The organism is Exiguobacterium algae (genome assembly GCF_018617875.1).
GTDB lineage: Bacteria > Bacillota > Bacilli > Exiguobacteriales > Exiguobacteriaceae > Exiguobacterium > Exiguobacterium algae.
In genome coordinates, this window is the sequence record NZ_JACSKZ010000004.1 from 1 (window position 1) to 57,671 (window position 57,671).

59 protein-coding genes and 1 rRNA gene (1 of these 60 running past the window's edge) are annotated in these 57,671 nt (G+C 47.8%); 26 read left to right on the top strand and 34 right to left on the bottom strand.

Going from position 1 to position 57,671, the window contains the following annotated elements; genetic code table 11:
- The 3 genes from KNP03_RS10115 to KNP03_RS10125 form a co-directional block, all read right to left on the bottom strand.
- Positions 1 to 75 (bottom strand): 16S ribosomal RNA (locus tag KNP03_RS10115); the annotation flags it as partial.
- A gap of 304 nt (positions 76 to 379) precedes the next feature.
- Positions 380 to 1,450 carry a PstS family phosphate ABC transporter substrate-binding protein gene (locus tag KNP03_RS10120; protein ID WP_240544569.1) on the bottom strand — a complete coding sequence of 357 codons (1,071 nt, stop codon included), beginning with the start codon at positions 1,448 to 1,450 and terminating at the stop codon, positions 380 to 382.
- Positions 1,451 to 1,590: 140 nt separating this feature from the next.
- Positions 1,591 to 2,463, bottom strand: coding sequence for a nucleotidyltransferase-like protein (locus KNP03_RS10125; RefSeq protein WP_214828971.1), 873 nt, complete (start codon positions 2,461 to 2,463; stop codon positions 1,591 to 1,593).
- A 153-nt stretch (positions 2,464 to 2,616) separates the two neighbouring features.
- Here KNP03_RS10125 and KNP03_RS10130 point away from each other — a divergent pair, with 153 nt between their 5' ends.
- Positions 2,617 to 2,976, top strand: a complete 360-nt coding sequence (locus tag KNP03_RS10130; RefSeq protein ID WP_214828972.1) for a YgzB family protein — start codon at positions 2,617 to 2,619, stop codon at positions 2,974 to 2,976.
- Positions 2,977 to 3,006: 30 nt separating this feature from the next.
- Here the strand turns inward: KNP03_RS10130 and perR are convergent, their stop codons facing one another.
- Entirely contained in the window at positions 3,007 to 3,438 is a 432-nt protein-coding gene (gene perR / locus KNP03_RS10135) for a peroxide-responsive transcriptional repressor PerR (RefSeq protein ID WP_214829293.1), read from the bottom strand.
- 191 nt (positions 3,439 to 3,629) lie between these two features.
- On the opposite strand from perR, the gene KNP03_RS10140 reads away from it, so the two are divergent.
- A complete protein-coding gene (locus tag KNP03_RS10140; protein WP_214828973.1) occupies positions 3,630 to 4,928 on the top strand; it encodes a glutamate-1-semialdehyde 2,1-aminomutase in 1,299 nt (432 codons plus the stop codon).
- A 32-nt stretch (positions 4,929 to 4,960) separates the two neighbouring features.
- On the opposite strand, the gene KNP03_RS10145 is transcribed toward KNP03_RS10140, so the two are convergent.
- On the bottom strand, positions 4,961 to 6,598 hold the full coding sequence (locus KNP03_RS10145; protein WP_214828974.1) for an ABC transporter substrate-binding protein: 1,638 nt from the start codon (positions 6,596 to 6,598) through the stop codon (positions 4,961 to 4,963).
- A gap of 91 nt (positions 6,599 to 6,689) precedes the next feature.
- On the opposite strand from KNP03_RS10145, the gene KNP03_RS10150 reads away from it, so the two are divergent.
- Together KNP03_RS10150 and KNP03_RS10155 are read left to right on the top strand one after the other, a co-directional pair.
- Positions 6,690 to 7,922 carry an MFS transporter gene (locus KNP03_RS10150; RefSeq protein ID WP_214828975.1) on the top strand — a complete coding sequence of 411 codons (1,233 nt, stop codon included), beginning with the start codon at positions 6,690 to 6,692 and terminating at the stop codon, positions 7,920 to 7,922.
- A gap of 53 nt (positions 7,923 to 7,975) precedes the next feature.
- Positions 7,976 to 8,371: a thiol-disulfide oxidoreductase DCC family protein gene (locus tag KNP03_RS10155; protein ID WP_240544570.1), complete on the top strand. Its 396-nt coding sequence runs from the start codon at positions 7,976 to 7,978 to the stop codon at positions 8,369 to 8,371.
- A 40-nt stretch (positions 8,372 to 8,411) separates the two neighbouring features.
- Here KNP03_RS10155 and KNP03_RS10160 read toward each other — a convergent pair whose 3' ends face one another.
- The 4 genes from KNP03_RS10160 to mutY all read right to left on the bottom strand — a co-directional run bounded on the left by KNP03_RS10160 (position 8,412) and on the right by mutY (position 12,275).
- Positions 8,412 to 10,160 carry an ABC transporter ATP-binding protein gene (locus KNP03_RS10160; RefSeq protein ID WP_214828979.1) on the bottom strand — a complete coding sequence of 583 codons (1,749 nt, stop codon included), beginning with the start codon at positions 10,158 to 10,160 and terminating at the stop codon, positions 8,412 to 8,414.
- A 36-nt stretch (positions 10,161 to 10,196) separates the two neighbouring features.
- Positions 10,197 to 10,739 carry a nucleoside tri-diphosphate phosphatase gene (ntdP, locus tag KNP03_RS10165; protein WP_015880896.1) on the bottom strand — a complete coding sequence of 181 codons (543 nt, stop codon included), beginning with the start codon at positions 10,737 to 10,739 and terminating at the stop codon, positions 10,197 to 10,199.
- Between the two features lie 89 nt (positions 10,740 to 10,828).
- Positions 10,829 to 11,254: a hypothetical protein gene (locus tag KNP03_RS10170; protein WP_214828981.1), complete on the bottom strand. Its 426-nt coding sequence runs from the start codon at positions 11,252 to 11,254 to the stop codon at positions 10,829 to 10,831.
- Entirely contained in the window at positions 11,241 to 12,275 is a 1,035-nt protein-coding gene (mutY, locus tag KNP03_RS10175; RefSeq protein WP_214828982.1) for an A/G-specific adenine glycosylase, read from the bottom strand. Before mutY ends, KNP03_RS10170 begins: the two co-directional genes overlap by 14 nt.
- Before the next feature lie 89 nt (positions 12,276 to 12,364).
- On the opposite strand from mutY, the gene KNP03_RS10180 reads away from it, so the two are divergent.
- Positions 12,365 to 13,348: a metal-dependent hydrolase gene (locus KNP03_RS10180; RefSeq protein WP_214828984.1), complete on the top strand. Its 984-nt coding sequence runs from the start codon at positions 12,365 to 12,367 to the stop codon at positions 13,346 to 13,348.
- A 27-nt stretch (positions 13,349 to 13,375) separates the two neighbouring features.
- Here the strand turns inward: KNP03_RS10180 and KNP03_RS10185 are convergent, their stop codons facing one another.
- Positions 13,376 to 13,909: a YceI family protein gene (locus KNP03_RS10185; protein WP_214828986.1), complete on the bottom strand. Its 534-nt coding sequence runs from the start codon at positions 13,907 to 13,909 to the stop codon at positions 13,376 to 13,378.
- A 214-nt stretch (positions 13,910 to 14,123) separates the two neighbouring features.
- On the opposite strand from KNP03_RS10185, the gene adh reads away from it, so the two are divergent.
- Complete coding sequence (adh, locus tag KNP03_RS10190) at positions 14,124 to 15,644, top strand: aldehyde dehydrogenase (RefSeq protein ID WP_214828988.1); 1,521 nt, start codon at positions 14,124 to 14,126, stop codon at positions 15,642 to 15,644.
- A 1-nt stretch (position 15,645) separates the two neighbouring features.
- Complete coding sequence (locus KNP03_RS10195) at positions 15,646 to 16,005, top strand: DUF779 domain-containing protein (RefSeq protein WP_214828990.1); 360 nt, start codon at positions 15,646 to 15,648, stop codon at positions 16,003 to 16,005.
- A 36-nt stretch (positions 16,006 to 16,041) separates the two neighbouring features.
- Here the strand turns inward: KNP03_RS10195 and KNP03_RS10200 are convergent, their stop codons facing one another.
- The 11 genes from KNP03_RS10200 to recX all read right to left on the bottom strand — a co-directional run bounded on the left by KNP03_RS10200 (position 16,042) and on the right by recX (position 27,788).
- A complete protein-coding gene (locus KNP03_RS10200; protein ID WP_214828992.1) occupies positions 16,042 to 17,112 on the bottom strand; it encodes an ABC transporter substrate-binding protein in 1,071 nt (356 codons plus the stop codon).
- The gene (locus KNP03_RS10205; RefSeq protein ID WP_214828994.1) at positions 17,109 to 17,903 is read right to left on the bottom strand and encodes an ABC transporter permease; all 795 of its coding nucleotides are present in this window, start codon (positions 17,901 to 17,903) and stop codon (positions 17,109 to 17,111) included. The genes KNP03_RS10200 and KNP03_RS10205 overlap by 4 nt, the downstream gene beginning before the upstream one ends.
- The gene (locus tag KNP03_RS10210; RefSeq protein ID WP_214747133.1) at positions 17,900 to 18,721 is read right to left on the bottom strand and encodes an ABC transporter permease; all 822 of its coding nucleotides are present in this window, start codon (positions 18,719 to 18,721) and stop codon (positions 17,900 to 17,902) included. Before KNP03_RS10210 ends, KNP03_RS10205 begins: the two co-directional genes overlap by 4 nt.
- Entirely contained in the window at positions 18,708 to 19,814 is a 1,107-nt protein-coding gene (locus KNP03_RS10215) for an ABC transporter ATP-binding protein (RefSeq protein ID WP_214828996.1), read from the bottom strand. The genes KNP03_RS10210 and KNP03_RS10215 overlap by 14 nt, the downstream gene beginning before the upstream one ends.
- A gap of 21 nt (positions 19,815 to 19,835) precedes the next feature.
- Complete coding sequence (locus tag KNP03_RS10220) at positions 19,836 to 20,375, bottom strand: helix-turn-helix domain-containing protein (protein WP_214828998.1); 540 nt, start codon at positions 20,373 to 20,375, stop codon at positions 19,836 to 19,838.
- A 151-nt stretch (positions 20,376 to 20,526) separates the two neighbouring features.
- The gene (locus KNP03_RS10225; RefSeq protein ID WP_214829001.1) at positions 20,527 to 20,796 is read right to left on the bottom strand and encodes a YfhJ family protein; all 270 of its coding nucleotides are present in this window, start codon (positions 20,794 to 20,796) and stop codon (positions 20,527 to 20,529) included.
- On the bottom strand, positions 20,793 to 21,107 hold the full coding sequence (locus tag KNP03_RS10230; RefSeq protein ID WP_214829003.1) for a YfhH family protein: 315 nt from the start codon (positions 21,105 to 21,107) through the stop codon (positions 20,793 to 20,795). Before KNP03_RS10230 ends, KNP03_RS10225 begins: the two co-directional genes overlap by 4 nt.
- A 73-nt stretch (positions 21,108 to 21,180) precedes the next feature.
- The gene (locus KNP03_RS10235) at positions 21,181 to 23,226 is read right to left on the bottom strand and encodes an ABC transporter ATP-binding protein (RefSeq protein WP_214829005.1); all 2,046 of its coding nucleotides are present in this window, start codon (positions 23,224 to 23,226) and stop codon (positions 21,181 to 21,183) included.
- Positions 23,227 to 23,248: 22 nt separating this feature from the next.
- Positions 23,249 to 24,973, bottom strand: a complete 1,725-nt coding sequence (locus KNP03_RS10240) for an ABC transporter ATP-binding protein (RefSeq protein ID WP_214829007.1) — start codon at positions 24,971 to 24,973, stop codon at positions 23,249 to 23,251.
- 313 nt (positions 24,974 to 25,286) lie between these two features.
- Complete coding sequence (locus KNP03_RS10245) at positions 25,287 to 26,927, bottom strand: L-lactate permease (RefSeq protein WP_214829009.1); 1,641 nt, start codon at positions 26,925 to 26,927, stop codon at positions 25,287 to 25,289.
- A 48-nt stretch (positions 26,928 to 26,975) separates the two neighbouring features.
- Positions 26,976 to 27,788, bottom strand: a complete 813-nt coding sequence (gene recX, locus KNP03_RS10250) for a recombination regulator RecX (RefSeq protein ID WP_214829011.1) — start codon at positions 27,786 to 27,788, stop codon at positions 26,976 to 26,978.
- Between the two features lie 143 nt (positions 27,789 to 27,931).
- Between recX and KNP03_RS10255 the strand changes: the two genes are divergently transcribed.
- The 5 genes from KNP03_RS10255 to KNP03_RS10275 all read left to right on the top strand — a co-directional run bounded on the left by KNP03_RS10255 (position 27,932) and on the right by KNP03_RS10275 (position 32,987).
- Complete coding sequence (locus tag KNP03_RS10255; protein ID WP_214829014.1) at positions 27,932 to 28,840, top strand: TIGR01777 family oxidoreductase; 909 nt, start codon at positions 27,932 to 27,934, stop codon at positions 28,838 to 28,840.
- A 12-nt stretch (positions 28,841 to 28,852) separates the two neighbouring features.
- Positions 28,853 to 30,007 (top strand): amidohydrolase, encoded by a 1,155-nt coding sequence (locus KNP03_RS10260; protein WP_214829016.1) that lies wholly within the window; start codon positions 28,853 to 28,855, stop codon positions 30,005 to 30,007.
- 176 nt (positions 30,008 to 30,183) lie between these two features.
- Positions 30,184 to 30,750, top strand: coding sequence for a GNAT family N-acetyltransferase (locus tag KNP03_RS10265; RefSeq protein WP_214829018.1), 567 nt, complete (start codon positions 30,184 to 30,186; stop codon positions 30,748 to 30,750).
- A gap of 168 nt (positions 30,751 to 30,918) precedes the next feature.
- Complete coding sequence (locus KNP03_RS10270; protein WP_214829020.1) at positions 30,919 to 31,608, top strand: response regulator transcription factor; 690 nt, start codon at positions 30,919 to 30,921, stop codon at positions 31,606 to 31,608.
- Complete coding sequence (locus KNP03_RS10275; protein WP_214829022.1) at positions 31,605 to 32,987, top strand: sensor histidine kinase; 1,383 nt, start codon at positions 31,605 to 31,607, stop codon at positions 32,985 to 32,987. The genes KNP03_RS10270 and KNP03_RS10275 overlap by 4 nt, the downstream gene beginning before the upstream one ends.
- Before the next feature lie 29 nt (positions 32,988 to 33,016).
- Here the strand turns inward: KNP03_RS10275 and KNP03_RS10280 are convergent, their stop codons facing one another.
- Complete coding sequence (locus tag KNP03_RS10280; RefSeq protein ID WP_214829024.1) at positions 33,017 to 33,304, bottom strand: hypothetical protein; 288 nt, start codon at positions 33,302 to 33,304, stop codon at positions 33,017 to 33,019.
- 121 nt (positions 33,305 to 33,425) lie between these two features.
- Between KNP03_RS10280 and KNP03_RS10285 the strand changes: the two genes are divergently transcribed.
- Positions 33,426 to 33,632: a hypothetical protein gene (locus tag KNP03_RS10285; RefSeq protein WP_214829026.1), complete on the top strand. Its 207-nt coding sequence runs from the start codon at positions 33,426 to 33,428 to the stop codon at positions 33,630 to 33,632.
- A gap of 30 nt (positions 33,633 to 33,662) precedes the next feature.
- Here the strand turns inward: KNP03_RS10285 and KNP03_RS10290 are convergent, their stop codons facing one another.
- The 3 genes from KNP03_RS10290 to KNP03_RS10300 all read right to left on the bottom strand — a co-directional run bounded on the left by KNP03_RS10290 (position 33,663) and on the right by KNP03_RS10300 (position 35,745).
- Entirely contained in the window at positions 33,663 to 34,070 is a 408-nt protein-coding gene (locus KNP03_RS10290; protein WP_214829028.1) for a cytidine deaminase, read from the bottom strand.
- A 92-nt stretch (positions 34,071 to 34,162) separates the two neighbouring features.
- Positions 34,163 to 35,539: a 23S rRNA (uracil(1939)-C(5))-methyltransferase RlmD gene (rlmD, locus tag KNP03_RS10295; protein ID WP_214829029.1), complete on the bottom strand. Its 1,377-nt coding sequence runs from the start codon at positions 35,537 to 35,539 to the stop codon at positions 34,163 to 34,165.
- Entirely contained in the window at positions 35,536 to 35,745 is a 210-nt protein-coding gene (locus tag KNP03_RS10300) for a hypothetical protein (protein ID WP_214829030.1), read from the bottom strand. The genes rlmD and KNP03_RS10300 overlap by 4 nt, the downstream gene beginning before the upstream one ends.
- 85 nt (positions 35,746 to 35,830) lie before the next feature.
- Here KNP03_RS10300 and yfkAB point away from each other — a divergent pair, with 85 nt between their 5' ends.
- From yfkAB to KNP03_RS10315, 3 genes are read left to right on the top strand one after another with little or no spacing between them, the layout of a single operon-like run.
- Complete coding sequence (gene yfkAB, locus KNP03_RS10305) at positions 35,831 to 36,937, top strand: radical SAM/CxCxxxxC motif protein YfkAB (protein ID WP_214829031.1); 1,107 nt, start codon at positions 35,831 to 35,833, stop codon at positions 36,935 to 36,937.
- 52 nt (positions 36,938 to 36,989) lie between these two features.
- On the top strand, positions 36,990 to 37,184 hold the full coding sequence (locus tag KNP03_RS10310) for a hypothetical protein (RefSeq protein WP_214829032.1): 195 nt from the start codon (positions 36,990 to 36,992) through the stop codon (positions 37,182 to 37,184).
- Between the two features lie 48 nt (positions 37,185 to 37,232).
- Entirely contained in the window at positions 37,233 to 38,375 is a 1,143-nt protein-coding gene (locus KNP03_RS10315; RefSeq protein WP_214829033.1) for an MFS transporter, read from the top strand.
- 35 nt (positions 38,376 to 38,410) lie between these two features.
- On the opposite strand, the gene KNP03_RS10320 is transcribed toward KNP03_RS10315, so the two are convergent.
- Both KNP03_RS10320 and KNP03_RS10325 read right to left on the bottom strand, forming a co-directional pair.
- On the bottom strand, positions 38,411 to 38,713 hold the full coding sequence (locus KNP03_RS10320; RefSeq protein WP_214829034.1) for a hypothetical protein: 303 nt from the start codon (positions 38,711 to 38,713) through the stop codon (positions 38,411 to 38,413).
- Positions 38,714 to 38,863: 150 nt separating this feature from the next.
- A complete protein-coding gene (locus tag KNP03_RS10325; protein WP_214829036.1) occupies positions 38,864 to 39,793 on the bottom strand; it encodes a DMT family transporter in 930 nt (309 codons plus the stop codon).
- A 199-nt stretch (positions 39,794 to 39,992) separates the two neighbouring features.
- Here KNP03_RS10325 and KNP03_RS10330 point away from each other — a divergent pair, with 199 nt between their 5' ends.
- The 4 genes from KNP03_RS10330 to KNP03_RS10345 all read left to right on the top strand — a co-directional run bounded on the left by KNP03_RS10330 (position 39,993) and on the right by KNP03_RS10345 (position 44,470).
- Positions 39,993 to 41,900 (top strand): heavy metal translocating P-type ATPase, encoded by a 1,908-nt coding sequence (locus KNP03_RS10330; protein WP_214829038.1) that lies wholly within the window; start codon positions 39,993 to 39,995, stop codon positions 41,898 to 41,900.
- Positions 41,901 to 42,020: 120 nt separating this feature from the next.
- Positions 42,021 to 42,947: a carbohydrate kinase family protein gene (locus tag KNP03_RS10335; RefSeq protein ID WP_214829040.1), complete on the top strand. Its 927-nt coding sequence runs from the start codon at positions 42,021 to 42,023 to the stop codon at positions 42,945 to 42,947.
- Positions 42,948 to 42,971: 24 nt separating this feature from the next.
- Positions 42,972 to 43,454 (top strand): NUDIX domain-containing protein, encoded by a 483-nt coding sequence (locus KNP03_RS10340; protein ID WP_214829042.1) that lies wholly within the window; start codon positions 42,972 to 42,974, stop codon positions 43,452 to 43,454.
- A gap of 68 nt (positions 43,455 to 43,522) precedes the next feature.
- Complete coding sequence (locus KNP03_RS10345; protein WP_214829044.1) at positions 43,523 to 44,470, top strand: YihY/virulence factor BrkB family protein; 948 nt, start codon at positions 43,523 to 43,525, stop codon at positions 44,468 to 44,470.
- A 46-nt stretch (positions 44,471 to 44,516) separates the two neighbouring features.
- Here KNP03_RS10345 and KNP03_RS10350 read toward each other — a convergent pair whose 3' ends face one another.
- A complete protein-coding gene (locus tag KNP03_RS10350; protein ID WP_214829046.1) occupies positions 44,517 to 45,068 on the bottom strand; it encodes a beta-class carbonic anhydrase in 552 nt (183 codons plus the stop codon).
- Between the two features lie 19 nt (positions 45,069 to 45,087).
- Positions 45,088 to 45,987 carry a 1,4-dihydroxy-2-naphthoate polyprenyltransferase gene (locus KNP03_RS10355; protein ID WP_214829048.1) on the bottom strand — a complete coding sequence of 300 codons (900 nt, stop codon included), beginning with the start codon at positions 45,985 to 45,987 and terminating at the stop codon, positions 45,088 to 45,090.
- Positions 45,988 to 46,155: 168 nt separating this feature from the next.
- On the opposite strand from KNP03_RS10355, the gene KNP03_RS10360 reads away from it, so the two are divergent.
- From KNP03_RS10360 to menC, 6 genes are read left to right on the top strand one after another with little or no spacing between them, the layout of a single operon-like run.
- Entirely contained in the window at positions 46,156 to 47,544 is a 1,389-nt protein-coding gene (locus KNP03_RS10360) for an isochorismate synthase (protein WP_214829050.1), read from the top strand.
- The gene (gene menD, locus KNP03_RS10365) at positions 47,537 to 49,186 is read left to right on the top strand and encodes a 2-succinyl-5-enolpyruvyl-6-hydroxy-3-cyclohexene-1-carboxylic-acid synthase (RefSeq protein ID WP_214829052.1); all 1,650 of its coding nucleotides are present in this window, start codon (positions 47,537 to 47,539) and stop codon (positions 49,184 to 49,186) included. The genes KNP03_RS10360 and menD overlap by 8 nt, the downstream gene beginning before the upstream one ends.
- Positions 49,183 to 49,962 (top strand): alpha/beta fold hydrolase, encoded by a 780-nt coding sequence (locus tag KNP03_RS10370; RefSeq protein WP_214829054.1) that lies wholly within the window; start codon positions 49,183 to 49,185, stop codon positions 49,960 to 49,962. Before menD ends, KNP03_RS10370 begins: the two co-directional genes overlap by 4 nt.
- Positions 49,963 to 50,787, top strand: coding sequence for a 1,4-dihydroxy-2-naphthoyl-CoA synthase (menB, locus tag KNP03_RS10375; RefSeq protein WP_214829056.1), 825 nt, complete (start codon positions 49,963 to 49,965; stop codon positions 50,785 to 50,787).
- Positions 50,788 to 50,836: 49 nt separating this feature from the next.
- Positions 50,837 to 52,195: an o-succinylbenzoate--CoA ligase gene (menE, locus tag KNP03_RS10380; protein ID WP_214829058.1), complete on the top strand. Its 1,359-nt coding sequence runs from the start codon at positions 50,837 to 50,839 to the stop codon at positions 52,193 to 52,195.
- The gene (gene menC / locus KNP03_RS10385; protein ID WP_214829060.1) at positions 52,192 to 53,262 is read left to right on the top strand and encodes an o-succinylbenzoate synthase; all 1,071 of its coding nucleotides are present in this window, start codon (positions 52,192 to 52,194) and stop codon (positions 53,260 to 53,262) included. Before menE ends, menC begins: the two co-directional genes overlap by 4 nt.
- Positions 53,263 to 53,300: 38 nt before the next feature.
- Here menC and map read toward each other — a convergent pair whose 3' ends face one another.
- The 5 genes from map to KNP03_RS10410 form a co-directional block, all read right to left on the bottom strand.
- Positions 53,301 to 54,053, bottom strand: a complete 753-nt coding sequence (gene map, locus KNP03_RS10390; protein WP_420827884.1) for a type I methionyl aminopeptidase — start codon at positions 54,051 to 54,053, stop codon at positions 53,301 to 53,303.
- A 13-nt stretch (positions 54,054 to 54,066) separates the two neighbouring features.
- Positions 54,067 to 55,251 (bottom strand): EAL-associated domain-containing protein, encoded by a 1,185-nt coding sequence (locus KNP03_RS10395; protein WP_214829064.1) that lies wholly within the window; start codon positions 55,249 to 55,251, stop codon positions 54,067 to 54,069.
- A gap of 39 nt (positions 55,252 to 55,290) precedes the next feature.
- On the bottom strand, positions 55,291 to 55,542 hold the full coding sequence (locus KNP03_RS10400; protein ID WP_214829066.1) for a hypothetical protein: 252 nt from the start codon (positions 55,540 to 55,542) through the stop codon (positions 55,291 to 55,293).
- Positions 55,543 to 55,642: 100 nt separating this feature from the next.
- Positions 55,643 to 57,169, bottom strand: coding sequence for a degradosome RNA helicase CshA (gene cshA / locus KNP03_RS10405; RefSeq protein WP_214829068.1), 1,527 nt, complete (start codon positions 57,167 to 57,169; stop codon positions 55,643 to 55,645).
- Positions 57,170 to 57,339: 170 nt separating this feature from the next.
- Positions 57,340 to 57,671, bottom strand: partial view of a CvfB family protein gene (locus KNP03_RS10410; RefSeq protein ID WP_214829070.1) — the final stretch only. Its footprint extends 520 nt past the window's final position; the window shows 332 of its 852 coding nt (coding positions 521-852); its start codon lies beyond the right edge, outside the window; its stop codon occupies positions 57,340 to 57,342.

Consider the following 57,671-nt stretch of genomic DNA (forward strand, 5'->3'; position numbering starts at 1 on the left):
CTTCCTGCGCTCGACTTGCATGTATTAGGCACGCCGCCAGCGTTCGTCCTGAGCCAGGATCAAACTCTCCAAAGAATTTGATATAGCTCGAAATTGACGAAGCTTGCGCTTCATTCAAAAATTGTAAAACTTTTTTTGCCTCATCGTTCAGTTTTCAAAGTTCGTCTGTCGCTCTTGGCGACTTCATTAATCTATCACGTTTCGGCTCATCTCGTCAACAACTTTTTTCACAAATTGTTTTTCTGAAATAATCTTTTGTCGTGACAACGTTTATAACTATAATCTCTATTTACCACTTCGTCAATATAAAAAACGACAAAAATTAAAAAAAGATTTACTTTTTATTCACGTAATAAAAAGTAAATCTTGATTCCGTATTCTATCGAAGACGAACATATCCCGTCTTTGCCACGAGGGTTTGTCCATCCTCTTCTGTCATCCACTCCAGGAATGTCGCATATTGTTTTGCATTTTCTTCTGTTGTCACCGCATAAAATTCTGAAGACAATGGATAGGACCCGTCTTGGATCGATTCAACAGTGGGTTCAATTCCCTCTATACGAAGTAATTTAATCTTGTGATCGCTTACCATCTCCGTTGCATAGTACCGGAATGAGAACCCGATCGCGTTCTTATGATTTTGATAGGCAGAAGTCTGTTGAATAATCCCACCCATGCCCTCAGGTACATCTTCAACAGGAGCTTCCATTAGTTTTCGTTCTCCCATCATTTTCTGAAGGGCGGTTTGACTTCCACTGTCTTCAGGTCGCTGAAACGCGCGAATCTCTTCCGATTTCCCACCGACCTCATCCCAGCTGCGAATGTCTCCTGCATAGATCCCTCGAACCTGTTCCATCGTTAACGAATCTATAGGATTATCTTCATGGACAAAAAAGACGAACGCCTCTCTGCCAATCGGAGTCATATGTAGTGACACTTCTTTTTGCTCAGCCAGCTGTAACTGACGCTTTGAAGGACCCGCGACAAAAATGATGTCCGTTTGCCCATTTAAAAGCCGGTTGTACGCTTCAGGTGTTGTCGTCGAGACGACAGTACTCGTTTGTACATTATAAGGATTATATTCTACCAAGTCCGGATACAGTGCTTCGACGAATGAAGCATATACAGGATAGAGCGCTGTTGCACCATCTAACTTTGGAAACTTTCCTTCGAGCTCAATCGATGTTTCCGAATCAAGTTTAGCCAGTTCAGGTGAGTTCGTGAACGGTTGATAATCCGTCAACTCCACCCCACGTTCTTCAATTTTCAAATGGTCGAGGTATACATAGTAGCCTTTAACAGAGGCAAAGATGACGACCCCCATTAACGCTCCCCAACCGAGTATTCGCCGAACTCTTCCGTTAGAAAGTGATGAAAAATCATAGAGTCCCATGCACACAATCAGTAAAGCGCCCATATACCAGATCGTCCAAAGGATTGGGCGACCCATGGATATTGGTTCCATCATGGTAAAAAGAGCGGCAATAAAAGAAAGGACGACCGTGACGAAAAGAATGAAGATTGTTCCTATGCTAAATTTCAGTAGTTTCATTTCGAACGTTTCCCTCTCACGAATGACTTCAATTACACTTAGGTAATTTCGTATAAAACCGCCTCAACCCCAACGCCTTTTGTCGGACGTGTGACTGAACGGATATATCCTTTCTTGACTAAAAAACCGATGATACTGCCCAGATCGACTCTTAACTCTTGTAAATTAGGATGCTCCATGAGTTCCGGGAATCCCCAAGGTTCATCTTTTTCTTGCATTGTCTGAAGCAGCAGTAGCGTACCCGGCAAGACTTTGGATTGGATTAAATGCTCCATCCCGATGACGACAAGATGAATTCTTTGTTCCAACGATTCATGTCCGCCAACCAATTCTTCATGAAGTTTATAAATCTCTAAATCGATGGCACGTACTTGTTCCCACAGGACAATTTCCGGGTGAATCCCCGCCTCTAAAATCGAGAGCCTCGCTAAATGTGTGAGAGCATGGTGAATTTGCGTGAAGGCATCTTGAAACTCTCCTTGCAAAAATAGACTGCGTCCATCTTCGAAACGTCTCAATAATTTCGCGAACGAGAGCGACAGCTGAAGGCGCTGTTCACGATTGGACAAATTACGATTCCGTTGGCGTAGTTCCAAGATATATTCGTTTCGTTCAAATAGAACAATCCCATCTTCAAGCCAATGAATCGCGCGTCTGTTCTCATTCAACACAATCCACCGATCCATCATTGAATCACTCACGACATGTAGGACAATCTTTTCTTTACCTACTTGATAATGTTTAACCGTCCAAAATGGATCTTCTTTTGCTTCAATGACGATCAGCAATCGATCCGATTGATCTGTCAGTGGATCACGTGGACGTTTTTTCTTCACTTCAATGATTCCAAGGGTTGATTTTAGTGCAGCATATTCTGAATAAATTGTTCGAGTCGCATATTCCATCGTCATGAGGACCCCTTCTTTCTAAATCGTAAAACCTACAAAATCTGTGTACAAAAAAGATTCGCTTTCTTTTTTACAATCTCCTGCCCCAAAAGCATAGTAACTTCTCAGGCATCACGAGATGAGCTATAGTAGAGGCAGACATGGAGGGATTCATAAATGAAAAAACGGGGGAATAAAATCAACCGCGCTCGAAATATTGCATTACTTCTGATTTTTGGCGGCATCGGAGTCATGTACCTTGGACTTCTCGCTAAAACCATCACTTGGCTCATGATCACATTCATGCTCCTCGGCTTCGTCATGGTGCTCGCAAGCTCTGCCCTTTACTTCATCATCGGGATGGCTTCTACAAAAGCGATTGTCGTTACGTGTCCGAACTGTGAGAAAGAAACGAAAATGCTCGGTCGTGTCGACCTATGTATGCACTGCGACGAACCACTTACCATCGATCAATCACTCGAGGGAAAAGAATTCGATGAGAAGTATAATAAACGACAATCCCATCAACAAGACTAAAAAGACACATCCGCACGACGGATGTGTCTTTTAATGTGTATGCGATTGATCAGCCTGACATGTCGGGCATGTCCCGTACACCTCGAGACGGTGACGGTCCACTTTAAAACCAGTCAACTGCGCCGCGACGGCTTCAATCTCGTCCAACACCGGATAATTGAAATCCACGACTTTCCCACATGTATCACAAATGATGTGGTAGTGCTTGGATGTCACAAAATCAAAACGGCTGGATGCATCCCCGTAGTTCATCTCCTGAACGAGGCCAACGTCTTTGAATACGCGCAAATTGTTATAAACAGTCGCCACACTCATATTTGGGAACCTTGCAGCAAGTGCCTTGTAAATGTCATCCGCTGTCGGATGGCTATGCTCCGTGACGAGGTACTCCAAAATGGCCTGGCGCTGAGGCGTCATTCTGACTCCATGTTCTCGGAGCGACTGAACAGCATGGTCAAGCATTTCGCTTCCCACGTCAATCCCTCATTTCTTCTATAAAATTCATGTGAAGTGTCAGTTAAAATTAACTTATTTCTTACATAGTAATCTTTATAAATAGTGTACTGATTTCTCAACTACTCGTCAAACGTTGAGCTTATGCGGTTGACGGCTATGTTACAATAAATGCGAATTTGGATAAGGAGGCAATACATATGACTACTTCATCAAATCGAGAGTCATCTCATGAACTATATCAAGACGCACTCACACACATCGTCGGGGGTGTAAACAGTCCATCCCGCTCTTTCAAAGCTGTCGGCGGTGGGGCGCCTGTTTATATGGAACGCGGTGAAGGGGCTTATTTCTATGATGTTGACGGAAATCGTTACATCGATTACTTGGCAGCGTACGGTCCAATCATCACCGGGCATGCTCACCCACACATCCATGAGGCTCTAGTGAATGCCTCGCTAAAAGGTTTACTTTACGGAACACCTCATAAACTTGAGGTCGAATTTGCCAAGAAGTTGAAACAGGCGATCCCTTCAATGGATAAGGTTCGTTTTACAAACTCAGGTACTGAAGCTGTGATGACAACAGTCCGTGTCGCACGTGCTTATACGGGTCGTGAACTTGTCGTCAAATTCAGCGGCTGCTACCACGGACACTCTGACCTCATGTTAATCGCTGCCGGAAGCGGTCCCGCTACGCTCGGATCACCTGACTCAGCCGGCGTGACCAAAGCGACCGCCAAAGAAGTCATCACCGTCCCGTTCAATGACGTGGAAGCTTACCGTAAGATGATGAAAGAATGGGGAGACCAGGTAGCTTGTGTACTTGTCGAGCCGATCGTCGGGAACTTTGGAATCGTCGAACCAAAACCAGGATTCCTCGAAGCGGTCAATGAAATCACACACGAGCATGGCGCACTCGTCATTTATGATGAGGTCATCACAGCGTTCCGCTTCACATATGGTAGTGCCCAACAAGTGTACGGAATCGAACCGGACATGACCGCGCTCGGAAAAATCATCGGGGGCGGACTCCCAATCGGCGCGTATGGTGGAAAGGCAGAAATCATGGAGACGGTCGCTCCGCTCGGACCAGCCTACCAGGCAGGAACGATGGCCGGAAACCCAGCCTCCATGGCGACCGGGATTGCTTGCTTAGAAGTGCTAGAACAACCCGGTGTTTATGAAAAGCTAGATGCTCTTGGGGCACGACTTGAAGCCGGTATTCGCGAAGCTGCTCAAACACACGGTGTCACAATCACCATCAACCGATTGAAAGGCGCCCTCACCGTCTACTTCACAGACGAAGTCGTTACCGATTACGAAGGAGCAGAAAAATCGGACGGGGAACTGTTCGGACGCTTTTTCAAGCTCATGCTCGAGAACGGTGTCAACCTGGCTCCTTCTAAATATGAAGCCTGGTTCTTGACGACAGAACATACAGAACAAGATATCGATGAAACGATTGAAGCCGTGAACCGTGCTTTCGCTCAACTCTAACAATCAAAAGGGATGCCGCGGCATCCCTTTTCTTATACGCTCGGACGAATCCAAAGTTGGTCATATCGCGGATGTCCAAAGACATCTACCGGCACATTCCCTAAATAACTTGGAAAACGGCGTTCACGCGCCACGTGATATAGCGGAATCACAAGCGCTTCCTCAACGAGGTATTGTTCAACCTCCCGGTGAAGTCTTATCCACTCTTTCCTATCCGTCTGTTGATATTTTTCCATCATCGTTCTCAATTCAAAGTCCCTATCTAACAACTTTCCGACGAGCGATAGTTCACTCGTCAAAAAAGACAGAAACGCTAAATCAACATCTTCACTCATCATTTCGCCACATAAAATAAGATCCGCCCGTTTTAACGTCTCTTCCCACAGGAGTGATTCAAGCGAATAGACATCGACTTCTACACAGAAACTGGCCGCCCGAAGTTGCGTCGCAAGCAAGTGCGCATCTTCCCGAGCTGTCTCAAACGGAAGATGTAAAAGTTTCAGCGGACGATTCGAATGTGCTTTTCCTGGAGTCAGCTCGATCGATTTGCTTGAGTCCGGAAAGAATCCGTGTGCCACTTGATGCCGCTCTCCTTCTAACGCGATAAAATCCTCTTTCGTGATCGCCTGTTGAATGGCATTCCGCACTGCTTTTTCATGTTTCAACCAGGAATGCTTCATATTGAACACCACATATCGCGCTCCCGCTTCTGCTACCCACTGCTTGATACGATGATCATCACATGTGCTCCACTTGACGTAATCCTGTTCGGAAAAAGTGACAAACTCGATGACATCGATAGAAGGGCGTGGTCTCAGTCCACGATCGAACGCCCGGAGCCGGAACAACTCTTTCGAAACAAGCTCCAGTTTAAACGGTCCCGTCCCAATCGTCCCCTCCGCCCCTTCATATGTAATCGAAGTCGGAGTCTGCGCAAGCAGGCGCTGTATGTAAGCCCGGTGTGATTTCGTATAAATGTCGACGACAAAGGGTGCCGGTGTCTCAACTTGCTCGATCGGTCCGAACAACCACGGCTGTTTCCCCCTCTTCAACAATCGATTCAACGAATAGACGACGTCTTTTGCCGTCAACGGCATCCCATTGTGAAAATACACCCCTTTTCGAATGTAACAACGCATACCAAACGATGTTTCTTCTATATGATGGGCGAGGGAGGGCTGTACCTTTGTACCATCCCACTCGAACAGTCGATCGAATACGTTCCGGGATAAAGAAGCCTCCATCGCGATATGAATATCGAGCGGGTCAAGCGACCCAAGTTGCCTCGTGCGCGGGAAGATAAACCGGTCTTCCCCGGTTTGGTCAAATCCGAATCTCCCCCACACCTGGAGTTGAATCATCTCTCGAAGATCTTGCGGCCAGTCCCATTCGAGCCACTTCGTCACCTGAACCATCGATGCTTCCGAAAATGAATCTACGCTCCACTCTGTCAGCTCCTGTTGAAATTGCGGATTGAATTCGATGATGGATTCATTCCCCCGGCCTTTTCCCGCCCGGTAAGTGACCCATCCCTTCTCTTCCCATGTTTTTACGTCCCGCTTTATTTGTTTCTCACTATACCCCGTTACTCCGACCGCCTCTTTTAATGAAAGAGAGTTACGCCCCTCTTTCCTACTCAAATGGAATAACGATACGATTTTCGCGTTCATCCAACTCCCCCTAAAAGTGGACACATCCTAATGAATTGTCTCTTTTTACAAGTGTAGTCCACGTTTAAAGTAGTGACAAGGAGGTGCTCACATGAAATTCAAAGATTTCCCATTAAATGTTCGTTTACGACTTCTTTGTGGATTCTTCATCCGCATCGTCGGATCTGCCATTTTTCCATTTATGGCACTTTATTTCTCAGAAGAACTCGGCAAAATCGCCGCAGGAATCATCATGACTTCATTCGTCATCGTCGGTTACCTAACCGGACTGTTTGGTGGGTACTTCTCAGACCGCTTCAATCGAAAGCTTATTTTACAGATTGGACAACTGATTCAAATTCTTTGTTTCATCGGGATGACGATTGCCATCCACCCATCGAATAACTGGGCACTTGTTGTGGCCATTCTCTACTTCGGTCATGCCATATCAAACGGATTGAATTATCCGGCTCTCGAAGCCATCGTCATCGATTCAATGGAAGAGTCGAATCGAAAAGCGATTTATGTGTACGATTACTGGCTCGTCAACTTAGCGATTGCTGGAGGCGTCATGCTTGGAGGAGCCTTCTATCGCGATCACCGCTTCGGATTGTTCGTCGGGATGACATTCGTCCTGATTGTCACAACAATCGTCCTACAAAAATATTTGATTGATCAGTATAAAGGCAACCGGACGACCCCTTCCAACCCGATTCGTGGAGTGATTGAAAACTATGGGATTGCATTACGCGACCGCCGCTGGATCACGTTCGTCTTCGGAGGGATGCTCGTCTTTTCTACTGAATTCCACATGGCAAACTATATTGGTGTCCATTTAGCAGAATCTTTCCACACCCAGAAGATTTTCAGTATTCCCTTTGATGGTGTGCGCATGATGGCATTTATGCAACTCGAAAACACGTTACTTGTCGTCGCCATCACGTTCGCCGTCACGGCATTTGTGAAGCAGTTTAAAGAAAAGAATGTCTTCTTCATCGGCCTCGCGCTCTATATCACGGCCTATGCCGCCATCACTTCGATGAATTCGTTCTTCATCCTGGCGGTACTCGCTGTGGTCTTCACAATCGGTGAGCTGCTCTACTCCCCGATCCGCCAAGTCAAACAAGTTGATTTACTCGACCCGGAGCGTCGCGCCTCTTATCTCGCCTTCGGTGGATTAACTTGGCACGGGGCAAAACTTGTAGCAGCTGCAGGGATCGTTGTTGGTGCCTTCATCGGACCGATTTTCATGAGCGGATACATCTTCTTCTTCGGGGCGCTAGGGACCTACTTCTATTATGTATCGCTTTATAAAATGCAGGATGTGCGCCAACTTGCCGCTTGAGGTTTAAAAGACCTCAAGAAAGGTAAAACAGTACGATGAAGGAGGCGGATGTCTTGCCTGCGATTGTTTTATTTGATGGGGATTGTCTGTTTTGTGATGCGAGTGTGCGCTTCATCATTCGCCATGACACGAGTGCCAAACTTCATTTTGCGTCTTTACAAAGTGAGATTGGACAGTCGTTACGTCGACGTCATCGTATCCCGACGTCGATCGACACCATCCTTTTCATTCAAGACGGCGTTCCTTATATGAAATCAGACGCGGCAGTTCGGATTGCGGAACATTTTGACGGCCGTTGGCGCCTGCTACGCTTTTTCCGATATGTGCCGAAACGATTTCGAGATGTAGGATATGACATCATCGCCAAACACCGTACCCGTTTATTTGGAAAGAAGGTAGTGTGCACGCTCCCTTCCCCAGATGAACGTAGACGATTTTTAGATCGATAAAAAAGCCAGTCCGGTTCAGATTGAACCGGACTGGCTTTTGTTATTCGACGACAGCTAAGTCTTGAATCATGTAGAGATCGTAGTAAGCTCCACGACGGCGCATCAATTCTTCATGCGTCCCCGTTTCCATGATTCGTCCATCTTCAACGACAACGATCTTATCCGCATCCGTAATGGTCGAGAGACGGTGTGCGACAATCAATGTCGTTCTTCCTCTCGTCAAGCGCGCCAGCGAATCCTGAATCATCGCTTCACTCTCTAAGTCAAGCGCACTTGTCGCTTCGTCAAGAATGAGAATCGGCGGGTTCTTCAAGAACACGCGGGCGATGGCGAGACGTTGTTTCTGTCCTCCGGATAGCTTCACACCTTTTTCCCCTACCGGTGTCGCATATCCGTCTTGCAGTTTTGAAATGAATTCATGGGCATTTGCCGCTTTCGCAGCCGCAATGACTTCTTCATCCGTCGCGTCCGGTTTCCCCATCCGAATGTTCATCGCGACTGACTCACTGAAGAGGACCGAGTCCTGCATGACCATTCCAATCTGGTCACGGAGCGCACGGAGTTTAAAGTCACGTACGTCGACGCCATCTATTTGGATACTTCCATCCGTCACGTCATAAAAACGCGGAATCAAACTGACGAGCGTCGATTTCCCCCCACCTGACATCCCGACGAAAGCCACCCGTTCACCTGATCGAATGTGCAAGTTTACATCGTTCAAGGCGCGGGTCCCTTCTTTTTCATAGGCGAAACTGACATGCTTGAGGTCAATTTCCCCCGCAGTCGCTACCGGAACAAACCCGTTCGGCTTCTCTTCGATATCGTACGTCTCATCTAAAAATTCGAAAACACGGTCCATCGAAGCGACCGACTGCGTGAGAGTCGTCGCCGAGTTGACCAAGCGACCAAGCGGTGCATAGAGACGATCGATATAGGCGATGAACGCGACGAGCGTCCCGAGCGAAACTTGTTCCTGTATGACGAGCCATGAAGCGGTCGTGAAAATAAGAATCGGTGCGATGTCGGTAATTGTTGACACAACGACATACGTTTTGGCGTTCCAGCTCGTATGTTTCAACGCTGCTTTCAAGAAGCCTCCATTTTGCTGTTCGAACGCTTTGTTTTCGTACGGTTCAAGCGCGAAACTGCGGATGACGGCCATGCCGTTCACACGTTCGGTCAAGTGTCCTTGCAGATCGGCGAGCGCAGCAGATCGCTCACGTGTCAATTGGCGTAAGCGTCCGTAGAAATAGCGGACGGCAAACGCGTAGAACGGGAGTGGCAAGATGGCAATCAACGTCAATTGCGGATCAATGCTGTACATGATCCCAATCGCAATGAAAATCGTGACCATGTCGAGCCAAATGTTCATTAACCCCGTAATGACAAAATCTTTCGTCTGCTCGACGTCATTGATGATCCGCGAAATAATTTGACCGGTCTTGTTGTTCGAGTAATAACGAAGCGACAATTTTTGAACGTGGTCGAACAACCGGTTCCGCACATCGAACAGGACACGGGTCGCTGACCATTGTGCCAGGTATTGACGTAAGTACTCGATTGGCGGTTTGAGGACCAGGAAGACGAAGAAGACGATACTGAATAACCAAACGAGTGTCGTGTAGTCTTGTGCCTGGGCATCTTCTGTCAAATAATTGTCGATGACATATCTATAAAGTAACGGTAAACCGAGCGGGATCGAAAACTTTAAAATCCCGACAAAAATCGTGAGTGCGATTTGTTTTTTATACGGACTGACAAACTGCATATAGCGTTTAATACTACCCATGGTTCCTCCTTTAAGAAAAAAAGCGGAGATGAGGAATCATCTCCGGTAACGTGCTTCGTATTCGCGATACCATTCATCGACGAATGTTGGGTTGAACGGCCCTTTCCGTCCTCGAATCCAGTTGATCAGCTCTTGCACGTTCTGCTTCAAGATTCGATCAATCGCTTTCGGATAATTCATCTCGCGACGATGCCGCTCATATTCATCTTCATCTAAAATCGTATACGACATATCCGGGAACACCTTGATGTCCAAATCGTAATCGATGTATTTGATGGCACGTTCATCCCCATCAAATGTAGTTGGCGAACCTAGATTACAGTAGTAGTAAATCCCGTCTTCGCGAATCATACAGATGACATTGAACCAATACTCAGATGAAAAGTAGCAAATTGCCGGCTCTCGCGTTCTCCATTGCCGACCGTCCGACTCACTGACCATGATGCGGTCATTGAATCCGATCATATCCGTTTTTGACGACTGAAGGACGAGCGTTTCTTCCCAAACGCGATGCAAAGTTCCGTTGTGCTTGTAGCTCTGTATCTCGATCTTGCTACCTGCTTTGGGAAATAAGCTCATAAGCTCCTCCTTTCCGCTGTGATGCTATACAATTCTCATATTTAATTATAGCGACTTTCAGAACCAATGAAAAAGGAAATCTCTTATTTTCACGAATTTAGTGTCTCACGGAAGGCACGGCCCCGTTCTTGAAACATCGGACGAAGCACAAAATACTCGACGAGTATGTTCGGAACATAACTATCAAACGTCACTTCATCGATCATTACGGCACGTCCGCTCCGTTCTTCCACACGATGAACATGGGTGAATCGTCTAAACGGAAACGGCAGTTTGATTCCTTGGTCGGCAAACGCATGCTTTCCAGAAATCGCAATCCGACTGTCCCACGGAAGTTGTACCGGCCCTACACCGACAAGCAGTTTCACCTTGTTTCCTTCGACCGATGCACCATCCCCGATCAATTCGACTTTCGGGAATCTCGTCAACTTCGTTAATAACGAGGCATCCTGTAGCAACCCCCATAACGTCTCTACGGATGTGTCATATGTCGTCTCGACATCAAATCGTCTCACCTTCGACACCTGCCAATCGCTCAAGTTTTTGTTGGGCAACAGATACCGTCTTCTCCTCCCGTTCTGTCGGAGTGAACCAAACATATTCTTCTTCAGGGAGCGTTTCGACCTGATATAAATCGATATACCAGATGATATGAGAGAAAACGTGCTTCACTTGACCCATGTATGTCCCGTTTAATTGTTCCCCCGTTCCCCGTTCAGTAAGCGGATATTGCCACATTCCTGCGAGCAACCCGTTGTCGGGACGCTGTATAAAAGCAATCTTCCCCTCTTTCTCACAATAGAGGGCATCATACATTTCAACGCGTGACGCCCCTTTTTTCGTTTTGACAGGTAGCTCATCTTGTACGTGATGGGCATAGGCATAACAATCGTCCTGCACCGGGCATAGCGAACACATCGGATTTTTCGGGGTACAAACCGTCGCCCCGAGTTCCATCACCCCTTCATTGAAATCTGAGGCATGGTTCGGGTCCATCAGCCGGCGTATGACTTGATCGAACACTTTTCGCGTTTTCGGAAGTGCAATATCCTCGTAAATCCCGAACTGCCGGGACATGACACGCATCACATTCCCATCGACTGCCGGCTCAGGCTGATTGTAAGCAATCGAGAGCACGGCTCCCGTCGTATATGGCCCGACTCCTTTTAACTTCTCAAACTTCTCTTTCTCTTCCGGCACGATGCCATCATAAGTCGCCACAACTTCCTGTACAGCCTCATGTAAATTACGTACGCGCGAGTAATAGCCGAGACCTTCCCAATACTTCACCACTTCATCCGACTCAGCCGCTGCCAAGTCCTCGATGGTCGGAAAGCGCTCCATGAAACGGTTGAAGTACGGGATCACGGTATCCACTCTCGTCTGTTGAAGCATGACTTCACTCACCCACACGCGATATGGATTTTTCGCATGTCGCCACGGCAAATCGCGCTTTTCACGATTGAACCAGGTGAGGAGATTTTCATTAAAATCATTAATGTTATAATTTGTGAATATTTTATCAAAATCAAGCATTTCAGTTCCCCTTAATTTAAAAATATTGTATGATAAATAGGATTAGAACCCGTCGTTTTTGCGTTTTCTTATGGAGGTGCTGATGCACATTGGATACAGCGACACACATCGGAATGGGACTCGGATTAAGCGCCATTGCAACGCTCAGCCCTGAGGTGTCGGGCGATGCACAGATGTTTCTAGCCATGACCGCAACTGCTCTCGTCGGCTCTCATGCGCCAGACTTTGATACGATCTTTAAACTAAAAGGAAATAGCACTTATTTACGCCAGCATCGCGGTCGTTCACACGGAATCACCGCGCTTCTTGCTTGGCCGATTATCGTCAGTGCCATCATCGGAGCGGTACTTGGCGTCAGTCCGGCATCCCTTTGGGTAATGGCGCAAATCGCCGTTATCCTGCACGTCACCGTCGACTTATTTAATGCCTATGGAACACAAGCGTTACAACCGTTCTCAAAAAAATGGATTGGTTGGGGTGTCATCGGTACGTTTGATCCTTACTTGTTCTCCGCCTATTACGGTGCATATGCATTATGGATGATAACCGGTGCAACTGTCCCTATTTTTGCATTGCTGATCGCACTTGTCATCAGTTACTATGCAATTCAATTTAAAATGCGTAACCGTGCCCTCGCCACAGTCGCACGACATTTCGCAGGGGCACATGAGTTGTTCATCTCACCTGGGATTGGCTGGGACGATTGGCATGTCGCCGTTCGTTTCCGTGACGGACTCGGTGCCGTCAAAGTGAAAAAAGGCAAAGTCATCGAATGCGGCCGCTTCCGTGACAAACCGATGCCAGGGGAAGAAGACATCCACTTCGTCGAGGCACGGAAAAATGCCGACCTTCAGGCATTTCTTGAGTTTTCAAAGATTCATACGTATACGGTCACCCGCTACAATGGGATGATTGAATACCGCTTTACGAATCTGCGTTACTTCTCGAAGAACATGTATCCTTTCGTTGCTGTCGTCATCGTTGATGAACAATCGAACGAAGTGCTCTCATCCTTTACCGGTTGGGTGTTCAGCGAAGACAGCCTTCAAAAGAAATTGGCTTTCGAACAATAAAAAGTCGCTCACTCCGAGCGGCTTTTTTTATGATCCCATTCCTGAAAAATGAAGCTCAAATTCATACGTCACCTTTTGTCCCACAAGGACACCGCCAGCCTCTAATGCCTGATTCCAAGTGAGCCCATATGCCTCACGATTGATGACTCCACTCCCGACACACAGAACAAGCTGTTGTCCGCCCGTCCCTTTTTTCACCCGTAAAATGGTTACGTCCACCCTCTCTTCACGTGTCTCCCCACGAATCGTTAAATTTCCGACAAGTTGGTATTTTCCATGACCTTTAGAATGAAACGCCTTGGATTCGAATGAGATGTAGGGATATTTATCGACATAGAAAAAATCACTCGAGCGCAGGTGACGATCCCGTTCCTTTCCGTGCGTTTCGATGGACGCCACTTGAATGAGAACGTTGACGTGCGCATCGTTTAAATTATGCGGGTCGCCCTTCGCCTCAATTTTGAATTGCTTAAACTCCCCTCTTACTTTGGACACTCTCATATGCCGCACACTGAATGAGATCTTGCTGCGTGTCAGATCGACGTGATACGTACCTGCCATGAGGACCAACTCCCTCGCTTCCAGTCTGTTTATACTAGATTGTTTACCTGAACGGAATCACTTAAAACCCGAAAGGAATTTGTTACGAATTATTGTCAAAAAATTTTGACTTTTGTCACACCAAACCGTTAGGATAAAAAAGGGAGCTGTTCGTTTACAACAAAATGTAAGCGCATACATAACTCCTCTAACTTGTAAAAAGGGAGGAACGAACATGATTTATGAAGTACCGAACTCAGCAGGAACGAAAGTACATTTTAAGGACCGCTATGAGAATTACATCAACGGAAAATGGACCGCTCCATTTAACGGTCAATACTTTGAGAATACGTCCCCTGTAAACGGTAAAGTATTATGTGAAGTCGCCCGATCCACAAAAGAAGATATCGATCTCGCTTTAGATGCCGCTCATGCCGCAAAAGAGGCATGGGGGAAAACAAGTGTGACAGAACGTTCTGTCATTCTGAATAAAATCGCTGATCGTATGGAAGAAAATTTAGAAATGCTCGCTTATGCCGAAACTTGGGAAAATGGGAAGGCGGTACGGGAAACGCTAAATGCGGACCTTCCTCTTGCCATTGACCACTTCCGGTATTTCGCGGGTGTCATCCGTTCACAGGAAGGTGGAATCAGCGAACTCGACCATGATACAGTCGCTTACCACTTCACTGAACCGCTCGGCGTTGTCGCACAAATCATTCCGTGGAACTTCCCTCTCCTGATGGCGGTATGGAAGTTGGCACCTGCCCTCGCAGCCGGAAACTGTGTCGTCCTAAAGCCGGCGGAACAGACGCCTGCTTCCATTATGGTCCTCATGGAGCTCATTGAAGACCTGCTTCCTGCCGGTGTCGTCAACATCGTCAACGGATTCGGACTCGAGGCCGGAAAACCACTTGCTTCAAGCGACCGTGTCGATAAAGTAGCCTTCACAGGTGAAACAACGACAGGACGTTTAATCATGCAATACGCTTCACAAAACATCATCCCGGTCACTTTAGAGCTTGGAGGAAAATCGCCAAACATCTTCTTCGCCGACATTATGGATGCTGATGATGATTTCTTTGATAAAGCAATCGAAGGACTCGTCATGTTCGCCTTGAACCAAGGCGAAGTTTGTACATGCCCATCCCGCGCCCTCATTCATGAGTCGATTTACGACAAATTCATGGAGCGCGTGATCGAACGAGTGAAAGCCATCAAACTCGGGAATCCGCTCGACTCTGACGTCATGATGGGAGCGCAAGCTTCAAATGAGCAGATGGAGAAAATCCTGTCCTATCTTGAAATCGGAAAGTCAGAAGGAGCGGAATGCTTGATTGGCGGAGAACGTAATATGATGGACGGTGACCTTGCTGATGGTTTCTACATTCAACCAACAATCTTCAAAGGTCATAACAAAATGCGCATCTTCCAGGAAGAAATCTTCGGACCGGTCCTTTCTGTCACGACGTTTAAAGATGATGCGGAAGCACTCGCCATCGCGAATGATACGTTGTATGGTCTTGGCGCAGGCGTCTGGACTCGAGACATGAACCGTGCCTATCGCTTCGGACGTGAAATCCAAGCCGGTCGTGTCTGGATCAACTGTTATCACCAATATCCGGCTCATGCCGCATTTGGTGGTTACAAAATGTCAGGAATCGGGCGTGAAAACCATAAGATGATGCTCAGCCATTATCAACGGACGAAAAACATGCTCGTCAGCTACAGCGAACAAAAGCTCGGGTTCTTCTAAGATGGTGAAACGAGTCGAGGCCACCCCCGCCGCGCTCGATTTGATCGAACGTCTTAAGTCGAAGCACGGTCCACTGCTGTTTCATCAATCAGGAGGATGCTGTGATGGAAGTTCACCCATGTGCTTTCCACGCGACGAGTTCATGGTGGGCGATCACGATGTGCTCCTTGGTGAAATCGGAGACACCCCGTTCTATATCCACGAGAAACAATACGATTATTGGAAACATACGCAACTCATCATCGATGTGGTCGATGGTCGGGGCGGGATGTTCTCTCTTGAAGGCGTGGAAGGAAAACGATTTTTAGGGCGTTCAAGAGTATTCACTGAAGAAGAGCGTGCGGAACTGAATCAAGTCTAAGAATAGGGCCCCGCTCCAATGAGCGAGGCCTTATTTTCATTTACTTTGCATTTTAAACTGCAAATATAACTCATTATAATAAGCGTTCATCCGCTTCCCTAAATTTTCGTATACTTCAAGTTCTTGCGTCACTTCGCGAGACGGATAGAATCGCTCATCTGACGTCACTTCTTCATCTAAAAACTCGAGTGCCGCTTCGTTCGGAGTCGAATAGCCTACATAGTCCGTGTTTCGCGCCGCAATCTCAGCATCTAACATGAAGTCGATGAATTGATGCGCACCATCCACGTTTTGTGCCGTACTTGGAATGACGAGGTTATCAAACCAGAGGTTCGTCCCCTCTTCCGGAATGACATACGTCAGTTCTTCATTTTCGTACATGATTTCCGAAGCATCCCCGGACCAGACAACGGCTGCCGCTGCTTCACGGTTCGCCATGAGCATCTTGATTTCATCTCCAACGATGGCTTTGATATTTGGCCAAAGCGTCGTTAACCTTTCTTCTGCCTCAATCAACTCATCTTTATTCGTCGTATTGAGCGAATAGCCAAGCGAGTTTAAGCCGAAGCCCATCACTTCGCGCGTCCCGTCTGCAAGAAGGATGTCGTTTTCAAGCGGCATCTTCCATAAGTCGTTCCACGATGTGATCTCACCATCGACTAATTCAGGATTATAGACGATCCCGACCGTTCCCCAGAAGTAAGGAACCGAATATTTGTTACCCGGATCGAACGATTTGTCGAGAAAGCGTGGGTCGATATTGTCGAAATTCTCAAGCTTGTCGTAATCGATTGGCAGCAATAAATCCTCTTCAATCATTTTACTGATCGCATAGTCTGACGGGACGGCTACATCGAACGCCGTACCCCCTTGCTCGATTTTCGTGAGCATCGCCTCGTTCGAATCGAATGTTTGGTAGACGACTTTCAACCCACTCTGCTCTTCGAACTCACCAATCAAGTCCTCATCGATATAATCTCCCCAGTTATAGACGACAAGCGTATTGTCGCCACCAAATCCTTGCGCGGCATTCAATTGCTGAATCCAAAGAAGGAGACCGAAGCTGACAATCAACGGGACAGCCAACATGATGATTAATTTTTTCATCGTCTAACCTCCTTTGCTCCTCGTTGCGCCAACACATAATATCCAATGACAAGGATGAGGGTGAAGACGAATAGAATGGCAGACAGTGCATTGATTTCAAGCGAGATTCCTTGACGAGCACGCGAGTAGATTTCTACTGCGAGTGTCGTGAACCCGTTCCCTGTCACGAAGAACGTAACTGCAAAGTCATCTAACGAGTACGTGAGCGCCGTGAAGAATCCGGCGAACACGCCTGGTGTGATATACGGGAGAATGACTTTTGTCAACACATCCCATGTACTGGCCCCTAAATCACGCGACGCATCAATCAGCGTCGGGCTCATCTCTTGAAGTTTCGGCAACACCAAGATGACGACAATCGGAACCGAGAAGGCGATGTGCGACAAGAGAACCGAATAGAAGCCTAACTGAATCCCGAGCATCGTGAAGAGAATCAAGAACGATGCCCCGATGATGACGTCCGGGCTGACAATTAAGACGTTGTTCAATGACAAGAGCGACGTCTTCGTAACCCTTTGTTTCGCCGTATAAATGGCGAGCGCCCCGATGACACCGAGCACAGTTGAAATCGTCGCGGATAGCAGGGCGATGACAATCGTGTTCAAGACGATGACGAGCAGTCGCGTGTCCGTGAAGAGTGACTTATACCATTCAAGCGTGAATCCCTCAAAGTTACTCATCGTTCCGCCACTGTTGAACGAGTAGAAGACCAAATATAAGATTGGCGCGTATAAAATGAAGAACACGGCCGCCAAGTATAAGTTTGATAATTTGAATCGTTTACGTTTCATCGACGGACCGCTCCTTTCGCGCCCCAGTCACGCGTAATGACCATGACGAGCACCATCGCCAAGATCAAGAAGACGGCAATCGTAGATCCCATCCCCCAGTTTTGCGTAACAAGGAATTGTTGTTCAATCGCTGTACCGAGCGTGATGACACGGTTCCCTGCGATCAGGCGTGTGATCATGAAGAGTGACAACGCCGGAATAAAGACAATTTGAATCCCTGACTTGACGCCGTCAAGCGTCAACGGGAAGATGACGCGTCGGAACGTCGTCCAGTTTGATGCACCTAAGTCGCGTGATGCATAGACGAGAGATGGTGGTAATTTTTCAATCGCGTTGTAAATCGGCAAAATCATGAACGGGATGAAAATGTACACCGAGACGAAGACGAAACTGAAGTCCGTGAAGAGAATCTGTTTCGTGCCAATCCCAATCGCTTCTAAAAACTGATTCGTGATGCCGTACGTCCCAAAAATACCAAGGAACGCATATGCTTTTAATAACAGGTTAATCCATGACGGAAGCAAGATGAGCAATAGCCAAAGCTGTTTATGCTTCGTCTTCGTCAACAAGTACGCCGTCGGATACCCGACGAGTAGTGAGAAAAACGTAATCAGGAACGCATACCAAAATGATGATAGCGTCATTGACAAGTACGTTGAAGAGAAGAACATCTGATAGTTTTCTAAGCTCAAGTTCCCATCGATATCAAAAAACGAGTAGTAGACGACGAGAACGAGTGGTGCGACAACGAATAAAGCAATCCAAATCCAATACGTCGTCAAATATACCGTCTTTGCGGTCTGGTTAGTTTGATTCATGAGGGACCTCCTCATAGGATTCGAGACGACGGTCGAACTCTTCTTCCGTCTCCCCTAATCGCATGACATGAATCGCTTCCTCGTCAAACGTCAATCCGATTTTTGATCCGACTGTCGACTTCTTCGTCGAGTGGACGAGCCACTCGTTCCCTTCCTGGTCGTAACAGCAAATTTCATAGTGAACGCCACGGAACAATTGTGAATCGACATCGACAATCAGTTTCGCAGAATCGACTGATGTCATTTCCAAGTCTTCCGGTCGAATGATAACCTCAACTTTTTCATTCCGGTCAAATCCTTGGTCGACACAATCGAACGTTTTACCAGCGAACGTGACGACATTGTCTTCGGGCATGACACCCGGCACGATATTTGATTCTCCAATGAAATCTGCGACGAACCGGTTGATTGGTTCATCATAGATGTCTGTTGGCGTTCCGCTTTGAATGATTTTCCCATGATTCATGACGAAGATCTCGTCTGACATCGCGAGTGCCTCTTCTTGGTCGTGTGTGACGAAGATGAAGGTAATACCAAGGCGTTGCTGCAATTCACGTAGTTCATATTGCATTTCTGTCCGAAGTTTCAAATCCAGGGCAGACAATGGTTCATCAAGGAGGATGACTTCCGGTTCGTTCACGATTGCACGGGCGATGGCGACCCGTTGTCGTTGTCCACCTGACATCTCATCGATTTCACGCGAACCGTATCCTTCTAAGTTGACGAACTTGAGGGCTTGCTCGACTTTCGCTTGAATATCTGCCTCTTTTAACTTTTTGATCCGGAGACCGAACGCCACATTTTCAAATACGTTCAAATGAGGAAACAGCGCATAATCTTGGAACACGGTGTTCACTTGTCGTTTGTTGGCGGGTACGTCGTTGATCCGCTTCCCACTGAAGTGAATATCGCCATCAGTCGCGTCGGTAAATCCGGCGATCAGACGTAAGATTGTCGTCTTTCCGCATCCCGATGGACCGAGAAGTGTATAAAACTTCCCACGCTCAATCTCAAAACTGATATCTTCTAGGACGACGGTGTCGTCGTAACGCTTTGACACGTGGTCAAAACGAATAATTGTCTCTGCATTCATGCTGTTTCCTCCTCTATTGACTTATAAATATGAATGAGTCGCTACGATGAGACATTCACTCTCGCCATCGTGATCGTTGACGAGTTGGTGCGAATCCGAGGCGACATAATACATCGTTTCCCCCGCTTTGGCAAAATACGTGTGATGACCTAACTTCAGAGCCACTTTGCCGGACAAGACATATACCAGTGTCTCTGAACGGGACGGTTCATATTGCTTGAATTCTCCGTTTTTGAAAAAGGTGACGAGAATCGGCTCCATCTCTTTTTCATTCGATTCCGGAATGAGCCATTCCGTTCGATATTTTCGTTCCTCATCCGTATATGTGGTGCGATCATCGACGGTGTATACGACTTTTTGATTCAAGTCTTCATCAAAGAACTCTTTCGGGGAACTTCCAAGGACGTTCAACAAATCAAATAATGTCTCGAGTGAAGGAGAGCTTAAATCCCGTTCAATTTGAGAGATATACCCTTTACTCAAATCCGTGCGCTCCGCCAACTCCTCCTGGGTCAATCCTTTTTTAATCCGGAGTCGCTTAATGTTTTGACCTACTTCCAACGACTGAACGCCTCCTTCTAGTTTAGTGAAACATGATTTCAACTAAAGAAAGTTTATTTATACTATACTTTAAAGAAAACCAATAGCGAACTTTATTATAAACAACTGTATGCGAATTGCAATAAAAAAATCACGTCGCAATGGACATGATTTAGTGTAAATTCCGTTTCGACATCAAGTGCTTAAACTTCTCGTTCTTCGTTCGGAACAAGTGGAGTTGTGCACCATATGCATCGATTTGTTGCATGACATATTGAAACGCTTTTGCCTCTCCAGGATAGGGTTCTCCCGCTTTCGCAAGCGTCGTCTCAAAATCTTCCCATAAAACCTCGACCCATGTGATGGCCTCGATGTCGCTTAATACATCATTTTTTTCTTTCAAAATCTCTGCCAATCGTTCGTATTGCTCAGTACGATTCATTTTTTCACCTCCGACAACTCAGACAGCGGAATCGCACGCTCGGTCATCTCACCTTCGAACATTCCCCAGCCCATCACACCATTGACGAATTTCAACTGGAACGGCCGGTTGTTGTAATTCACGATGTACGTATTCCCTGGTTTAAAGGACTTCGGATCGACCAAGTAACTTTCAGCGATGGCGATGCGACGAAGGACGACCTCAATCTCACTCACCATGCCCATCTGTTCAGCTTTCCGTTTGCGTTCATGCAGTGCCTGAATTTCTTGCTCTAACTCATATTTCGATAAGTCACTTAACCGTTTTTCCATTTCGTTCACCTCGATGTAAGCGTATCAGATTTTATGCGAAAAAGAAAAAGGCGAAATCGAATTCGCCTTTTCCTTAACTGATTGCCTGCTGCTTACTTTGAAGTTCGTGCATGCGTGCGTAGACGCCTCCTTGGTCGATGAGCGTTTGATGATTCCCCCGCTCGATGATTCGACCGTGATCCAGAACGAGAATCTGGTCCGCTTCCCGAATCGTAGAGAGACGGTGGGCGATGACAAACGTCGTTCGACCGTAGGTGAGCGTTTTAAGCGCTTCCTGAATGAGCGCTTCTGTTTCCGAATCGACACTCGCTGTCGCCTCGTCGAGTACGAGAATCGCCGGGTCAAAGACGAGTGCCCGTGCGAAGCTGATCAGCTGACGCTCTCCACTCGAAAGAGATGCACCCCGTTCAATGACAGGCTCATCTAACCCGTTTGGTAATTGTTTGACGAAACGGTCAGCACCGACAGCCGTAACGGCCTTCCAAATCTGTTCATCCGTAATCGACTCATCTCCAAGTGAGATGTTCGAGCGAATCGTTCCCGTGAAGAGGAACGGATCTTGAAGAACGATTCCGAGATGGTCCCGGACTGCCTGAGTTGGCAACGTGGTAACGTTTAACCCGTCGATGCGTAGTTCTCCTGCCGACGGATCATAGAACCGCATGAGCAGGTTCATGATTGAACTCTTTCCACTCCCCGTATGACCAACAAGCGCAATCGTTTCTCCCGGAGCCGCCTTGATCTCGATGTGTTGAAGGACAGGTTTTCCTGCCTCGTAACTGAACGATACATCGTCAAAGACGACTTCTCCTTTAAAGCGTGAAATCCGCTCTGTCGATACGGCTTCACCTTTCTCATCCAACAGTTGGAACATGCGGTCTGCTGAAACAAGTGCTTGTTGGAGCGGCGACAATTGGTTCATGATTTGCGTGACCGGTTCAAAAATACGGGACACGTAGTCAATGTACGCATACAGGATCCCTAGCGTTAAAATGCTTCCCGTGCCTAACGTTTGGGCTCCGACGACCCAAATCAGAAGGGCGAGCGCCATATTACGGAAGAAGTTCACCAGGTTATGCGACATGAGTGCATCCAACTTCAACAGCTTCCGTCGTGTCTCAAAATTATCCGTATTCTTCGTATTGAATTCATCATACACAAGGTCTTCCCGGACATACGATTGAATGATTGGCATGGTCTGAATGCTTTCGTTCAATTGGGCATTCATGTCTGCGACGAGGGCACGTACCCGGAAGTTATTCTTCGTCGCAAATTTTTGGAACAACCGAATCCAAACGATGACAACCGGAATAATGATCAGTGAGACAAGACCGAGACGGACGTCGAGGAAGAACATCGCAATCAGAACCCCAATCATCATGACGATGCTTTGGAACACGCGTGCAAGTACCCCTAAATATAAGTCGCGAATCGTCTCGGTATCGTTTGTGACCCGGCTGACGATTTTCCCGATTGGTGTCTGGTCAAAGTATCGCACCGGAATCGTTTGAAGGTGCTTCATCACATCAAGACGCATCGTCTTCACGATTTTATGTGCAGAACGTTGCAGGAGCATTTGCTGCCCCCAGTTCAATCCTGCTGCCATCAAGAGCAAGACGACATACAGACCTGATAATAATAGGACGGCCCTTAAATCGGTTTGATAAAAGCGGAACACTTCTGATGAAGAGAGGGGAATGATTCCCTCATAAGTTCTTGTCTCATCCCCTCTTACAATGGACAATTGATCCCCTTCTACTTCCCGCACGCCACCGCTGATGACAGCTTCGGGGACGAGAAAGTACCCATCGGTCGTTTGAACGATCGAGACGGGTTTTACAACCTCCTGTCCATCCAACCTTTTTTCTTTTTCATACGAGTCTCCTTTAAATGAGACGCTACCGCCGGACTCGACTTGAACCCAGTCCCGCTCGATGGCAACGATGTGCTCATCGATGATGATCTTGGCGATATATGGTCCGGCGAGTTCTGCGCCGACCGCTAAAAATAGTAAAGTCAATCCGAGGAATATCGATTGTTTCACTTGTTTGGCATACCCAAACAGCGATCGAATCGTTTTTTTCCGACGTACCGGATCTAATTCATATTGATCGATCATGAGAGATTCCCCCTTTCCCGGATTACTCCGACTCTCCTTGTCGAATAAATTGTTCATAGTACCAGCCGCGTCCTGCCATCAACTGGTCATGTGTGCCCCGTTCCGTAACACGTCCGTCTTGGAGGACGAGGATCTGATCGGCATGGGACACCGCGGACAGGCGATGCGCCACGATGAACGTGGTTTGTTCCTCACGACTCGAACGGACCGATTCGATGATTCGAGCTTCTGTTTTCGCATCGACTGCGGAGAGCGAGTCGTCTAACAATAGAATCTCTGGATTTTTAAGGAGTGCCCGTGCAATCGAAAGCCGTTGTTTTTGTCCTCCCGAAAGCATGACCCCTTGTTCACCGACAACGGTATCGAGCCCGTTTTCGAGATGTTCGATATCTGTATCAAATGCGGCGAGATGAATCGCCTGTTGCAATTCGTCTTCCGTCGCGTCACCCGCTCCGAACAGAATGTTCTCCCGCACTGTTTTCGAGAAGAGCAGGTGCTCCTGTGACACGTAACCACTCCAGCCCCGAACCGTTTCCAATTTGATGTCTGAGATCGGGATGCCGTTTACGACGAGAGAATCATCGATTGGATACTCTCTCAACAACTGACGTAGTAACGTCGTCTTCCCTGCCCCAGTCGGTCCGACGATTCCGATGGTCTCACCTCTCGATACATGGAGAACGATTTCTTCTAAAGCAGCCCGATTCGCCCCCGGATAACGGAACGACAAGGACTTGAACGTGATTTTTTCAGGAGTCTCAATATGTGCAGTCCCTGATGAGACGACATCCGGTTGTTCATTCATCGTCGCCTCAATCCGCTCGAGACTTGCTGTTCCGCGTTGAACGACGTTTATTAATTCACCGAATGCGTACATTGGCCAAATGAGCATTCCCAAATAGATGTTGAACGAGACGAGTTGCCCGAGCGTGATGTCATTCGTAAAGACCAGATACGTCCCAAATGACAAGCCGATCAAATAACTGAGTCCGACGAGTAATTTAATGACCGGCTCGAACAACACATCGATTTTAGCGACGTGCATGTTTTTCGCCATCACGTCATCTGTGATGTCATCAAACTTTTTCGTGTCCGCATCTTCCTGAACGAAAGAACGAACGACACGAAGCCCTGAAATCGATTCGACAACCTGGTCATTCATGACTCCGAACGAATCCTGCGCAGCCGTGAAACGCGCATGAATCTGGCGCCCGAGCTTGTTCATCGTCCATGCCAAGATTGGCATCGGCAAAAGCGCTGCCAGTGTCAATTTCCAATCGATGAACACGCCCATGATTGTCAGTGCGATGATTGTCATGTTGAACGAGTCAACGAGCGTGAGTACCCCAAACCCTGCCGTCCGCTCAACCGCTTTCAAATCATTTGTTGCAAGTGCCATCAAGTCACCCGTACGGTGTTGTTGATAAAAACGTGGCGTTTGCTTGAGTAAATGTCCGAAGAATCGTCCCCGTAACTTTTTCTCGAGCAGGAATGCCGTTCCAAACAGTCGTGCAATCCATAAATAGGACATGACGTACGACAGCACCATGATGCCAAGTAGTGAGGCCACGATGATTGTAAGCCGCTCTGTCGTCAAGCTTCCTTCACGAATCGCATCAATCGCTTTTCCGATGATCCACGGCGGTAACATGTCGACGACCCCTGTGATGATCAATAAGACGATGGCGATCAAATACGTTCGCTTCTGTTTCTTTATAAACCAATCTAATTGCTTAATCAGTTTCATGACTGATTTCCCCCTTCCGCCCTTTCCAAGCACGCAAAAAAGCGCACTCCACCTGATTGTGCAACCAATCGGATGAAGCGCGCTTGAAGTCTTCAGTCTTTTGCATGGTCAGGGAAAGGACACTACCCCTATCCAGCTGCCAAAGTCACGCAGTTAAATACGAGTAGCCATATGATGTTGTGTGTGTGTCTAAAACTGCAATGTAGTTCATCATGCTGGCTCCTCTCGTTTCATAGTTTTAAAATCTACTCAAACCTTAGCAGACTGTTCAGAAAATTGTCAACACTATTCTGTAAAAAAATTGTAACTTGATTTAGTTTAAGAAAAACATGCCCAAAATGAGACCAATGACCCCTGTCGCTGTCACGTAATAAATCATCGGCATGAGCGTATATCGAATGATTGTCCCTTCTTTTCCAAGGAGTCCCGCCACAGACGCGACCGCTACGACATTCAATACACAAATCATATTCCCTGCATTTGCCCCTGCCATCTGCATCGATAGCGCAAGTGATTCATTCAAACTGACCGATTCGGCTACATTTGCCGTCAGACTCGAGAACATCATGTTTGAGAACGTGGCCGACCCGGATACGAAAGCACCGAGTGCCCCGATCCATGGTGCCACAAGCGGCCAGACGCCACCAAATGTGTCAGCCGCCGCAGTCGCTAACTCAACCGGCATCGACTCTAGTCCTGCTCCACCGTTTTCCGAATGGATAAAGATCCGAACCATCGGAACAGACGCCGCAAGTGTAATGGCTGTTCCTACAACACCTAATGTCGTTGCTTTAAATACAGATGTGACTTGTGACCAACTCATATTGTGCAAGAAGAACGTCGCAATCATCGTCAAAATGAACATGAATCCCGGTGAATAAAACGGTTCCCACGAAGTCGAGATCCCTTCTACTCCTAAAATGTTAGGAAGACTGATGCGAACGCTGCGTGACAGCTCGTTCAAGAACGGGACGACCCGTGTCAAAATCAAGAAGATCGTCAAAATCAAATAAGGTGCCCATGCTTTCCATTGTGGAAGGTCACGTTTCCCAGATTTGACCGTCGCTTTTTCGACCGGCTGTTCTAATTCGTCCACGTACCCGTCGAATGACCACACGCGCTTCGGCATCAAAATTCCTTTGCGTGCCATCGTCACCAAAATAACTAATCCCGTCAATCCACCAAGCATTCCACCAAACTCAAATCCAAGAATGAGCGTCCAAATATATGCCGGCACACTGTAAGCAAGTGCCGCCACAATCGCAATCGGAAATACCTCTAAAGCCGGTTTGATCGACTTTTCTTTACTAAAGAAGCGTGTCAGCATCAAAATCAAAATAAACGGAATGAATAGACCGACAACCATATCAATCAATACAGTCTGTAACACGACATCTGTTAAGAACTCAATCGCCTCGGGCTGGTTGACGTCGAGTGAGAGGCCGTTCCCGATCCCGATCAACGCCGGTGTCCCAACCGCACCGAACGTAACAGCCGACACGTCAGCCGAGAGGGCGATGACAACCGCTGCAATCGGCGGGAATCCAAGCGCCATCAAGAGCGGTGCCGCCACCGTAGCCGGTGTCCCAAAACCTGACGCCCCTTCGATAAACGATACAAATAACCAGCCGACAATGAGAACCTGGATTCGAGGATCCGGCGTGATGTTGACGAAACCGGAGCGGATGGCGTTCATCCCGCCCCCTTCTTTCATCGTGTTCATCATCCCGATCGCCCCGTACACAATCCAGACCGTCGTCACGGCAATGACAAGACCTTGCAAAGTCGCTGCCATGATTCGAGTCGCATCAAGCTGCCATACAAAGAATGCGAGCAATGCGGTCATGACTAGCGAAAGTGGCATCGCTACCGATGCCGGTAATCGTAAAATAACCAATAAGATGAGCACTGCCACAATCGGCATCAGTGCTGTAATCCATTCTAAAATCGTCAATGTAGACCCACCTTTTCGTGTTTTCCCCTACCGTAAACCGATGTCCCATTACGATTCTTCTTCAAATAGCCGGTTTAACGTACGCTCGATCACATCGTACGGAAACCCTTTGCGTCGAAGCTGCATCTTCATCCGCTGATTTCGTTCGAACGCATCATATCCATTGAATTTTCGACTCAACTTCTCAGCTTGTTTCAGACAGGCCTCCAATTCGACATCCGTGTCCTCTTCTTCCCAAAAAGTTTGAATCGCCTCTGAAATAATATCAAACGAAAATCCTCTTTGCACCAGGGTTTGTTGAATTCTTTGTTGCACTTCTGTGGCAGAACGCCGATTCGTTTCCATTTGCTTCCTTTTCACGAACTTTCCGGCCTTCTCTAACAGTTCTTCATGTGTCAAATCCGATACGACCGATTCAACCACTTCCGGATCAATTTTAAGTTGCTCGAGCTCCCGTTTGATTTTGACCGGACCGCTCGGACTCGTATTAAATTTCGTTTGCACATAGGCCTTCGCAAATTCCGCATCATTCAAATAACGCTGGTCTTGCAGTCTAGCAATTGCCGTTTTGATGGCCGGCTCACTAATCTCCTTCTTCACCAGATAGTCCCGTACCTCTGAAACCGCCCGCATTCGATAGGATAAATAATTGATGGCAAGTTTATAAGCCTTTTGTGCTTCTTCCGCCTCGAGGACGTCTCGTACGAAGTCGTCCTCAAGTTCCATCCCTTTCGTCAATCCATATTTAATAAAGACATCGACGTCGATCGCGAAGGCGAACTCTTCACGTCCCTCACGTTCTATGAATACATTGAGCCGATCTTGATTTTTCTTTTGTGTGGTGAATTTGGCAATCTTCACGGAATCCCCTCCATTTCCTAGAATAAACATATCATGTTCCCCAAACGATTAGGATTTTTGATAAGTTTAAAGAAAGGGTATTCATTTGGATATATTGTGTTATACCCGTTTTAGAACGAACACATGATATCGGAGGGAATTTCATGAAAATCGCAATCACTGGCGGGACCGGTTTGATTGGTCAACCGCTCGTTCGTGCTTTGGCAGATGCCGGTCATCAAGTCGTCGTCTTGACGCGTCATCCCCGTCCCCGACATGGCGGCGTATCGTTCATTGAATGGCTGACACCGGACAGTCAACCGGAAAATGAACTGCAGGATGTCGATGCGTTCATTCATTTAGCTGGTGCGTCTATTAATGACGGCCGATGGACACATAAGCAAAAACAAGCCATTCTTCAAAGTCGTTTGGAAGGAACAAAAGAAGTCGTTCGGATCATCAAACAGATGAAGCAAAAACCGCAAGTCGTCATTAGTGGTTCTGCGATTGGCATTTACGGGGAAAACCGGTCCATCACCTACTCTGAATCGACACCGTTGCCGGACCGGACGAATTTTTTAGGGAACGTCTGCGTTCTGTGGGAAAAAGAGGCGGAAGCGATTCGGGACATGGGGATCCGGCTCGTCACGATGCGTACCGGAGTCGTCCTGTCGAATGACGGGGGAGCGTTCCCGCTCATGAAACTCCCTTATCAATTTGGCGTCGGAGGAAAAGTCGGATCTGGTCGACAGTGGGTGCCGTGGATTCACTTAGACGACCTCGTCCGCTTGTTCGTGCATCTGATCGAGACAGATTCAATCGAAGGACCGGTGAACGGTACCGCACCAACACCGGTTACGATGGATGAGTTCGGAAAAACACTGGGGAAGGTGATGCATCGCCCGCACTGGATTCCAGCCCCGTCCCCGCTTTTAAAGTTAGCCCTTGGAGAAAAGAGCGTCATCGTTCTAGAAGGCGCGAAAGTGGTCCCCACAAAAGCATTGAATCACGGGTTCAAGTTTCGTTACGAAACGTTGGAACCTGCATTAAAACAACTATTACATGAATCGTAAGGAGACAATTTCGTGAGTCATTTATTAATCCGTAACGCCCATATTTATCCGATTACCGCCCCACACTTTTACGGGGACCTCCGTGTCAAAGACGGAAAAATTACCGAAATGGCGGAGTTGCTCGAGCCCACTGAAGGCGAGACCTTCATCGAAGCGGAAGGGAACTTTTTATTCCCCGGCTTCATCGACGCCCACACCCATCTCGGACTCTATGATGAAGGGACAGGGTCGGTCGGGAACGATGCCAACGAGACGGTCGAGGCGATGACCCCCCATGCCCGTGCCCTCGATGGCGTCTATCCTTTGGACGAAGGATTTCATGAAGCGTTGATGGCCGGCGTCACAGCGGTCCAAGTCATGCCGGGGAGCATGAACGTCATCGGCGGTGTCACGAGTGTCATTAAAACGCATGGTCGATTCATTGAAGATATGGTCGTCCGTAGACATGCCGGACTTAAACTCGCCCTGGGGGAAAATCCGAAACGGATCCATAGTATGGGGAAAACCGGCGATTTGACCCGTATGGGAATTATGGGACTGTTACGCGAGGCATTCCGGACGGTCCAATCCACCAGCACGATTGGCACGTTCGGGAGTCAAATGATTCAGCTCGCCCTTGACCGCCAGATGCCGATTCGCGTCCACGCCCATCGTGCGGATGATATTTTATCGGTCGTCCGCCTGGCGAACGAGTTTGACCTCGATTATCGCATCGAACATTGTACGGAAGGTCACCTCGTCGCTGAAAAGCTTCAAGAACTCGGTGTCAAGCACGTGACGGTCGGACCGACATTCACCCGTAAATCCAAAATCGAACTCCAAAACAAGACGTGGGAAACATATCGCATCCTTCATGAGCACGGCATGATCGTCTCCATCACGACCGATCATCCGTACACGCCTGTCCAATACTTAAATTTATGTGCAGGACTTGCGGCTCGCGAAGGTTTACCGGTTGATGTTGCTTTACGCGGCATTACGATCAACCCGGCCGAATCACTCGGTGTGGATGACCGGATCGGCTCACTTGAAATCGGAAAAGACGCCGATCTTGTGCTCTGGAATCACTTCCCGCTCGACTATTTAGCGAAGCCGATTATGACGATCGTCAACGGTGAAGTCGTCTATAAAACGGACCGTGCGGAAACGCATCATGAGGTCGAATAATTTTCATTATTTTTCATAAGCGTTTTACGCATAATTTACTTGCTTTTTTAAAAATACTATATAAAATTATCTTGTAACTTCATAAAGCAGCCAAGGCGGTTCGAACAGCGAAGCCAGAAGTATGCTTTCGTTACGACTATTCTTCAGCGGTCTGAAATAGGAGGAGGAATGTAAAGGTGCTCAAATTTCGTGAGCTCACCGACTGCGCGGAGTTGTTCGAACTGATGCAACACCCAGATGTCTTTCCGTATGTCCGTCAAAAGACGGTCCACTTTGACGAATTTTTATTTAGCACGAAGCAAATTATCGAGCTAGAAGAGCAAGGAAACATCATCTCACGTACGATCACGAATGAGTTTGGTACCCCAATCGGGACAATCAGCTTGTTCGATGTTCAATCCGGCTATGGATTCCTCGGTACGTGGCTTGGCAAACCGTATCACGGTAAAGGTTATAATCAAGTCGCGAAGGAAGCGTTCTTCTCAGAACTTTTCTTCGAGCTTGATATGGAAAGTGTATTTTTAAAAATCCGAAAATCGAACGAACGGTCTATCGCAGCAGCAGAAAAGCTTCCTTATGCGTTCTGCGCGAATGAAATCCGTTCCGAGCTATTAGCGGAAATCAATCAGGGTGATGTCGAATATGTGTTGTATGAGGTATCCAAGTCGAGCTTCCAGCTTTACTTGCACTCTCTCCACGCACCGGAATTCGATGTCCCGTACGAGACACAACTCGAAGCGTAAGCCAATTCTGACAAAGGATTGGCTTTTTTGTGGCATTTTTGTGTGGATTTCATGTTGACAACTTGTCGAGCACGATTATATCTGTTCTAATTCGAAGAGATAGGTATGATAGAAGTATGAGGGAAAACTCACAACTCCCGTTAACCGTTTTGTAAAGGAGAATGACACATGTCAGATTCAGTGTTTCGGATTTTAGTGACTGACGACGAAGAACAAATGCGAGATTTACTCGTATCAAATTTAGAGAAGGAAGGCTATGAGACCGTCACTGCTACTAACGGACTCGAAGCCATCGATCTGTTAAAAGAGCAGACATTCCACCTCGTGCTACTCGATGTGATGATGCCTGAACTGGACGGATTGACAGCTTGTATGCGAATTCGGGAGTTTTCAAATGTCCCGATCATCTTGCTGACGGCACGCTCTGAAGAACTCGACCGCATTCACGGGTTGAAGATCGGTGCCGACGACTATATCACAAAACCCTTCAGTCCACGCGAGCTTCTTGCTCGCATCGAAGCGACACTTCGTCGGACCCACAGCTTCTCAAAAGAACAGGAAGCGACGTTCAACGTGGGGGACCTGTCGATTGACATCGAAGGCCGCGCGGTAAGTGTAAAAGGAAAAGCAATCAACTTAACGCGAAAAGAATTTGACCTGCTCTATCTGTTCATCACGAACGAAGAAAAGGTGTTCTCACGCGAACAGTTACTCGACCAAATCTGGGGAACCGAATATCACGGGAATCTCCGTACCGTCGACACCCACATCAAAACGTTGCGACTCAAGCTCGGTGAAGCCGGCGGTTATATCCAAACGGTTTGGGGCATCGGTTACAAGTTCGAGGCGAATGTATGAAGCGATATACGCTTCGGAAGCGGATTTGGATTACCATCTGGACAGCCAGCCTCTTCTCTGCGTTCGTCTTCATCATCATGACGTTTTATCTGTACGATAAATTTTATATTCAGACGCAAGAAGAACTGCTCATCAATCGTGGCGAAAAACTCGTCACGATTTATAAGGCTGACGGGTTCTCGGACGCATTCGCAGATAGTATGACCTATACGAATGAGTTGACGGAAACGAAAGTGTTTCTCTCCTCAGTCAGTGAAGAGAACCTCGGTTCAGGCAAGACGTTTCTTCGGCAACAGGATCTTGAACGTTTACAGGACGGTTATGCGATTTCCGTCACACGAAAGCACCCGACGGAAGATGTCGATATTTTAATGACCGCCTTCCCCCTCATCCGGGACGGCGAGCTCGACAACGCGCTGATTCTGTACATGGAACTGAATAAAATCAGCGAACCGTTCCAACCGATTCGTCTCATGATCACGTTTTTACTTTTTCTTATGATCGTCAACTTACTCTTGTTCGGAAAACAGATCATCGACACGATCATCCAACCGCTGATTCAAATGAAACGTGCCTCACAAGTATACGCCCAAGGCGATTTTTCACACCGTATTCCTATCGTCTATGACGATGAGATCGGTGAATTGGCCGACACGCTCAACTCGATGGCCGAATCCCTCGGCCTCGTCGAGGAGCAGCGGAAAGAATTTTTGGCGAATGTCAGCCATGAACTTCGTACCCCGCTCTCTTACATTCGGGGCTATACGGAGATGCTTCAAGACGCTTCGCTTGATGAAAAAACACGGGCCCAATATTATGACATCATCGAGAATGAAACGAATCGCCTTCAGCGCCTCGTTGCTGATCTGCTTGATCTCGCCCAACTCGAACGGGACTCTTACCCGATGACAAAAGAACCCGTCGTCTATTCACAAGTACTTGAAGATGTACTTTACCGGATTGAACCGATCGCCAAAGCGAAGGGCGTGACCATCGAATCCGATTTAGACTTTGATTTAATCATCCTCGGTGATCATGATCGACTCGAACAAGTCATCGGGAACTTGCTCGATAACGCTTTACGTTATACAGAGGCCGGCAAGACGATTCATGTGAAGACGTTCGCTGAGACGGATTACGCCATCACTGAAATTCGGGACGAGGGCCGCGGCATTCCGAAAGAAGATCTCGACAAGTTGACGGAACGATTTTATCGCGTGAACAAATCGAGAACTCGAAAAGATGGGGGTACCGGTCTTGGTCTAGCCATCGCAAAACATATTATCGAACGACATGACGGGTCGCTTCACTTCAGCTCGGAAGTTGGTGCCGGTACGACGGTCACGGTCGGTCTTCCCTTGTTACCCGAAGACGATTAAATAAAAAAGACAGCCGCGGCTGTCTTTTTTTATATGTCCTGCCCTTTATAGTATGCTTCTGACTCCTGTTCGAGCCGTTCCCGCTCCGCATGCGTTTGTGGAAAACCGTTCGCCTGCCAGTCGGCACGATGACTCGAGTCGAGTTGGGTGAGCCCTTTTTCGGCTTCGTCTTCGTCCGCATCCACACTCTCCATCTTATCCATTTTACGCCATGTATCTTCTTCCTCGTCGAGCGACAGCAACGCTACGACTTTCGGGGCGATGAGAACAGCTCCCGCAATCCCGATGACGACGCCCATCCAAACCTTTTTGTCCATCTCCATTCCTCCTTCACTATGACTTGTTGATTCCACTATTTCGATTCCTCAAAACCAAAACAGGCAGTTGTTTGCCCGGGGCCGGGATGTGGAATAGTGATGGTTAAAAGGAGGCGGAACCATGAATCAGGACAAACGTTCTTCCAAGCGTCGCTTCGATAACCCGGACGCTGTCGATACGGAGAAAGAGAGTATTTTTGACGAAGAAGGCATGCAAACCGTCGACCCCATCCCCGTTGAAGAATTGAATGAGCGGATGAAAGACGAAAAAAAGAAACGGCACTCAAAAGACGAGTCCGTGAGTGAGAAAAAATATACGGATCAATAAAAAAACTGCGGACGACTCGTCCGCAATTTTTTATGTTAAATCTTTCGGAGAAAATCCGTATGGTAACATTTCTTCTTTGGTCATCACTTTCGTCTCGCCGTCCATATTCGCGAGAATCAATGTAAAGTCATCTCCCGCGAATTCAGCGATTACTTGACGACAAGCACCGCATGGTGAGATCGGTCCTTCTGTGTCACCCACGACAACCACCGTTTCAATCTCCTTACTGCCTTCCGATACCGCTTTAAAAATCGCTGTCCGCTCTGCACACATCGAAAGACCGTAAGAAGCGTTCTCGACATTACAGCCCGAGATCTCTTTTCCAGCTTCATCGATGACAACAGCTCCGACATTAAACTTTGAATATGGTGTATAGGCATGACTGCGTGCTTCAATCGCTTTACCTACCAACTCTTGTACACGTTCTTGTGAAATCATTTGATGTTCCTCCACTTCTGTAGTCTTTAAGAAGTCTGACATCTGAACTATACCTTGAAAACGCTTTCTGTACAAGTGTTTTCACGAGGTCGTCAATATTTTTTCTTTTTCTTTTTCTCAAAGACGACAACGGACTCGACATGGGACGTTTGCGGGAACATATCATACGGTTGAACGTAATTCACCTTGTATCCGGCCTTCATCAGCTGGTCCGCGTCTCTCGCAAGCGTCTGCGGGTTACATGAAACATAGACGATCCGTTTTGTTTTGGATGAAATGATGGAGTTAATCAATTGATGGTCCATCCCCGTCCGTGGCGGGTCGACGACGACAACGTCAGGAATCCACCCGTCTTTCACCCAACGCGGGATCCAATGCTCGGCACGCCCTTCGACATACGTGACATGATTGTATCCATTTTCACGCATATGGTCGTTCGCATCTTCGACTGCTTCCGGCACGACTTCCATCCCCCGGATTTCTTTCGCGTGCGGCGCAAGCCACAATCCGATGGAACCAACCCCTGCGTAGGCGTCAATCACCCGTTCTTCTCCTGTGAGACCGGCAGCTTCGACGACTTCACGATACATTTTTTCCGTCTGGGCAGGATTCAACTGGAAGAATGCACGAGGCGACAAGTGATAATGTACATCGTCTAACTGTTCATCCATCTTCTCCTGACCGGCAATGTGAACAGTCCGGTACCCAAAGATCACACCTGAGCGATTGGCATTGATGTTGAGATGGAATGACACAACGTTCGGAAGTTCCATGATCCGGTCACTTAATTCATCCAAATCCGGTACGTCTTCGTGTCCGACGACGAGCACGACCTGAACATCGTCTGTCTTGTAGCCGGAACGGACAACGATTGTGCGCGCATAACCAGTGTCTCGACGTGCATCATATACGGGAATGTCCAGTTCGTTTAAAATCCGGACAATCGCATTGTTGATGTTTGTTGTATCACGTTGTTGAACCATACAGTGCTCAATCGGAACGAGGTGATTCGAGTTCGGTTTATACAGTCCCGAGACAATCTCCCCTCGTCTTGTGCCGAGCGGGAACTGGGATTTGTTGCGGTAGTACCATGGATCTTCCATACCGATTGGTTGACGAATGTCCGCTTTATCGACGTTCAATTTTGTTTTTTGCCGGAATGCATTGCGGACGATTTCTTCTTTATATTCCATTTGGAGTCGTGCGCTCATGTGTTGAATCTGACAACCGCCACACTCGTCATAAATCGGACAAGGGGCTTTGACGCGGTCTTTCGAATCGTTATCACGTTTGACAACCCGACCTTCCGCATAGTTTTTCTCCACTCGGGTAATTTCAATTTTTGCTTTTTCTCCAGGGAGCAGATTCGGGATAAACACGACCATACGATTGATGGTCGCAATTCCTTCCCCGTTAATACCGAGCCGTTCTGCGGTGACGCTCTTAAAATCTCCTACGATCAATTTCAATGTGATTCATCCTTTCGAGACGATTGGTCTAAGTCTTTGGCGTAACGTGCGACTTTCGCACGCAATGAATCAATGTCCTCTAACAGGCGGTGTAAATCTTCCGGCGTTGTGTGTTCGTCCAACGTATTGACAGATAGACACAGCAATTCTGTTCTTGATTTCAAGACATTCATCTTTCCAGCCGTGTCTGTTCGTGATTTACCCATGTTGTTATCGCTCCTTTGGTTCGTGACAAAGATTTGCTATTATAGCATACTATTTCGTGTAACTTGATGAAAAGGTGGAATCTACATGCAAAACATCTCCCCAGCTTTCGATCCGTGGGAAGCATATCTTGACCAGGTCGAACATGGTCGGCTCGTCTTATCTAACGTCGAAGTCACAACGACGAAACTATGCAACATGCGCTGTGAACATTGTGCGGTCGGATATATGCTCGACCAGACAGAAGAACCTACCGTTCCGCTCGACCTGCTCATTTCGAGACTCGACGAGATTGAACATTTGCGCGCATTCTCGATTACCGGAGGCGAACCGATGCTTTCGATGAAATCGGTGAAAAACTACGTCGTCCCGCTTCTTCGCTATGCGAAAGAGCGTGGTGCAAGGACACAGATCAACTCGAATTTGACGTTGCCGTTATCTCGATATCATCTTATTACCCCTTACTTGGACGTTTTGCACATCTCACATAACTGGGGAACAGATGAGGACTTCCTCGAGGGTGGATTTGCGATGATGGACCGCAAACCGAGTGAAGAAGCACGATTGAAAATGCTTCAGACGATGAAAGACAACGCCCGCGCACTTACGGCTGAAGGAATCATCGTATCCGCAGAAACGATGCTCAATAAACGGACCATCCCCCATTTGAAAGAGATACATGAAGAAATCGTAGCGCTCGGCTGTCAACGTCATGAAGTGCACCCGATGTACCCAGCAGACTTCGCGAGTGCCCTCGAAGCAGCTTCTCTTGCCGATACGCGACAAGCGATTCACGATTTACTCGACGTGCGCGATGAGAACGTCTGGATGCTTTTCGGGACGTTGCCTTTCTATGCTTGCTCCGATTTAGCAGAAGATCGTGCGCTGTTGAAGCGACTTCATGAAACGAAAAATGTGACTGTCCGAAACGACCCGGATGGACGCTCACGGTTGAATACAAATATTTTCGATGGGCAAATCATCGTCACGGACTTCGGTGATGAGCTCGGATCACTCGGCACGTTATTTGATACATCGTTCCAAGAAGCATACGAAACGTGGACAAACAGTGCATTGAACGCGTCATTGTCTTGTCACTGTCCAGCCGTCAAATGCCTGGGGCCAAATGCACTCGTCAAACAAGCCTATTACCCATCCGTCGATTTTCAAACGCGAGTCGCAAAATCGTTTTAATTATTTTTATCAGGGAATTATTCAGTAAACTAAAGAAATGGGGTGTGTAAGGATGACAGCCATCTACGTGTTCATCATTACAGTCATGGCCATCGTCATTTTCGGTGGCACGCTTAGTATTTTATTGACAGCCGCATTCGTTTCTGAAAAAGTAGAGCATGATGAAATGTTTAGTCAAGGTAGCTGGGATGATGAGTTGTTACATTTGAATCATTCTCCCCAACCTGTCGACGATTCTAAAAGCTGAGAGCCTTCTCGGCTTTTTACTTTGAACATGAATAATTGAGGTGTCAGTATGCTGCGTTTTCGCTTTTTGATTTTAATGTTGATCGTCTTCATCTCCGGCTTAATCCAAGGGGCACTCATCCCTTTATTGTCGACATTGATTGAACGAGACGGCGCCCCCGCCTGGTTGAATGGATTGAACGCGACCATGCTCTATTTAGGAGTCATCGTTTCCGCCCCGCTTCTCGAACGTTTCGTCCGCAAATACGGATTTCGACCGACGATCGTGCTCGGTATTGTGTTAACCGCGTTCGCAACGTTTGCCCTGCCACTCTGGCCGTCTCTGCTCATCTGGGCCATCATGCGCTTTATCATCGGATTTGGAGATTCAGCCTTGCATTACGGGTCTCAAGTATGGGTCACGTCTGCGAGCGATAAGAGAAGTTTAGGACGCGCAATGGCGTATTACGGCATGTCGTTCAGTCTCGGTTTCGCGGTCGGGCCGCTGATTGCCCCGCTGGTCGATCTTTATTTTTGGCTTCCTTTTTTGATTCTCTTGTTCTTCTGTCTCGCCTCACTTTTCCTTGTCTTTAAAGTGGAAAACGAGTATCCGGAGTCCGAAGTCACAAAGACAGACTCCAAAGGACGAATCCGTCTCATTTTCATCGGTGCAGGATACACCCTTTTGCCCGCATTTACATATGGATTCCTCGAAGCCAGTTTAAATGCCAATTTCCCGATTTTCACCGTCCGAAACGGGATGAGTTTGACCGAGACGAGTACATTGATTACGACGTTCATCGTCACCTCAATTATCGTACAGCTCCCGCTCGGCCGACTCGCGGATCGTTTCGGCAAGAAACGAATTTTGCAAATCGTACTAACGCTTGGAACGTTCGTCTTCGCATTCGCTAATCTGGCAATCGATCATTTCGCCTGGCTTCTCGTGCTCTTCGCTCTCGCAGGAGCAGGTTTAGGTTCGACGTACTCGCTCGGTCTTGCCCATATGACTGAAGTGCTTCCCCGTTCCCTCTTACCTACGGGAAATATGCTGTACAGCATCTCATTCAGTGTCGGTTCCATCACCGGTCCGATGATTGGTGCCCTCTGGTTATCTTTACCGAAAGAAGTTTATTTTTTCATGTACACACTCATTTTAGGCATTCTTGCAACGCGCCTGCTCACTTCGAAATCAAAACCCATCACCTTATAACAAAAAGAGACGGTTCACGCAGAACCGTCTCTTTTTCACTCTAATACGCTGTCGATTTTCACGTCGTTCAATTCAAGTGCTTGAATAAACACATCATCCAGTGCGAATGGTTCTGTCTCCAGACTGGCTAAAATATCAGAGCCGAGGGTGACCTCAATCACGCGATCATTGATATGCCACCTCGTCTGAATATCATCCCCTTGCCTGACAGCGAGTGTCGCTACTTGCCCGTGGCGTTTCTTCAAACTTTGACTTACGCACTTCATCACATACTTCACATACTCGTCCTTCGGTTGACGCGATATGAGGATGTTGCGGACAATCCGATTTCTTGTCATCTCTCTTCCTCCTTCCTTTGTCGTGTGCACGCAAGTCTTTACAGACGAAGACCGATTTTCTCATTCACCAAATTTCAGAATTTTTAATATATTTTGTCATGCCAACTCATTTCCGTCAACCTTACCTGTTCCTGCGTATCATCGAGTCGATTACCGTTTTACTTTCCGACCTTGGAAATAGGTCGAGAGATAAATACCCGCGACCACAAAGAACAAACCGACGATGGCATTCCACGGAATCGTCTCTCCGAGTAAAATTCCTGACAACATCACCCCGAACAAGGGAACAAAGAACATATAGAGAGAAATTCGACTGACTGGATTATGCTTCATCAACGTGTTCCAAAGTGTGAAGCCGATCGCAGAGAGCATCGCTAAATACAATAAAAATAATGAGGTCTGGAACGTATAAGGTAATGATGCACCAGACGGTTCAATGATCAGACCGATCACAAGTAAACCAAGCGAACCAATCACCATCGCCCATGCCGTCATCGGGGCGACATCATAGGACCGGGAATAATCTTTGGCGATCAGATTTGCAAAAGCCCCCGAAATCATCGCCATGATGAGCAGGATTTCTCCGGGGCCGAATCCGATTTCTGTACCGGAGGCGGGCCAGTTCGCAATCACAATACCAGAGAACCCGAGCGTCAACGCGATTCCTTTTAAGCGGTTCAACCGATCGTCTTCGTAGCGGAAGTGAGCAAGCAACATTTGAAAAAATGAAGTGGATCCGGCAATGATCGACCCTTGAACCCCAGTAGAAATCGACAGTCCGATGTAAAAGAATAGGTATTGAAGGAACGTTAAAAACGAACCGAGATGTGCGTAGGCTTTAATTCTTTGTCGGTCCAATCGAATCGACCGTTTCAACACGAAATGACTAATACCGAGCAACAACACCCCGGCAAGCAAAAAACGTTCCCCCGCAAAGAACAGTTGCTGACCGTATTCATTCGATTGAATGTCTAATTCGCGATAACTCAGTTTGATGAACGGGAACGCACTCCCCCATAACAATGTATTGAACAATGCTAAAAGCATGACTGTCCAGTTGCGCTGAAACACATTTTCCATGACACAATATCTCCTTAATCTTTTTGTTTGTGAACCACTTTGAGGAATGATAAAATAAACTTAGATAATAATTATTATAAATAAGATGAAGCTGACTAAAACTAAAAACACCTGTTTTGAGCGAAAGGATAATGATAATCATCATCAATCATTATCAATTAATCGAGATTCATTCTCATTTAGAAAGAAGGGACTTTTTATGAATGCACAAACCGTCTCGCAAGAAAAAGGCCACGTCTTCAAACGGGCCAGCTGGTTCGAGCATATCGAATTAATCATGGCACTCATCAGCGGTGTATTGATTGTACTCGCTTATATCGCTGAAACACAAGAAGGAGCCACTTGGACCTACGTTTCCCTCTACCTCATCGCGTTTTTAATCGGTGGCTACGCCAAAGCGAAGGAAGGCATCACAGATACATGGGAGACCAAATCCTTGAACGTCGAATTGCTCATGATTATCGCAGCGATTGGTGCCGCCTCGATTGGTTACTGGATGGAAGGTGCCATCCTCATCTTCATTTTCGCACTATCAGGCGCTCTTGAAACGTACACAATGAATAAAAATGAACGTGCCCTCGAATCTTTAATGGAATTGCAACCTGAACAGGCGACACGTCTTACTGCTTCGGATTCACTCGAAGTCGTTCACATTGATGATTTAAAAGTTGGGGACCGGATTTATGTCCGTCCCGGAGAACGGATTCCTGTAGACGGTCGAATCCTTAGTGGGAGTGCCTCTGTCGAAGAAGCGGCAATCACCGGTGAGTCCGTCCCTGTCGACCGCAACGTCGGTGATGAGGTGTTCGGGTCGAGCGTGAATTTAAACGGCGTCTTGACGATTGAAGTCACGAAGCTTGCAACCGAGACGTTGTTCCAAAAAATCATTCAGATGGTCCAACAGGCCCAGGAAGAAAAGTCACCGTCCGCTCAATTCATTGACCGCTATGAAGGACGTTACGTTCAGATTGTACTCCTGTCAGTCACGGCGATTATTCTCTTCGGACCTTTTTTGACCTCGTGGTCTCTTGAAACAAGCATCTATCGGGGGATGATTCTTCTCGTCGTCGCCTCCCCTTGCGCCCTTGTTGCCGCAATCACGCCGGCTGCTCTTGCCGCGATTGCATCATCGGCCAAACATGGGATTTTGTTCAAAGGCGGTGCCCATATCGAAAACATGGGCCGTCTGAAAGCCATCGCTTTTGACAAAACCGGAACGTTAACCATCGGTAAACCGATTGTTCAAAAAGCGATGATTCACCCTGAACTGGACACGGCGACCGTCTATCGAGTCGTCAGTCTGATCGAGGAACATTCGACCCACCCGCTTGCTGAAGCGCTCGTCGCCTTTACCGGAAAACATGAAGGAGAAATGCGTGATTTTAAAGATGTGACCGGTTCAGGGATCGAAGCGACGATTGACGGGGTGTCGTACCGCGTCGGCAAACAGAAGTTTGCTGACCGAAGCGGTGACTTTTTCCGTGAAGAGGTCGAGCAGTTGAAAGCCGCAGGGCATACCCTCGTCTTCATTAGTGACGAAACCCGCACGATTGGCGCGTTCGCACTCCGGGATACGTTGCGTCCCGAGGCAAAAACGGCCATCGAGCAGTTAAATAAGCTTGGCATTGCCACAATTATGATCACTGGCGACAATGAGGCTACCGCTCGCGCCATTTCTTCCGAGGCCGGCATGACACGTTTTATCGCCGAATGCCTGCCCGAAGAAAAGGTAGAGCAAATCAAGTCGTTGCGCGAAGAGTATGGTTCAATCGGCATGATCGGGGATGGGATCAACGACGCACCGGCCCTCGCCACGGCAGATGTCGGGATTGCGATGGGTGAAGGAACAGATGCCGCTCTTGAAACCGCGGATGTCGTATTGATGAAAAATGATTTAGTTCGATTAAGCGACGGTATTCGACAATCTCGTAAGTTGAATCGAATCGTGCTCCAAAACGTCATTTTTGCGCTCGGAGTCATTCTTGTCCTGATTGCAACGAATATCTTCGAGTTGCTTGTGATGCCATTCGCCGTCGTCGGTCACGAAGGGTCAACAATCCTCGTCATCTTAAACGGTCTCCGCCTCCTCACTTCTTCATGGAAGTGACAAAATTCGACAAACAGACGCAATCGAACATTGAAAGCATATGTCGATTTCGTTATAATTGAAACAATGTGTCTAACAGACGGAAACAGATCGAAAGATTGGCTAAAGGTGGTACAAGATATGAATACGATTGCAGTCATCGGCAAGGTGTTTGTCGATATAAAAGGAACGTCCTTCGCACCGCTTCATAAAGATGCGAAAAACGTCGGCGACATCACTTTCTCTAATGGCGGAACAGGCCGGAACGTTGCCCAAAACTTAGGTGTTCTTGGAAACGATGTCCGATTCGTCTCTACGGTTACGAACGATCAAATCGGTGTCGGTGTCCTAGAAGAACTTCGGGGCATGAACGTCAATGTCGAGCAAGTCGATATGCTCGAAGACAACGGTATGGGAATGTGGCTCGCCGTCATGGACAACAACGGTGATCTTCAAACTTCAATTTCCAAACAACCGGACGAAGCTCGTATGGAAGAAGCGATTTTACGTCGGATTGACACGGTATTCGAAGACAGCGATGCCGTCGCAATCGACTTGGATCTGTCGGTCAACGTTTTGAATGAAACGATTGAACTTTGCCGCGAGATGAAACTTCCCCTCTACGGTGTTTGTGGGCATTTGTCCGTCATTGAGCGGAATCGTCATTTACTTCAAGGCTTTACCGGCTTCATTTGCAGTCGTGAAGAAGCTGAAATCTTGTCTGATATGTCAATCGTTACCGTCGATGACGCGTTACGCGTCGCTGAAGTACTCGCGATGAAAGGCGCCCCACTCACGATTGTCACAATGAGTGAACTCGGTGCGGTATACGTCGACCTACGAACAAACGAGCAAGGACACGTCCCGACGACAAAAGTAAAAGTCGCAGACTCTACCGGAGCCGGTGACTCCTTCTTCTCAGCTGTCATTTCGGAGCTCATGAAGAAGCGTCCGATCGAAGATGCGCTTCGACTCGGCATGCGGGTGGCTGGCAAAGTGATCGGCTCGCATGAGAATGGATTGACAAAAGAAATGTATGAAACATTAGAACAACCTACTCGGGATTGAGACAAACGCATCGACGTCAAGTCGATGCGTTTTGTTCAAGTCACACTTGAAAGGAAAGGAACGATTGATTTGGTGAGAACAAAGCAACGTAGCGCGATCATCCTGATGAATGACCAGGATGAGGTCGCTTTAATTCGTAGAGAAAAAGAAGATGTATTGTATTATGTGTTCCCAGGCGGTGGTGTTGAATTTGGACATACGACTGAAGAAACCGCTGTACGGGAGGCTTTTGAAGAGTTGGGCGTTCATGTCAAACTCGAAGGAGTGGCAGCCTATGTCGCCTTCAACAATGAACTGAATCCTTATTATTGGGCAACGATGACCGGCGGCGAATTCGGGACCGGGACCGGCGAAGAATTCCAGGCCGAACAGACGAATGGCTCGTATACCCCATTGTGGGTGAAGCGTTCAGCCCTTCCGCATCTTCCGGTTCGTCCTCCTTCACTAGCAGAAAAGCTTGCTTCACACGAAGAACGCTTTTATGACTTGATGCTCGCTGAGGACTAATCATGTGTATCCTCTTGAGAAATAGGGAATCTGACTTCTAACGAAAGATGAATCAGGAGGACTGCACTATGGCAATGGATGAAGTGAAAGAAAAGAAAAATTGGCTCTCATTCGCAAAAGAACTTTTCCGCCGATTTAAAGAACACGATGTACAGGATTATGGCGCCACCCTCGCTTTTTTTTGGTTCTTGTCCATCTTCCCCGGCATCATCTTTATTTTGGCCTTACTATCATTCTTTGATATCTCACAAGACTCGTTTCAAGATCAACTGAACGATTTAGCGCCCGGATCCGCGGCCTCTGAATTTCTGACCGGAATATTCGAAGCGATTGGAGAACCTCGAGGTGGGCTCCTCTCACTCGGTGCGATTTTAGCAATTTGGTCTGCGTCTAAAGGAGTCGATCGATTGATTACGACCGCCCTGCATGCGTATGGGGAAGACAATGAACGTAACTTCTTCGTGAAAAAGGGACTGGCACTCGGCCTCACCCTTTTACTCGGCGTCGGCATGCTATTACTGATTCTTTCAAACGTGTTCGGTTCGCAAATTATAGAGTTCATCTCGAACTACATCCCGATTTCAGGAGCGGACACCGTGATGATCAACGTCTTCCGCTATACACTGACCACACTCGTCTTGATTTTGACGCTGTCCATCTTCTATAAAATTTCTCCGCAACAACATGTTTTTTGGAAAAGCACGTTACCCGGTGCGATTTTCGGAGTCATCGGTTGGCAACTTGTCTCTCTGGGATTCAGCCTGTATGTATCGAACTTCGGCAGTTACGACTCGACTTACGGTTCACTCGGAGGCATCATCGTCACGTTGCTATGGCTTCAACTGACCGGCATGATCATCCTCATCGGTTCTGAAATTAATGCTACATGGATGCGTTACTTCAAAACGCCGAGCGAACAAGAATATGAACGAGACTTTAAGAAAAACAAAAAGAAAGCGAAACATAAAGATCAGGAAGATGATTATCAGGACATCCCTACGAACACGTATGGATAAAAAACAAACGAGCGAATCCGTTTTGATCGGATTCGCTCGTTTTTATTCAGGCTTTAACCGGGTCTAACCGGCCTGTGTTCGGATCAATCACAAAGCCATACACATTTGTTCCGGGTGGCAACAAAGGATGATTGTTAATTAAATCAACCGAGTGAACGACGTTCGCTTCCACCGAGTCAAACCCGTGTAACCATTGTTCCAGGTTCACACCGGAAGCTTTCAGTGTTTGGAGCGTCTGTTGCTCGATGCCACGACGTTCCATTTCTTCAATGACAACGTTCGGTTCAATCGCAGCCATTCCGCAATCATAGTGACCGATTACGATGACCTCTTCCGCTCCAAGTGCATATAAGGCGACTAAGATTGAGCGCATCGCCGACCCGAACGGATGAGAGAGGACTGCCCCCGCATTTTTGATGATTTTCGCATCCCCGTTCTTGATCCCAAGAGCTTGTGGCAACAATTCCGTCAAACGCGTATCCATACAAGTTAAGATGACGACTTTTTTATCCGGGAATTTGTCTGATACAAATTGTTCATATTGTTTTTCCTGAACAAAGCGTTTATTGAATTCAAGCATTTCTTTTACAACTGACACGTAAACCCCTCCCCTATTCTTACATCATGTATTTCGAAACAATGAGTCCGACGACCATCCATGCCCCGAACAACGTATTTACTTTCGCAGTCATCGCCATCGCCGGCATGAGTGCGGCCGGCTCGGCCTTCTCCCAAAATTGCTTCACAGCCTGAATCATCATCGGGATGGTCAATAAGGCTAGCAGTACCCAAGGTGTCACATCGTACAGGACGACCGCAACAATGAGCCCTAATAAAGCAATCATAAAGAAACCGGCTAATACGAGGACAGCCCGACGGTGACCGACAAGGCACGCAATCGTCTTCCGTCCGTTTACTTTATCATTATCTAGATCCCGAATATTATTCGCAAGCAGGATTGCTCCGATCAATAAGGCCATCGGGAACGATACGAGCAACAATTCTGTCGTAACCTGTTCGATTTGAATGTACCCGGAGATTCCAATAATGACATATCCCATAAAGAGTCCCGCGACCAACTCCCCAAACGGCGTATACGCGATCGGAAGTGGTCCACCTGTGTAAAGGTATCCGACGAGCATCGACAGCACGCCAATCCAAATCAAATGCCAACTCGTTGTACCTGCGATATATAGACCGAGTAGCGCCGCCACCCCGTACATTCCAAGGGCAATTGTTAGGACCTGTTTCGGGGTGAAGCCGTCCCGAACAATCGACCCTCCGATGCCAATCGACCCCTCATGATCAAGACCGCGCTTATAATCATAGTATTCATTAAATAAATTCGTTGCAATTTGAATGAGCATTGAGGCGACCAACATCGCTAAAAACAGCCCCCACTTCAACTCGGTTTCATCGATGACGATGAACGTCCCGAGCAACACAGGGATAAAGCTCGCTGTAAGCGTGTGTGGTCGAATCATTCGCCAATATGCACTTTTTGATTTTTGTCTCATGCAGTTCCCTCCCTCCGTTAGTTTACGTCTCGATGAAAAAATCTGTCAACGACAGTCTCTCGCGCAGACATCAAACCATTTTTTCGAGCATTTCATAGACAGTTCTGTCCTGAAGTCATGATACACTAAAGGATGAGAATTCTATCGGATTGAGGAGGCTTTTCTTTTATGCCAGATACTCAAACACATATAAAACAACGAATCGAGCAGGCCCACAAACGGGCACGTGCATGGCAACGGCCCGTCCTCGCCTCATATACTTGGGAGATTTCTGAATTTGATGCTTTTCAAATCATTCAAAACACAGACTCCTCCCACTACTATTTCATGACACCGGACCGCTCGCTTGAAATGCTCGGTTGTGGAGACGCCCTAGTGCTGACCGCATCGGGACCGGAGCGTTTCCAACGGCTCCAGTACGATTGGAGCTTGCACCGTCGGGACGTGGACGCCAAGGTCTACGCCTTTTCAGGCTTTTCGTTTGATACATTTATCCGTCCCCAAAAAAATATGTGGGACTCTTTTGGGGAAGCTTCACTTGTCGTCCCTAAATTTTTATACCGTCGCCACAATGACACGTATACCTTAACGGTGGCAACGCTCGTTTCCGCGAAGCAATCTGTGGAACAGTACTTGATTCAACTGGCTGAACAATTAGCGTTGTTCAGTTCATTGCATTCCTCAGAAGAACAATATCCGGCTTATACGCAGGTGAAAGATGGAGTCGACCATTTCAAATCAAGTTTCCAGCAGGCGAAACAGCACATTGAGGAGGAACAGGTCGAAAAAATCGTCATCGCGCGCGAAGAGATTTATCAACGCTCCGATATCGACTTTCCATTTTCCCGTACGCTACGTCATTTGGCCGAACATCAAGAGGGGAGCTACGTATACTTATATCAACCTAAAAAAGATGTCGGATTTTTTGGCGCAACTCCGGAGCGTTTGATTCATAAACACGGTGCAGCCATTCAAACCGCGGCGATTGCCGGAACGGCGAAGCGACCGGACACGGAGATTGAAGCAGAAGCTACGAAAGAGCAGTTACTGCAAGACCCGAAAAATCGTGAGGAACACCAAATCGTCGTCAAAGACATCAAACAGGCACTCTCACCGTACGCTGCTTCCATTCAATCGTTTGAGACACCCCAAATTCTTGCGAACCGATCGGTGTTTCACTTGCATACACCGATTCATGCGGTTTTGGAGTCGAACACCTCGTTATTATCTCTAGTTGAGTCTTTACACCCGACACCAGCCCTTGGCGGTTCGCCAAAACGGACATCGGTCCGGTTGTTACGGGAAATCGAACGCTTCGATCGTGGATGGTATGGTTCACCGTTTGGTTGGATTGATAACGAAGGAGATGGAGAGTATGTCGTCGCCATCCGTTCTGCACTCGTCAATCAGCAATTCGTCTCAGTCTACGCAGGGTGCGGTATCGTCAAAGATTCACAACTTCACCTCGAGTTAGAAGAGACTGAGATCAAATTAAGTCCAATTAAACAAGCTTTACAGCTCGTTGAAAGTCAACCGGGAGGCGTCAGCCATGAATAATCTATTGACCGATTGGGTGGCATCCATGATGAACCGACTGATCGAATCCGGGGTCCGGGACGTAGTGATCAGTCCCGGATCGCGTTCCACCCCGCTTGCGATGGCGGCCTATGTACATCCGAATATCCGGCATCACATTATCGTCGACGAACGCTCGGCAGCTTTTTTCGCACTCGGACTTACCCGTTCAAGTGAAACAGTGCGTCCGGTCGCATTGATTTGCACAAGCGGAACAGCTGCCACTAACTACTATTCTGCGGTTGCAGAAGCCTTTATTTCACAACTTCCGCTTATCGTGTTGACGACGGATCGCCCACACGAATTACGTAATATCGGTGCGCCACAGGCCATCAATCAAGTTCGATTATACGGTGAACATGTGAAAGACAGTATCGACCTGCCCGTACCCGAAAATGCAGCGATGCCGTACATGCAACAGACCGTCAACCGTTTTGTTCAATTGAGTATGCAGGTCCCACTCGGCCCGGTTCATTTGAACATCCCGTTCCGGGAACCGCTTATTCCGGATCTAGAGCGATTAAAACAGACATTATCCGGCGAAGCACCGGTATTAGAGACGCCCTATCTGCGCCCGACTACAACAGACATCGAACATTTCATCGAGGCGGTGAACGGGAAAACACTAGCGTTTGTAGCGGGACCCAATGTGCCGACTCCATGGCTCGAGATGATTGATCAAATCGCCGCCACCTATCACATCCCGATTTTTGCAGATGCTTTAAGCGGCATGCGGAAGTATGACGCGGTGTTGACAAATTACGACACCTGGCTAGCGAGCGACCATCGAGATGAATGGTTACCTGACGTCTCGATCCGGTTCGGTGCAGCCCCTGTGTCTAAACGATTGAATCAATGGCTTTCGAAAACCAAGCAATTGGTGATCGATCAACCGGGATCGTTTCGTGACCCATCGAGTCTCGCTACAGTCCTCTATGGAGATGCCCGTGATTACCTTCGTTTCATCACATCAAGCAACGAACCGGCATACTCGAGCCGTTTACAATGGTTCGAACAAGTCACGGAGGCGGCCAAAGACGACCTCCAAGGCGAAAGCGGTCTGACACACCATCTGCTCGCCACCTCAATCGACCGTTTATTCGTCAGTAACAGTATGCCGATTCGGGATGTTGATACGGCATTATCGGCCGGCACGCCAATCCACATCCTCGCCAATCGCGGGGCCAACGGGATCGATGGTGTCTTGTCGAGCGCACTCGGAAGCTGTTACGAGACGGAAAAGGCCGCTCTTTTAATCGGTGACTTGGCATTTTATCACGACAGCAACGCGCTTCAATTATTGAAGACGCATCCAGGACGCTTTTCTGTCATCGTCGTGAACAATAACGGAGGCGGAATATTCTCCTTCTTGCCACAGGCCGAAATCGAACCGCAGCTGTTTGAGGATTTGTTTGGTACGCCACTCGACTTGAACGTGCGTGGCTTTGCCGAAACATACGGCCTGACTTATGAATTAATTGAACGCCCAGAGGACGTGCAGTCCGCCATCGAGGCCGGGGTCCAACTGATTGAGTTTCCGTCAGAAAGAACTCGAAATGTCACGGCTCACCGAGAATGGACACAGTCCATTTGTTCACGTCTCGTGAAGGAAAACGAGTCATGACAACAAATATCCGAGGACTGTCGTATGAAGTGATTGTCCGCGGGGAAGGAAATCCGATTCTTCTGCTTCATGGATTTACCGGAAACGCAGAATGGATCAAGCATTTTCCGAAACTCCAGTCACGTCTCGTCTCTCCTTCGTTGTTGCAACACGGGGAGACTGCCGCCTGCCCGGTGCGCCGTTCTTGTATGAGTCAACAAATATACGACCTGTCCCGTTTAATGGATCTGGACAATCGACCTTGGACTGTCATCGGCTACTCACTCGGCGGACGAATCGGGTTGACCCTAGCCGCCTGTGACGAGCGTGTCCATCATGTTATCGGAATCAGCACGACGCCGGGACTTCAGTCCACGTTTGAACGGAAGCTTCGACGGCAACAAGATGCGCAACTCGCTCGTTTGCTCGAAGAAGAAGGTCTTGAAGCATTTGTGGAGCGATGGGAGAACCTGCCACTTTGGCGTCAAACCGAAAGCATGAAGGCTGAGCTCCGGAAAGAAAGGCTCGCACAACGTCCGGATGCACTAGCGAACAGCCTACGAGCCATCGGAACAGGGCATATGCCTTCCCTATGGGGACATCTCAAGCGTTTGCCCCGAATCGATTTGATTGTCGGGGAGTATGATCACAAGTTTCAAACGATTGCTCGCGACATGAAACGAGAGCGTCCAGACATACAAATCCATGAAATTTCGGATGCCGGGCATGCTCCTCATATCGAGAACACCCAAGAGTTTGGTACAATAATAAAGAATTTGATTTTAGGGGGTAACTAAATGGAATCAGTAGCTAACTGGACATCAGTCCGTACTTATGAAGACATCAAGTATGAAAAGTGGAACGGGATTGCAAAAATCACGATCAACCGTCCTGAAGTGCGTAACGCGTTCCGTCCATTGACGGTCAATGAATTGATTGACGCATTCGCTCGTGCCCGTGACGACAAAGAAGTCGGTGTCATCATCTTGACAGGTGAAGGGGAAAAAGCCTTCTGCTCCGGCGGAGACCAAAAAGTCCGTGGCCATGGTGGATATGTGGGCGAAGACGAAATCCCACGTTTGAACGTCCTTGACCTTCAACGCTTGATCCGCGTCATCCCGAAACCGGTCATCGCGATGGTTGCAGGTTTCGCAATCGGCGGTGGTCACGTCCTTCACGTCGTCTGTGACTTGACGATCGCAGCAGACAACGCCCGTTTCGGACAAACAGGTCCTAAAGTCGGGTCGTTCGACGCCGGGTATGGTTCAGGATACTTGGCTCGCATCATCGGCCACAAGAAAGCACGTGAAATCTGGTACCTTTGCCGTCAATATGACGCACAAGAAGCACTCGAAATGGGCCTCGTCAATACAGTGGTCCCACTTGAAGAGCTCGAAGCAGAAACAGTCAAATGGTGCCAAGAGATCTTGCAACACTCACCAACCGCGCTTCGCTTCTTGAAAGCAGCCATGAACGCAGATACAGACGGCCTCGCCGGGCTTCAACAACTCGCTGGAGATGCAACGCTTCTCTACTACACGACGGATGAAGCCAAAGAAGGACGCGATGCGTTCAAGGAAAAACGTGACCCTGACTTCGGTCAATTCCCACGTTTCCCTTAATTCGTAAAAGAGTAGCGATTTCGCTACTCTTTTTTTGGAGGTTGATTTGATGTACGAATTGATGAAAAAACATCCTGCCTCAGATCTCGCACTTGTGTCTGAAGGCGTACAACTTACCTGGAAAGAACTGCTCATAGAAAGTCAGGAGCTCGCCGCACACCTTCAACGCGTCTCCAGTACAGCTAAGCATATCGGGCTATTCGCTTCGAACAGTAAGGACTACGTCGTTGCAGTTCATGCTGTTCACTTGTTAGGAAAGGTCCTCGTGCCGTTGAACACACGATTGACTTCCTTCGAAGTGAACCGCCATCTCGAAAAAGCGGAGATTGACCTCCTCCTTGTCGATGAAGCAATCGATTGTCCCGTCCATCAAGTGCTCTTGACCGAACGCGATGAATCAGGTTTCATTCCGCAACATGAGTGGAAAACAAATGAGGTCATGTCACTCATGTTCACATCCGGGACGACAGGGATGGCGAAAGTTGTACAACAAACATATGGAAATCACTACTCGAGTGCGATTGCCGCCCAGAAGTATCTTAGGTATGACCGCGCTGACCGTATGCTCGTCGTGACGCCGCTATTTCATATGAGTGGTCTGGCCCAAGTGTACCGAAGCGCCATTTATGGCTCAACGTTATTCATCGAACCGAAGTTTGATGTCGAAAAGACGATTCACCTGATTGAGACGGAGCGTATTACCCAGCTCTCGCTCGTCTCGGTTATGCTGCAACGCTTGCTCGATGCAGGATTATCGAGGCACGGGTTGCGGACGTTACTCGTCGGTGGCGGTCCGGTTCCGCAACCTCTTTTAGAAGAAGCCCAACGCCGTGATTTGCCGGTCGCCCAAACGTACGGGATGACCGAGACCTGCTCGCAAGTCGCAACGCTTCTTCCGAATGAATCGTTATCCCATATCGGTTCGAGCGGACATGCCATTCCACCGACAATGCTTCGCATCAATGCCCAAGGCGAGATCGAGGTGAAAGGACCTACTGTCACACCCGGTTACTATAAGCAGTCTGAGGCCAACGCATGGACCGAAGACGGATTTTGGAAAACCGGGGACCTCGGTACGATTCGTGACGGTTACCTCTATGTACATGACCGCAGAAGCGATTTAATCATTTCCGGGGGAGAGAACGTCTATCCTGCTGAGATCGAAGCCGCACTCTTACGATGCCGTGGGGTACGCGACGCCGGTGTGACCGGTATGACTGACTCAACTTGGGGGATGGTCCCAATTGCTTTTGTCGTCGGTTCTTTTGACGAGGAAGAAATGCAACAACTCTTACATGAACAACTTGCGAAATACAAACACCCTAAATCGATTTATTCGGTTGAACAACTTCCCCGTAATGCGAACGGGAAACTAATGCGCCATCGCTTAAAGGAGCTGCTTTCATGATTAAACGAGCCGACTTGTATATCGTTCCTTTGACATTCAAACATCCGATTGTCACCGCACATGCCGTTCTGTCCGTTCGACGCACCGTAATTTTGCGTCTTGAGACGAATGACGGGGCAATTGGTTATGGGGAAGGAGTGGCTTTTGAAACTCCATGGTATACTTCCGAAACGGTCCATTCTACGATTGATGTATCGAAATTGATCATACAACTATTGAAAGGGATGACTGTCTCGGCCGGTTCGTTTCACACGATTGTCTCCTCCATTATTGGTCACCCTATGGCGAAATCGATGTGGGAGCATGCATTGTGGGAAATCGAGGCGGCTCGTGCAAACGTGACGTTAAAGCAACACTTGCAGGCGAACGACCAAGTGGAATGCGGTCGAACGATCGGGATCGGTCTTCTCACCCAAACGATGAAATCAATCGAGTCTGCTCTTGATGCCGGATTTAACCGGATTAAACTGAAAGCGGCACCTTCCGAGTTACTGACCGCGTTACAGGAAATTCGAACTTTCTTTCCAAACGCACCGCTCATGATTGATTTAAATGGCAGTGCCGGGACACAGTCGCTCGATTGGTTCCGCCAAATGGACACTTATCAGCTTATGATGGTGGAACAGCCGTACCCGAGCAATCAATGGGTAGCGTCTGCTGAACTACAAAAGCACATCAAGACACCGATTTGTCTCGATGAGTCCATCTCCTCCCGTTACGATGTCGAAACGATGAAACATCTCGGTGCCGGTCAAATTGTGAATGTAAAACCTGCCCGCGTCGGCGGACTAAGTGAAGCACTGGCGATTCGCGAGAGCGGGACGCCCTACTGGGCCGGTGGGATGTATGAATCCGCCATCGGGCGATATCATACCCTTCTGTTCGCCTCCTTGAATGGGGCATCGTTTCCTGCTGATATGTCTGGTACGAGTGCTTATTTTGAGCAGGACTTGCTCGATACGCCACTTGAAGTGGAGAACGGAAAGCTCCACATCCCGGACCACGCCCGGCCCGACTGGTCAATGGTTACACAGCTGAGTGAACGAACAATTTCACTGATCTCATAAGAAAAAGTGCTCAGTTCAACGAGTGAACTGAGCACTTTTTATGGTCGGAAAGAACCGGTCAACACTTCAAAGCCATCTTCGGTCACGATCACGGTATGTTCGAATTGTGAGACAAGACTATTGTTCGGTGTGAACAGTGTCCAGCCATCCTCCTCGGATTGATACACGATTTCATCTTTTGTCGAGATGAACGTCTCCACCGCGATGACCTGTCCTGCTTTTAAAAGCTGATTCTCTTCACGACTATAGTAGTTCGAGATTGTTTCCGGTTCACCGTGAAGCGTCCGGCCAAGTCCGTGCCCCGCCAAGTTCCGAATGACGGTAAAGCCATTTTTTCGTGCCTCGGCGTAAATCGCCTTACCAATCTGATTGACCTTCACTCCCGCTTTCACTTTACTGAGCCCGGCTTCTAACGAAGTGAGCGAAACCTCGACCAACCGTTCATCCTTCGTTGACTTTGGCGTACCCGCAATAACCGTACGACCTGTGTCTGAATAATATCCATCCTTCACAGCCGATACATCAATGTTGACGATATCTCCGTCTTGAATCACTTGCTCACCCGGAATGCCGTGTGCCGCGACTTCATTTACCGAAATACACGTGTATCCCGGAAATTCGTACATTGTGATCGGCGCCGACGACGCCCCTTCTTCTTCTAATACACGTTGTCCGATCTCATCCAATTCCTTCGTTGTCATGCCCGGCTTGACGGCTTTTGCCATTTCATCTCTAGCCAATGCGACAATGCGACCAATTTCGCGCAAGGCATCGTAATCATAATCCAACATCATCATACCCCTCTCAATCTAATAGTCGATTTTGATACAAATATTCTGCCGATACGTCAGCAAATAAAAACATGCCATCTGGTAATGGATAGCTGAAGGTTCGGGTCACTTCATTTGAGCTAAAATCACGATAGTCTTCAGATAAGTACCCACGCCCACGAACGTCCATCGCGGCCATCGTCTGAATGAAGTACGGTCGGAAGCTCCAATTGTATCCACGAAACGTGTTATCGACCTTCCACTCTTCAGCGTTTCGATAAATGTTTGCACTCGTTTGGAAACCCGTTTCATCCGTCAAATAATAACGGACGAACACATCTTCCAGTCGCGATGCGATGTATAATAACCATTCATCTTTTTTGTCACGGGACCATTTTCCAGACTGGACGAGCTCACCGATTCGACGGTGTAGCTCAAACTCCAGTTCATACAACCGATTTACGCGCTTTTGATCGTGTAAAAAGAAGGAGGGAATTTCCTGCGTCAAGACGCTCATCCCTTTGATTTCATGTTTCGGAACCTCCTCTTCATGACCAAGCAATCCGCCCATATAATAACGTCCGCCGTGCTGCCATGCATAACGGAGTTGACCAACATGGTCGATTGACTTGTACAATAAAGGCGCCCCGAGCTTTGAGGCGATATATTCCATCGTCTGAAGCATGTTCGGATAGGTGACTGACAACGTCTTCTTCTCGACCATCGTTCCTAAATCAACGAGCAGAAGCTCTGGAGCAATGGTCATGATGTCTTCTATACTCGTTGACTCAGCGAAGTCGAGGGCAATTTTCACACCTGAAGATCGATAATATTGAACTACCCGTGCCAAGTGCTGAACATCAACCAGCTCCTTGCCTTGAAGCGTCACATAGATCCGATGAAGCGGGAAATTTAACTCACGCAATGGAGCCAAAAATGCTTCGCCGCCTTCTTCGAGAATCCATTCCGAACGACAACGGAAGGTAACGAACTGCTTCTCATCGCGAAGTTGTTCTGCCGCCATCCGTTCCATGCGCTTGGCGATATCCAGTTGATATTCTAACGGGACATCATCATCAAAAAAGAATGGCGTCAACGATTCACCGCGGAAACGTCCATGCACCATATACCCTTCCACTTGAAATGTCGCTGCCCCAAGAATCGGTTCATATGTCAATTCCACTTCCTCAGGATGTACCATCACTTCCACGGCATCCATTCTCATCACCCCATCCTTAAATGCGAAAACGAGCCACAATCAGCTCGTTCGCGTGTTCACATACATATAGGCGCCGAAACAAGCAATAAAATACGCAATACTCATTACTCCATATGCAATGCCCATCTTTCCGCCGACCCCGATGGCTAATACTAAAAAGATCATTGCTCCAAATAGTAATGTTGCCACAGGGATATAACGAAAGTTAGGACGGTCTGTCTTTGATATGATTGGCTTCAACGCAAAGACGCAAACGAGCAGTATGATTAGACCGAAACTTAATTCCACCATCCGTTGACACCTCATCCTTCCATCTCTACTCATTTAGTGTAGCATGACACAAATAAAAAAACCGCAAATCCACTTAAGGAAATGCGGCTCTCAATCATCATTAGTCACGCGGACGGCGTGGGCCACGGTCATCTGAGCGACGACGGTCGTCACCACGGTATGAGCCTCTGCGATCTCCGCTGCGTCCACCGTCACGGCGGTCGCCGCCACGTCCACCTCGGCGGTCACCGCCACGTCCGCCACCACGACGATCGTTGCGACCACGGTATCCACCGCGATCGCCACCACGGCCACCTTGGCGTTTCACACGAACTGGTTCAGCGTACGAGATTTCAACTGGTGTTGAATCTGGCTCTTTCGTCAATCCACGAAGGGCAGCAGCGAGAATCTCAACTGCTTCGTACTCTTCAAGGAGTTCTGTCGCAAGTTGCGTGTAAGCTTTGAAGTCGCCCGCTTGAACGCGTTCGATCAACTCTTCAGCTGCTTGCTTTTGGTTTCCTTCAAGTACTTCCGCGATTGTCGGTACGTGACGACGGTTCATGCGCTTGTTCGTTACACGTTCGATTGCCTTCACTTGTCCAAACTCACGTGGCGTGATGAACGTGAGGGCTGTACCTGTTTTACCAGCACGACCTGTACGACCGATACGGTGTACGTAGCTCTCTGGGTCTTGTGGTACATCGAAGTTGTAAACGTGCGTAACACCTGAAATATCAAGTCCACGTGCCGCAACGTCTGTCGCTACCAAGATATCGATTGTTCCGTTTTTGAAACGACGAATGACTTGGTCACGTTTCGATTGCGTCAAGTCTCCGTGAAGACCGTCTGCAGTGTATCCGCGTTTGATGAGTGCTTCTGTCACTTCATCTACACGTTTCTTCGTACGAGCGAAGATGATGCTGAGTTCTGGTGAGTCGATGTCGATCAAACGGCAGAGCGTATCGAATTTTTGACCTTCGCGTAATTCGATGAACTGTTGGTTGATGTTCTCGACTGTCATCTCTTTCGCTTTTACTTTGATGATTGTCGGTGATTTCATGAAACGCTCCGCAATCTTTTTGATTTGCGGTGGCATCGTTGCTGAGAAGAGAAGCGTTTGGCGCTCTTCAGGAAGACCAGCCAAAATTGTTTCGATATCTTCAACGAAGCCCATGTTAAGCATTTCGTCCGCTTCATCCAAGATGACTGTTTGAATGTCATCGAGTTTGATTGTTTTACGTTTCATGTGGTCCATGAGACGTCCAGGTGTTGCAACGACGATTTGCGGGTTCTTTTTCAAACCACGGATTTGACGGTCGATTTGCTGACCACCGTAAACAGGAAGTGCGTATACGCGCTTTGTTTCTCCGATTTTGTTTAATTCTTCTGCAACTTGAATCGCAAGTTCACGTGTCGGTGCAAGAACGAGTGCTTGGACTTGACGTGCCTTTGAATCGATTCGCTCAATTGTCGGAATACCGAAAGCTGCTGTTTTCCCTGTACCTGTTTGTGCTTGTCCTAATACGTCCACTCCTGTGAGTGCGACAGGAATTGTCTCAGCTTGGATCGGTGTCGCTTCTTCGAAGCCCATTTTGTGTACACCTTTTACTAACGCTTCACTTAATTGTAAATCTTGGAATTTTGTCAAATTATATTCTCCTTTGTTCATACAAAAAACGTCTGAGTTCAGTTTGACAGATCTACAGACGTTTTCTCAATGTTTCCTCATAGTCAACTTTATTAACTATAACGTATTTATTCCTAAAATGAAAGAAATACATTTTCAAACTTTTTCATGTCACCCGAACATGAGTTATCTTATTTCAATTTGTAGCCGTTGTCGAGTTTTTCAACTTGCTTTTCCTTCAACAACTTCCCAAGTGCCCGTTTGAACGCCGCTTTACTCATTCCAAACTCACGGTCGATCACGTCAGGAGCCGTCTTATCACCGTATGGCATTTGCCCCCCGCGTTCCTCGATATAGTCACGAATACTCGCCGCATCTCCATCGATTGCCTCGTAGGCTCGCGGTTTCATCGAAACGAGGACCGTTCCGTCTTGCTTCACTTGTGTCACCCGGACCGTCAATGGTTCACCTAGTCGTGGCCAACGTGTCATTTCCGCTTCATGTAAAAAGCCTAGTGACTCCT

Excerpts from the sequence above, each read along its gene's own strand:
- KNP03_RS10345 (WP_214829044.1), top strand. The coding sequence starts at position 43,523 with ATGGCAATGGATGAAGTGAAAGAAAAGAAAAATTGGCTCTCATTCGCA.
- KNP03_RS10200 (WP_214828992.1), bottom strand. The coding sequence starts at position 17,112 with ATGAAAAAATTAATCATCATGTTGGCTGTCCCGTTGATTGTCAGCTTC.
- KNP03_RS10285 (WP_214829026.1), top strand. The coding sequence starts at position 33,426 with ATGAATCAGGACAAACGTTCTTCCAAGCGTCGCTTCGATAACCCGGAC.
- menB (WP_214829056.1), top strand. The coding sequence starts at position 49,963 with ATGGAATCAGTAGCTAACTGGACATCAGTCCGTACTTATGAAGACATC.
- KNP03_RS10150 (WP_214828975.1), top strand. The coding sequence starts at position 6,690 with ATGAAATTCAAAGATTTCCCATTAAATGTTCGTTTACGACTTCTTTGT.
- KNP03_RS10210 (WP_214747133.1), bottom strand. The coding sequence starts at position 18,721 with ATGAATCAAACTAACCAGACCGCAAAGACGGTATATTTGACGACGTAT.
- KNP03_RS10235 (WP_214829005.1), bottom strand. The coding sequence starts at position 23,226 with ATGATCGATCAATATGAATTAGATCCGGTACGTCGGAAAAAAACGATT.
- KNP03_RS10195 (WP_214828990.1), top strand. The coding sequence starts at position 15,646 with ATGGTGAAACGAGTCGAGGCCACCCCCGCCGCGCTCGATTTGATCGAA.
- KNP03_RS10395 (WP_214829064.1), bottom strand. The coding sequence starts at position 55,251 with ATGGATGCCGTGGAAGTGATGGTACATCCTGAGGAAGTGGAATTGACA.
- KNP03_RS10310 (WP_214829032.1), top strand. The coding sequence starts at position 36,990 with ATGACAGCCATCTACGTGTTCATCATTACAGTCATGGCCATCGTCATT.
- KNP03_RS10230 (WP_214829003.1), bottom strand. The coding sequence starts at position 21,107 with ATGGAAAAACGGTTAAGTGACTTATCGAAATATGAGTTAGAGCAAGAA.
- KNP03_RS10225 (WP_214829001.1), bottom strand. The coding sequence starts at position 20,796 with ATGAATCGTACTGAGCAATACGAACGATTGGCAGAGATTTTGAAAGAA.
- KNP03_RS10280 (WP_214829024.1), bottom strand. The coding sequence starts at position 33,304 with ATGGACAAAAAGGTTTGGATGGGCGTCGTCATCGGGATTGCGGGAGCT.
- KNP03_RS10270 (WP_214829020.1), top strand. The coding sequence starts at position 30,919 with ATGTCAGATTCAGTGTTTCGGATTTTAGTGACTGACGACGAAGAACAA.
- KNP03_RS10205 (WP_214828994.1), bottom strand. The coding sequence starts at position 17,903 with ATGAAACGTAAACGATTCAAATTATCAAACTTATACTTGGCGGCCGTG.
- KNP03_RS10355 (WP_214829048.1), bottom strand. The coding sequence starts at position 45,987 with ATGAGACAAAAATCAAAAAGTGCATATTGGCGAATGATTCGACCACAC.
- KNP03_RS10215 (WP_214828996.1), bottom strand. The coding sequence starts at position 19,814 with ATGAATGCAGAGACAATTATTCGTTTTGACCACGTGTCAAAGCGTTAC.
- KNP03_RS10120 (WP_240544569.1), bottom strand. The coding sequence starts at position 1,450 with ATGGGTCGCCCAATCCTTTGGACGATCTGGTATATGGGCGCTTTACTG.
- KNP03_RS10340 (WP_214829042.1), top strand. The coding sequence starts at position 42,972 with ATGCGTTTTGTTCAAGTCACACTTGAAAGGAAAGGAACGATTGATTTG.
- KNP03_RS10290 (WP_214829028.1), bottom strand. The coding sequence starts at position 34,070 with ATGATTTCACAAGAACGTGTACAAGAGTTGGTAGGTAAAGCGATTGAA.
- KNP03_RS10335 (WP_214829040.1), top strand. The coding sequence starts at position 42,021 with ATGAATACGATTGCAGTCATCGGCAAGGTGTTTGTCGATATAAAAGGA.
- KNP03_RS10325 (WP_214829036.1), bottom strand. The coding sequence starts at position 39,793 with ATGGAAAATGTGTTTCAGCGCAACTGGACAGTCATGCTTTTAGCATTG.
- mutY (WP_214828982.1), bottom strand. The coding sequence starts at position 12,275 with ATGCTTGATTTTGATAAAATATTCACAAATTATAACATTAATGATTTT.
- KNP03_RS10125 (WP_214828971.1), bottom strand. The coding sequence starts at position 2,463 with ATGACGATGGAATATGCGACTCGAACAATTTATTCAGAATATGCTGCA.
- KNP03_RS10130 (WP_214828972.1), top strand. The coding sequence starts at position 2,617 with ATGAAAAAACGGGGGAATAAAATCAACCGCGCTCGAAATATTGCATTA.
- KNP03_RS10360 (WP_214829050.1), top strand. The coding sequence starts at position 46,156 with ATGCCAGATACTCAAACACATATAAAACAACGAATCGAGCAGGCCCAC.
- menE (WP_214829058.1), top strand. The coding sequence starts at position 50,837 with ATGTACGAATTGATGAAAAAACATCCTGCCTCAGATCTCGCACTTGTG.
- perR (WP_214829293.1), bottom strand. The coding sequence starts at position 3,438 with ATGCTTGACCATGCTGTTCAGTCGCTCCGAGAACATGGAGTCAGAATG.
- KNP03_RS10370 (WP_214829054.1), top strand. The coding sequence starts at position 49,183 with ATGACAACAAATATCCGAGGACTGTCGTATGAAGTGATTGTCCGCGGG.
- KNP03_RS10330 (WP_214829038.1), top strand. The coding sequence starts at position 39,993 with ATGAATGCACAAACCGTCTCGCAAGAAAAAGGCCACGTCTTCAAACGG.
- KNP03_RS10275 (WP_214829022.1), top strand. The coding sequence starts at position 31,605 with ATGAAGCGATATACGCTTCGGAAGCGGATTTGGATTACCATCTGGACA.
- KNP03_RS10240 (WP_214829007.1), bottom strand. The coding sequence starts at position 24,973 with ATGAAACTGATTAAGCAATTAGATTGGTTTATAAAGAAACAGAAGCGA.
- map (WP_420827884.1), bottom strand. The coding sequence starts at position 54,053 with ATGTTGGATTATGATTACGATGCCTTGCGCGAAATTGGTCGCATTGTC.
- KNP03_RS10320 (WP_214829034.1), bottom strand. The coding sequence starts at position 38,713 with ATGACAAGAAATCGGATTGTCCGCAACATCCTCATATCGCGTCAACCG.
- adh (WP_214828988.1), top strand. The coding sequence starts at position 14,124 with ATGATTTATGAAGTACCGAACTCAGCAGGAACGAAAGTACATTTTAAG.
- KNP03_RS10140 (WP_214828973.1), top strand. The coding sequence starts at position 3,630 with ATGACTACTTCATCAAATCGAGAGTCATCTCATGAACTATATCAAGAC.
- menD (WP_214829052.1), top strand. The coding sequence starts at position 47,537 with ATGAATAATCTATTGACCGATTGGGTGGCATCCATGATGAACCGACTG.
- yfkAB (WP_214829031.1), top strand. The coding sequence starts at position 35,831 with ATGCAAAACATCTCCCCAGCTTTCGATCCGTGGGAAGCATATCTTGAC.
- KNP03_RS10315 (WP_214829033.1), top strand. The coding sequence starts at position 37,233 with ATGCTGCGTTTTCGCTTTTTGATTTTAATGTTGATCGTCTTCATCTCC.
- menC (WP_214829060.1), top strand. The coding sequence starts at position 52,192 with ATGATTAAACGAGCCGACTTGTATATCGTTCCTTTGACATTCAAACAT.
- KNP03_RS10160 (WP_214828979.1), bottom strand. The coding sequence starts at position 10,160 with ATGGGTAGTATTAAACGCTATATGCAGTTTGTCAGTCCGTATAAAAAA.
- KNP03_RS10255 (WP_214829014.1), top strand. The coding sequence starts at position 27,932 with ATGAAAATCGCAATCACTGGCGGGACCGGTTTGATTGGTCAACCGCTC.
- KNP03_RS10185 (WP_214828986.1), bottom strand. The coding sequence starts at position 13,909 with ATGGCAGGTACGTATCACGTCGATCTGACACGCAGCAAGATCTCATTC.
- KNP03_RS10300 (WP_214829030.1), bottom strand. The coding sequence starts at position 35,745 with ATGGGTAAATCACGAACAGACACGGCTGGAAAGATGAATGTCTTGAAA.
- ntdP (WP_015880896.1), bottom strand. The coding sequence starts at position 10,739 with ATGAGCTTATTTCCCAAAGCAGGTAGCAAGATCGAGATACAGAGCTAC.
- KNP03_RS10400 (WP_214829066.1), bottom strand. The coding sequence starts at position 55,542 with ATGGTGGAATTAAGTTTCGGTCTAATCATACTGCTCGTTTGCGTCTTT.
- KNP03_RS10145 (WP_214828974.1), bottom strand. The coding sequence starts at position 6,598 with ATGAACGCGAAAATCGTATCGTTATTCCATTTGAGTAGGAAAGAGGGG.